The sequence below is a fragment of the Methylobacterium isbiliense genome (assembly GCF_022179325.1).
In the GTDB taxonomy this organism is placed as follows: Bacteria; Pseudomonadota; Alphaproteobacteria; order Rhizobiales; family Beijerinckiaceae; genus Methylobacterium; species Methylobacterium isbiliense.
The window spans coordinates 1-55,440 of the sequence record NZ_BPQQ01000006.1 but is presented as its reverse complement, the minus strand read 5'-3'; the positions used below and the strand labels follow the sequence as shown (position 1 = coordinate 55,440).

The following is a 55,440-nucleotide window of genomic DNA, read 5'->3' as shown; positions in this document are numbered from 1 at the left end:
GGAGGGGTGCGTTCCCCTCAACCCTATCCTGGGGTCGGATCGCTCGCCCCACCGCATCGACATCCAAGTGGGGGACGGTGCTTACAAGATCGCCCGATCGGCGTTGATCAGCGCCTTGGAGGAGAGTGCGTCACTGCACAACTTGCTGCTGCGCTTCGCGCAGGTGCAGGGGCTGCAGTCGAACTACACGGCCCTGTCAAACGCGGTGCACCAGATCAACGAGCGGCTCGCGCGCTGGCTGCTGATGTGCCACGACCGCAGCCCCAGCAACGAGATGGCACTTACTCACGATTATCTTGCGCTGATGCTGGCGGTGCGCCGCCCCAGCGTGACGACGACACTGCATGTTCTGGAGGGCAACGGCTTCATCAGGACGGAGCGGGGCCTCATCACGATCCGCGACCGGCGCGGTTTAGAGGAGTTCGCCCAGGACGCCTACGGCCGGCCCGAGGCCGAGTACCGCCGCCTGATCGGTCCCCTGAATTGATAGGCAGGCGGGCCTAGGAGACCCGTTTTGCCGCCAACATGGGCCTCAAATTTGCTTGAATTCGAGCCGCGAGCGGCTGTAGAGCAGCCAAGCTGTTTGATTTCAGGCCTGAGCGGTGCAGCCTCAATGCAAGATAACTTAGCACTTATAAGGATGGTGGAAGCACCGGCGCTCACCGCCTCGGCAGGAGCCGGAAGGTGTGTGCAATCACGACCCTTCCCCTTAAGCATAAATCAGGTTATTCACGGGATTGTTGCACACACCTCTCGTTGAATTCATTGACTTTTTTGCCTGGTGCAAATTACTTTTAATCTGTAGGTCCTGGGTTCGAATCCCAGCGCGCTCACCAACACTTAGCTCAATCCACCGTTCCTGCAGGAACGGTTTTGGGACGGTGGACGCTCGGGAACTCTCGGGAGATTCTGGGAGCGTCTCGATGGGCTGCGCGAAGGGGAGGGCGGTCAGAGCTTGTCGGCCGGTGCGATGGCTGGGGAACTGCGCTCTCGGCCATCGAGGCCTTCCGCTTAGCGCCACCTCCAGATCTTCGACCGGTGCCGCCGGAATGGCCGCTCGTCACCCGATAGCCGACCTCTCGACAGCTCGCCGACCACGCTCCCGATACTCACGCACGTGGTTCGCATAAGGGCAGCGTACGGCGCCAACATTCTTCAGCGCGCACGCCGGGCGGCCGCAAACTTGGGTGCAGGCAGCAGAAGGGTCTCTGCCGCCCCGCTTTCATGCTTTGTTCGCGATAGGAAGGCGAAAGCAGCAGGCGAGCAACTGCTTTTGCGCGAGGACGGTCCACGCGCCAGCGAACCCGGAGCCCTTGCGCAACCACACGCAAGGTGCCCAGGTAATGCTAAGGCCGCGATGGCGCGGTCCCGGACCCCGTGTTCGCATTTCCTGTCATGGGCAGCGATCGCGCTTTATCGAGCAGGGTCGTGGCGGCGTCCACGCAGTCCTTTAGCGTTTCCCGAGGGCCGCACCGGACATGGATCCGCGCATCACCCATCCTGATGTGAAATGAGGAGCCCTCCCGCGAGAAGTCGTCCCCGTAGCGGCGCCGATGGTAGCGCTCCCACTCCTCATTAGGACGGTATCGCGAATCATCTCGTCTGCTGTCGCCACGGTCGTATGGCCTGTCTCGCTCATCGTCCCGCGATGAGCCTTGAGCGAGCACCGGGAGGGGCAGCGCCAGAAGGCAAGCTGAAACGACCAGGACCTTACGCATCTGAGATCTCCACAAAATCAGCCTGTGCCGAAGCGCCCCGAAGCAATTCCGCACAGGCTCTTGGCGCCGGCTCTTGGTTCAGCATCATCTTCGCCGCCGAGCCGATCGCAATTGCGGCGCATGATGCCGAGGCAACACGCGCGCGTCACCGGCAGGTTTCGCGGTACTGACGGCAATTGCCACGGCCACGCTCGCCCAGTTCATCCTTGTAGAGGCAGGCCCGTCGGAGTTCCGCGCAGATGTCGCGACGCGAGGGACCTCCACACTCTTCGCGGTAGCGCCGGCAGTTGCCCTGTCCGCGCTCACCCAGAGCGTCCTTGTTCTCGCAGGCAAGCCGAAGCTCCCGGCAGTAGCCTCCGCCTCGGCCGTACTGCGCCGACGCCGAGACAGGTACCATCAGGAGGGCCGCTGCGACGGCTGCTAGAAGACAGGATCGCATCCAAGTATCTCCAAGCGCTAGTGAAGGTCCATAAATACAGCTTCGCCCACCCGAACTCAATCCGAAGATAATCGGCCACATGGGACGAGCTTTATTGCCAAGGTCATGCAGCAGGCGGCTTGGCCGAGGGCTTCAGCAGACGTTCGCCGAGTGGCGCATACGGAGCCGGCGCATTCAGCGGCCTTCTCAAACTCAAAGAGGTCCTTCGCTGATTGGATGTAAATCAAACGTCCGGAGAACGCCTACCACCGGACGCTTGTCTCACACGTTGCGAGAGGCCGCTTCGGGTCAGGAGTTCGCATCTGGGGCGCTGCGATCGGCGGGGAGTCCGGGTTCTGGAAGGCGCGGGTGGCGCAAGACCAGTCGCGGTAAGACACTCCTCAACGCCGGGAAGCGACCGTGCCGTTCGGCGCGCGAGTTCGTACCGGATCGACGGCTTTCTCACCTGCCCCCATCACTTCCCTCGCGCTTGCCGCCCCCCTGCCGCGGTAGGCGCTGGGGCGTTTGCAGCCAACCGTCCACTCCCGGCACGCCTTCGGCGAGAGCGCGACGTACGGTGTAGTCCTGGGCCGACTTGATGCCGCCAAGTTGCTCCCAATCCACCGGCATTGCCACTGACGCACTCGGCTTCGCACGTGTCGAGAACGGCATCACGGCCGTGAGACCGCGCTCGTTGCGGAGATAATCTACAAAGATCCTCCCTTGCCGGTCAGCCTTCGCCATGTCCGAGGTGAACTGCTCAGGGGCGTCCTTCTGCAGCTTCTCGGCGAAGCGCCTTGCGTAGCCATGCACGCTTGCCCAATCCGCGTCGATCAAGGGCACCACCACGTGGATGCCCTTGCCGCCCGACAGCAACGGCCACGCGGAGATACCATCGTCTCGGAGCCGATCGCGTATGTTATGCGCCGCTTCGACAACGCTCCGGAAGGGCACCATAGGGTCTGGATCAAGGTCGAAGACCAGACGATCGGGGCTTTCGAGCGCGGAGGCCCGTGAGCCCCAGCCGTGAAACTCAACGGCACCCATCTGGACGCACGCCAGGATGCCAGCCAGATCCTCGATAAAGAAGTGCTCCTCAACCGCGCCCGAGGTTTCCGTGATCGCGACGCGTCGTACGGCCTCTGGAAAGCCTGCGGCAGCGTGCTGTTGGATGAAGCAGCGCTCACCTACGCCGCGCGGGCAGCGGATCAGTGTCAGAGGCCGATCGCGGATATGGGGCAGCATCATCCCGGCAACGCGCTCGTAGAAGGTGACGAGATCGCGCTTGGTGACATGCGCCTCCGGGTATTGCTCCCGTTCTGGGCTACTGATGCGGATCCCGTGAGAGCTGATGGCCGCACCGCTGCTCAAGGCCTCCTTGGGTGCTCGACCCAATGGCTTGGCTTGCTCCACCGTCACAGCGTCCGCCGGTTTGTCGTCCCGCAAGCCCACGAAGGAGGGATGGCGCGCGATGCCGTCGCGCGTGAATTCCGTGAAAGTGACCTCCGCAACCAGCGTTGGTTCGACCCAGCGTGCGGATCCGGCAAGCCGCGCCGGGAGATCGGGAACCGGCGAAGGGGAGATTTCAAGCGCCCTCAGCCGCTCGGCGACGTCGGCGATGCTCTCGCGAGTGAACCCGGTTCCGACACGGCCGGCGTAGCGAAGCTGGTCACCATGCCGGAGACCCAGGAGCAGTGACGCAAAGCCCGCGCGCTTGTTGCTGGGTGTCCAGCCGATGATCACGAACTCCTGCCGAGCCAGGCATTTGACCTTAAGCCACGCCTCCGACCGGCCGCCCACATAGGGCGCGTCTGCCCGCTTCGAGACTATGCCTTCGAGGCCACCACGACATGCGGTCTCAAGCGCCCCGGGCCCACCTCCAACCTGGTACGGACTGACGTGGAGACTTGAGCCAACGGGCAAGCCTTTCAGAAGTTGGTCCAGGCGAGCTTTACGTTTCGACAAGGGCAAAGCCCGGAGGTCCTCGTCACCGACGGCGAGAAGGTCAAAGGCGAAGAAGTCGAGTGGCGCGTCCTCGCGCATCGCGTTCTGCAGCCTCGCGAAATCCGAACGACCTTTGGCGTTCAGGACGACGACCTCGCCGTCGAGAAGAGCACGCTCGGCCGGGATGGTTTGCGCCTCGGTAACAAGGGCCTGGAAGCGGTCGCTCCAGTCGTTGCCGTAGCGCGTATAAGCGGTCACGCGCGTGCCCTCTTTCACGAGAAGGCAGCGGTAGCCGTCGTACTTGATTTCATGGAGCCATGCTTGCCCCGCGGGTGCCTCAGCAACGAGGGTTGCAAGCTGAAGCGGCTGAAAGGGCGATGCTGCTTGCTTGCGGCTTGAGCGGGTGCCCTGCTCGGATTGCACGACCGGGCGGGAGGGTGACCGCTTCTTGGATGTACTGTCGCGCCCAGCAATGGCCGCCATCGAGCGACCACTCTTGACGCTGTCCGTGTGCCCCTCGGTGAGGCTGTCCGCATCGCCGGCCTGGTCATCGGCGACCTTGCGCAGGAGCCAGTTCTCACGTTTGCCACCGCGCATGCGGATCAGCATCCAGGCGCCCTGCATGCGCTCGCCGTGAAGGCGGAACTGCAGCTTGCCTGCCTTGAGACCCTCGTGCGGATCTCCGTCGGGCTCCCAGCTACCGCGATCCCAGAGCATCACGGTACCCGCCCCGTAGCTTCCTTGCGGAATGGTGCCCTCGTACTCGGCGTACGAAACGGGATGGTCCTCGGTCCGCACCGCCAGTCGCTTTTCGGCGGGATCAAGGCTCGGCCCGCGTGTGACAGCCCAGCTGAGCAGGACGCCATTGAGTTCGAGGCGGAGGTCGTAGTGGAGGCGGGTGGCCTCGTGCTTCTGGACGACGAAGCGGTTCCCGCCGGAGGGGGCGACTACCCCCTGCGGCTCATTCGTGCGCCTGAAGTCCCGCTTAGTGTTGTAGGTTTCGAGCAGGCTGGATGGCATGGCCTCGATGTCACTGCTGAGTGCGCCCTGCTAAACAGGCAGCTCGGCCGAGGATGGTTCCGGCTGGTGATGTGCCGCGTGCTCAACCGCCCCTCCTGGCCTTCCGATGAGGGAACGAGAAATCCCGGCGAACGCAAGGAGCTAATGAGGGCTCTTCCTGGACGACTCTACAGCGGGCCGACAAGCGGACATTGGAGGCTGGGGCGCAAGGTCTACAAGGGTCATGAGTTCACGTCCGGCTTGTTCGGCTATGCGCCACTTCCAGACCTTCGATTGATGCCGCCGCAAGGGCCGCTCGACACCCGACAGCGGCCATTCGCAGTTGGCGATTGCCTCGCTGGCACTCCCGCCGATTCGCGTAAGGCCGGCGTATGGAACCAGCCAAAAAGCCGCTTCCACGACCTCGGCCACGCCGGCAGCATCGGGGCCGAGCACGACGAATAAGCCCTACTGCTGCATCTGCTAGGCAGCAAGCGGAACCGTCCACCAAGCTGGGCCGTTCCCTGCCGCCGTGGGGGTCGTCCAACCATTCCTGCGGCTTGTTCAGGAGGAACCCTCATGAGGACGCCCATCTTCGCGCTGGCTGTGCTGGCCACACTCGGCACTGCGACGCTGGTGACACCAGTTGCAGCAGCACCAGCTGTGCCCGCCCCGCTTGAGGCCCCGGACATGCTGACGATTGTGCAGCACCGCCACGGGCACATGCGGCACCATCATCACATGCGCCGTCATCATCACCACCATCGGATGCGCCACCACCATCATCGGCGGCATCATCACTACTGAGCGCAAAGGGGACCCGCGAGGGTCCTCTTTCTGGTTCCGGATCTCCCAATCAGACCGGTGAAGCGGTTCATTCGCTCGATGTCAGGCGCGACTGCGCGGTCCAAACAATAAAAGCCTACCCGCCGGCCCGCCTTGCGCCCGGCGGACTCTGAAACTACATGCCGCGGCGCGGGTTGTGCCGCAACCGCAGGGACATTCCCCGAGCCTGGATGGACGTGGTAGCCTGATCGCATGACCCTGCCGCCGCTCCTCACGCGTTTGATCGCCGCCGTGATCGTGATGATCGCTGCAGCGTTCGGTGCGTCGATGGCTCAGGCACACGAGGGCCATACCCATCACGCGGCCCAGGCCGCAACGGCACACCACCACCCCCGCTTGGCGCCGGAAGCGGTGGCGCCGCGCGCCGTGGCCGAGACGTTCACCAAAGCTGCGGTGGCCTCACCGGCTGACCGGCTGCTGAGCGTAGCCGTGTCGCGCGCCAAGACCACTGACGAACGCCTCTGCAACGGCGTCTGCTGCTCTCTGGGCGCATCGTGCTGCGTCCCGGGCGCCATGCTGCCAGCCGCTGCAGCAGCGTTTCCGGCAGCAACCGCGGCGGTGCGCCTGATCGCAGCCGCCGAGCCGTTCCGAGCCGGCATAGCCCGCGAAGCCCTGCCGAAACCCCCCCGGTCGATCGCCTAGAACCCGCGTCCCCACGCTTGGGGCAGCGCTGATGTGCGCTGCTGCGTGTGCGTGGACGCAAGCGTCCACCGGCGAAAGATCAATCCATGCATTCCCATATTGCGGCCGCGCTGCGTGCGCTGACCGTGACGCTGGCCCTTGTTGCAGGCCCTGCGTACGCCCACGAAGGGCATGACCACGGCGCCCCCCCGCCACCGGTCTCCAAAACCATTGCGCCCCGGGGCGAGGCGGTGTCGGCCGCGTTCGAGCTAGTCGCTGTGCCGCGCGATGGCACGCTCAGCCTGTACCTCGACCGCTTCCAGACCGGCGAGCCGATCCCGGATGCAACCCTTGAGGTCGATACCCCGAAGGGCACTGTGGCCGCCCAGGCCAAAGAGCCCGGGGTGTATCGCCTGCCCGCGCCCTGGCTGAATAAACCCGGTCAGTACGACATGATGGTCACTGTGACTGCCGGCAGCGACGTCGACGTGCTGCCGATCGCGCTGACGATCCCTGATCCGGCCGCCACGCCTGCCGCGGCGCCGGCGCCCATCGGCGCCACGCAGGCGATCGGTGCAAGCGTCACCCAGGCCGTACCGGCCCTGATCCATGACATCAAGGAGCGCGTCAGCCGCGCCGATCCGGTGCTGCTGGCCGTCGCCGGTGGGAGCTTCCTGCTCGGCATCCTGGTGATGCTGGCCGTACGGGGCCGCCGCCGTGTCCCGGTGATTGCCGTGCTGGCGATCACGGCCACGGTTCTCCTGAGCGCCAGCGCCTTTGCCTATGGCGGCGAGGAGCACGACGACAAGTCGGTGCAGGGCGCCGCACTGACCCTGCCCACCCGCGGCGCTGCCCCGACCGACTTGGCGCAGCGCCTGCCCGACGGCAGCGTGTTTGTGCCCAAACCGACCCAGCGCCTCCTGGGCCTGCGCACGGTCATGACCGAGGTCGGCACCTTCCACCGCACGATCGGCCTGCCCGGTCGGATCATTCCCAACCCCAACGCCAGCGGCGTGGTGCAGTCGTCCGTCGGCGGCCGGCTCTCGCCGCCCCAGAACGGCCAGTTTCCGCGGCTCGGCACCCCGGTGAAGACGGGCGACGTACTCGCCTACGTGACCCCGCCGGTGGCGCGGGTCGACGTCTCCGACATGCGCCAGCGCCAGGGCGAACTCGATCAGCAGATCGCGATCGTGCAGCGCCGGGTCGAGCGTTACCAAAAACTCGCCCCCAACGGCGCGGTCTCACAGGTCCAGCTTGAGGAGGCGCAGGACGAGCTGAAAGGCCTCAAGGATCGTCGCGCAGCGCTCGACAAGATCCGCCTGGAGCCCGAGGCGCTGGTCGCGCCGGTGGACGGCGTGGTCGCCGAAGCCGCGGCGGTGGCCGGTCAGATGGCCAACCCGGGTGCGATGGTCTTTCAGATCGTCGACCCCACCAGCCTCTGGGTCGAGGCCCTGAGCTTCGATGCCCTCGGCGGCGCCGAGAACGCCACCGCGCGAATGGCCGACGGCCGGACCTTGCCGCTGACCTACCGCGGCTCCGGCCTCGCGGACCGCAACCAGGCCATTCCGGTGCAGTTCGCGATCACCAGTGACACCCGCGGCCTGCGGGTCGGCCAGTTCGTCACGGTGCAGGCCGCCACCAGCAGCGAGCTGCATGGCCTGGCCCTGCCCCGCGCCGCGGTCGTGCGCACCAGCAACGGGCAGGACGTCGTCTACGAGCACACCACCGCCGAACGCTACGAGGCCCGTCAGGTCCGCGTGACGCCCCTGGACGGCAACCGGGTGCTGATCGCGGCTGGTCTGGGGGCCGGCAAGCGCGTGGTTACCCAGGGCGCCGAGCTTCTGGATCAGGTGCGCTGAGAAGGTGCGGGAAACATGTTCACGTTCCTTGTCAGCCAGTCCCTGAAGAACCGCCTGCTGGTGCTGGCGGTCGCCACCGTGCTGGTGCTCTACGGTGCGTTCACGGTCACCAAGCTGCCGGTCGACGTCTTTCCGGACCTCAACCGGCCGACCGTGACGATCATGACCGAGGCCGAGGGCTACGCCCCGCCCGAGGTCGAGCAGCTGGTCACCTACCCGATTGAAACCCGCATGAACGGGCTGCCCGGCGTGTCGCGCGTGCGCTCGGTCTCCGGGATCGGCCTGTCGATCACCTACGTCGAGTTCGACTGGGGCACCGACATCTACCGCAACCGCCAGCAGGTCGCCGAGCGCCTGAGCCTGGTGCAGGACCAGCTGCCCCGGGGTGTCACGCCCGTGATGAGGCCGATCTCCTCGATCATGGGGCAGATCCTGCTGGTCGCCGTGACCAGCGAGACCGCGACGCCGATGCAGGTGCGTGAGGCGGCCGACTTCGTGATCCGCCCGCGCCTGCTGACCATTCCCGGGGTCGCCCAGGTCATTCCGATCGGCGGCGAGGTGCGCCAGTTCCGCGTCGCGCCCAACCCGGCCGCGATGCGCACGCTCGGCGTGACCAACGCCCAGCTGGAGACGGCGCTGGCGCAGTTCGGCACCAACGCCGGCGGCGGGTTCACCGACCAGTACGCGCGCGAATACCTGATCCGGAACATCGCCCGCACGCTGGTGTCGGACCTCATAGAAGTTTATCCGGGGACTGAAGAAGTTTGACCAAAATCTCTGAGAAGCTTGTCCAACTTAGCGGATCGCAACCTAAGTCATTGTACCAGCCGCCAGAATTCATGACACGTTTGCCCATTGGCGTGCGGTGATGGATTGGATCAGGTCAGGAGCAGTGGCGAAGCTCTTCCAAGCCTCACAACGAGCCTCAACGATGGCCTCGTAGGTGTCGTAGAGCCGGTGGGCGAGCTTGTTCTGACGCAGGAATTGCCAGTTGGTCTTGGCCGGGTTCAGTTCGGGGAGATTGGGTGACAGCGTCGGCAGAGCGAGCGTGTCAGGCGCCAACAACGCGCCGCTGGCGTGCCAGCCTGCGCCGTCCATCGCCAAGGCCGAGGTGCAGCCTTGGCTGCTCGACCCAAACCAAATGGCCTCCATTGAATCCGGGGCGGTTCACCCGGGTCGGGACCGACAACGCCGGTCGTGAGGTGGCCGGGTCGGCGCACGATCGGCAACACTTATCGGCAATCTTGCCCGCGATACGCCTACAACGTACTATGAAGATGCATCTTTCAGGCTCGAACCGATCGGCAAGATGTCCGCACTTTTGGAAACACCGTCGCGTATCGAGCCCTGCTTCTTCGAAGGCGACATTCCCCGGCCCATCGCCGACTTGGTCGTGGATATCCACTCCACCACCGCCGAGCTTGGCAAGGCGCTTCATCCGGACTCGGCAGCCGAACTGGCCGAGTTCGTCCGGGTCATGAACTGCTACTACTCCAATCTCATCGAGGGCCACGACACCCGTCCCAAGGACATCGAACGCGCCCTGGCCGGAGCCGAACTGGAGGACGAGGCGCGCCCGCTCGCACTCGAGGCGCGCGCCCACGTCAAGGTTCACCGCGAGATCGACGTCCTTCATCGTGAAGGGCGGTTGCCGTCTCCGACTTCCATCGAATTCATCCTCTGGGTGCACCGGCGCTTCTACGAGGAGATGCCCGAGGAGTTCCGATGTGTCCGTTTGGCCAGCGGCCGCAGCGTGGAGATCGTACCGGGCCGGTTTCGCACCAAGGCGGAAGAGGACGTGGCGGTTGGAAGGCATCACCCGCCATCGTCCGGGGTCGTAGGAGACTTCATGGCGTACTTCGCCAAGCGCTTCGGCATGGCGGACGCATGGGCGAGCATACGCGTGATCGCGATCGCCGCAGCCCACCATCGGTTCAACTACATCCATCCCTTCGTCGACGGCAACGGCCGCGTCAGCCGCCTGGTCGCCCACGCCATGGCGTTGAAGGCCGGCATCGGAGGAAAGGGGCTGTGGTCCATCTCGCGCGGCCTGGCACGTGGCCTGGAGGACAATGGCGAGTACAAGCGGATGATGGATCACGCCGACATGCCACGGCAGGGCTCGCGGGATGGCCGGGGCAACCTATCCGAGGCGGCACTGCGGACGTTCTGCACTTGGTTTCTGTCCGTGGCGCTGGATCAGGTCCGGTTCACTTCCGCCGCGTTCAGGTTCGACACCCTGGAGGATCGCTACCGCAGGCTGCTCAGGGACCTCGGCCACGATGCGAAGGCTGGTGAACTCGTCTCGACGGCACTGAGATTCGGGGAGATGGAACGAGGCCGCGCGGCACTGGTCCTCGGAGTTTCGGAGCGAACCGCCCGATCGACGCTGTCGAAGCTCGTGGAGGACGGGTTCATGAAATCCCGCACCCCGAAGTCGCCGGTGCGGGTCGCATTTCCGCTGGACTATCGGGATCGTCTCTTTCCAAGCCTGTTCGCCGACCACAGGATCGAGGCGCCTGCACCACCGTCCTTCCGTTTTGCTAGATGAAGATGCGGAGTGCGGAGCGCCTGATTCCACACTACAATCCGGTTAGCCCCTTAATCCCGTCCCTCGCCGGCCGTGGCGAAGATCTTGAGAAGGCGACCCCGCTCCGCCTCGGCGACCGCGGGACCCTGTGCCGTGCCACCCTTCGGGACAACGGCACTGCGAACCGGCTCCCGCTTGTCGGCACCGGCGACCGGCCCCACGGGCGGCATCGCGATCTCGCGCGGGCCCGCGGCCAGGGCCTCCGGACGGCTGACTTCGCCGAGCCCATCTCCCGCCGCCATCATGGTCTCGCGAAACGCCCGATGCTGGCCGCCATCCTCGTACACCAGCCGAACCGCCGGCGTTCCGTTTGCCACCAATGTCGCGACCTTACGGTCGTCGTCGGCCTGCTTCCGCGCGACCGCGCCGGCCATGGAGTCGTCACTCCCGGCATCGAACACGTAGCGGCCGCCCGCGACGCCGACGCCCGGCTCGGCATTCGTCACCTCGAACCGATCGGAACCCTCCTTGAGGTTCCGCCAGAACACGATGTTCGGGTCCTGCCGGTGCCGGGCCAGGTTCTCCGGGGTCATGCGGAACGGGTAGGACTGGAACTGCACGGCGCGCTGCCCGCCAGCGAACGCCTCGCGCACCACGGCATAGAGCTCCGAGATCGCCTCGTCCGTCATCGCGAAGCAGCCCCGCGACGAGCAGGAGCCGTGCACCATCAGGTGCGCGCCCGTGCGTCCCAGGGCGCGGTCGTACTCGTTCGGGTACCCGAGGTTGAACGAGAGATAGAGGCTCGAATTCGGGTTCATGGACGCCGGCGTGACCGAATAGAAGCCCTCCGGGGCCTGCCGGTCTCCCTCCCGGGTCTTGGGTCCGAGCTGGCCCGACCAGCGGCACATCGGGTACGTCTTCAGGAGGGCGTACCTGCCGTCCGCGCCGCGCTTCCAGAGCTCGATCTCGGACTCCTTCTTGAAGGCCCGCATCAGGATCGGATCGGCCGGCGAGACCCCCTTCGCCGACATCAAGGCCAGGGTCGTGGGCGGGATGGGCGCGAGGTGGCGCGTCGAGGCCGCGTACTGACCGTCCTGACAGGCGGACAGCGCCAGGAGGAGAGCCACGCCGAGCGTCGTCGTCTTCAGCATGTCGGCCTCGCCGGAGTCGGAGCACGAGCCTGAGCCCGAAGGATTGATGCCAGGTTGCCGTGGCTGCGGTTGGGCGGAATCGGGCCCCTCATGGGACCGGCTCCCCGGCACAGGAATGCCTCCGCCGCATGGGGAGACCCGCCCGGAGCAGCAGGGCGACGCCGACGGAGATCCAGACGTCCGCCAGGTTGAAGGTGAACCAGTGGATGCCGCCCGTGTGCAGATCGAGATAGTCGGTGACGGCCCCGTCCATCAGCCGGTCGAGGAAGTTGCCGAGGGCCCCGCCGGCGATCGCCGCGATACCGAGACGCTCGAGCGGATCCGGGGTGGCCAGAGCCCAGGCCATCACGAGGCAGGTGAGCGTGCCTTGAACGCCGAGAAGAACCGCGAGGGAAGAGGGATCGCGGGCCGGGAACAGACTGAAGCTGATGCCCTGGTTGAACGACAGGCTCAGGTCCACCAGGGGCACCAAGCCACGGACGGCTCCCTCGGCCAGCCAGGCCTCGGCCAATGCCTTGGCGCCGAGGTCGACGGCTGCGGCGGCCGCGATCACTGCGGCCACGGCCGCCACCCGGCCGGCCCACCCTGACGGCGGTGCCATCAGGCCCTCAGGAGGCGGAGCGCGTTGGCCGTCACCAGGACGGTCGCGCCGGTGTCGGCCAGGATGGCGGGCCAGAGGCCCGTGATGCCGGCGATGGTCGTCGCCAGGAACACCGCCTTCAGGCCGAGGGCGATGGCGACGTTCTGGCGGATGTTGCCCAGAGTCGCGCGTGAGAGCGAGACCAGCGCGGCCACGTCGCCCACGCGGTCGTTGAGCACCGCCGCGTCCGCCGTCTCCAGGGCCGCGTCGGTGCCGCCCCCCATCGCGATGCCGACGCTGGCGGAGGCAAGCGCCGGGGCGTCGTTGATGCCGTCTCCGACCATGGCCACCGGGCCCGCCGCCTTCAGGGCCGCGATCTGCGCGAGCTTGTCTTGGGGCAGGAGCTCGGCCTTCACGTCGAGACCGAGCCCGGACGCGACCGCCTCGCCCGTGCGCCGGTTGTCGCCGGTCAGCATGACGCAGCGCACGCCGAGCTTCCGCAGGGCCGCGATGCCGGCGGCCGCGTCGGCCCGAGGCTCGTCCCGGACGGCGATCGCCCCCATGGCCTCGGCGCCGCGCACGACGACGACCACCGTCTTGCCGCCGGCCTCCAGGTCCGCGACTGCGCGTTCCGCCTCGGGGCCGAGCCGGACACTCTCGGCGGCGTGGCGCGGCGAGGCGACGAGCACCGTCTGCCCCATGACCGTGGCCTGCACCGCCTTGCCGGGGATGGCGCGGGCATCCCGCGTCGGTCGGAGCGGCACCTCGTCCGCGTTCGCCCGGTCGAGGATGGCCCAGGCGATGGGATGGCTGGACCCGTTCTCGACCGCTGCGGCCAGCCCGAGAAGCGAGCGCTCCGACGTCTCCGCGGCGAAGGCCAGGATGTCGGTGACCCGAGGCCGCCCTGCCGTCAGCGTACCGGTCTTGTCGAACGCGACCGTGCGCACACGCCCGATGACCTCCAACGCGGCCCCGCCCTTCACGAGCAGCCCGCGCCGGGCGCCGGCGGCCAGCCCGGAAGCGATGGCGGCCGGGGTCGAGAGCACCAGGGCGCAGGGACAGGCGATGAGGAGAAGCGCCAAGCCTCGGTAGATCCAGGTGCCCCAGTCGGCACCGAGCAGGAGCGGCGGCACGACCGCGACGGCGGCCGCGAACGCGAAGGCGACGGGCGTGTAGACCGCGCTGAACCGGTCGATGAAGCGCGCGGTGGGCGACTTCGACGCCTGCGCCTCCTCGACGAGGTGCAGGATGCGGGCGATCGTGTTGTCCGCCGCCGTCTTCGTGACCCGGATCTGGAGCGCGCCGTCCGCGTTGACGCTGCCCGCGTAGACGGTGTTGCCGACCTCCTTCGGCTTCGGCACCGACTCGCCGGTGATGGGGGATTCGTCGAGGCTCGACGAGCCGTCGGTCACCACGCCGTCGGCCGGGACGCGGTCGCCCGGCCTGACCACGACGACCTGCCCGATGGCCAGCGACGCCGCGGGCACCTCGCGGATCGTGCCGTCGGCCTCGTCGACGAGGCGGGCGGTCTTCGGCACAAGGGCGGCGAGCGCCTTGATCCCGGCGCGCGCCCGGCCCGCAGCCACGACCTCCAACATCTCGCCGACCGTGAAGAGCAGGACGACGATGGCGGCCTCCTCGGCCGCATGGATGGCGAGCGCCCCCGCGGTCGCGACCGACATCAGCATCTCGATGGAGAAGGGCGTGCCGGCGAGCGCCGCCACGATCGCCCGACGACCGTAGTAGGCAAGGCCCACGAGCGCGCCCGGCCAGTAGGCGTACTCGCCCGCGAGGCTCGGCGCGACGCGCTCGACCAGGAAGCCGGCGGCGAACAATGCGCCGATGAGGAAGCCCAGCATCGCCTTCCGGCTCCGCCACAGCGGCGGCTCGGCCTCCTCCGCGGCGTCGGCCTGCGGCATGGCACCCTCGGTCTGCGCCCTGGCCAGGTCCGCGGCCGTGGGTAGCGGCGCGACGCCGTAGCCCAGGCGCTCGACGCGCTCCTCCAGCTCGGTCCTCGGGGTCGCAGCCTCGTCGAGCGCCAGATCGAGGACTTGGCTGCCGTAGTTGACGCGTACGTCCGCGACGCCCGGGAGCCGCGAGACGGCAGTCTCGATCTTCCCGGCGCAGGTCGGGCAGTCCATGCCCCTGACCCTGTAGCGCAGGGGCTGCGGGCCCCCCGCGGAGGACGATGGCGCGTGCAAGGGGGCGGCCTGGTTCATGCTGCACTCCGTCCGCCGGGCTCCTGGTCCGGGCTGGGAAGGCCCCTACATGCACCCTGTAGTCGCTATAGGGTCAAGGCCGTGCGCAACGCCTCTTCCATGACCATCGGCAACCTCGCGAAGGCGACGGGGACCCGCGTCGAGACGGTGCGGTGGTACGAGAAAGTCGGGCTCCTTCCCGAACCGGAGCGATCGGGCGGGAACTACCGGCTCTACGGACCCGGGCATCTGCGCCGGCTGAGCTTCATCCGCCGCGGTCGCGCCCTGGGTTTCACGGTCGAGCAGATCCGGGATCTGCTGGCCCTCTCCGACGATCGGGAACGGTCCTGCGGCGAGGTCGACACGATCGCGCGCGCGCACCTCGCCGACGTGGAGCGAAAGCTGGCCGACCTGACCCGGCTCGCCGCGGAACTGCGCGAGGTCATCGGGCAGTGCGGCTGCGGCTCGGTCGCCGACTGCCGCATCATCGAGGCCCTCTCGCCGTCGGGCGAGGCCGCCTGACACCTCGGGACCGGCTCGTCACAGGTCGCAGCCGCCCTGGCAGAGCCTGGACTCTAGCCCGGGGGTCAGGCCAGATCAGCACCGCGATACCGGGCGAAAACGGCTCTCGTGCCGGGACCGAACAGGACCACGTCGTAGGTGTCGGGCTCCATGCCGTCGATTTCCATGCCGGGCGAGCCGATCGGCATGCCGGGTACCGCCAGCCCCGTGCCCCGGTGCCTCTCCGCCAACAGGCGCTTGATCGCGCCGGCCGGCACGTGCCCCTCGACCACGTAGCCGCCGACCTGGGCCGTGTGGCAGGAGGCGAGATCGCGCGGCACCCCGAGCCGGATCTTCAGCGGGTTCACCGGCGCCTCGACGACCGTGACCGCGAAGCCGGCCTCGCGGAGGTGCGCGACCCACTTCTCGCAGCAGCCGCAGCTCGGGTCCTTGGTCACGGCGACCGTGGGCAGGTCCTCCGCCGACGCCCCGCGCGCGACCGCCAGCGCTGCCGTCAGGCCTGCAAGCACGGTCCGCCGGGATGGCATCGTATCGCTCCTCATCGTCATCTCCCTTTTGCCCTCACTCCGCCGCCTGCGACAGCGACACGCTTCCTTCCGTCGCCTCCCGCTTGGCCTCCCCCGGCGGGAGCCCGCGCCCCTTCACCAGGGCGTAGACCGCCGGAATCACGACCAGATTCAGCACCGTCGAGGAGACCATACCGCCGATCATGGGCACCGCGATGCGCTGCATGACCTCGGAGTCTGCCGATCCGGCGCAGCGCATGCCGCCCACCCATCCCTCGCAGAGAGGCCGCGGGCGCGATGACGCGGCCGTCACGATGCATGGCCGGCTCGCAAACCATCGGGGCCATCGGCCTCATTCAGGATTTTCATCTGGTCGAGTGAAGCATCAGGCAAAACAGCGCCATCGCACCTGTGACGCTCACCATGATCCAACACATCGCGCGGTGCGCACGGTCCTGAATCTCAGGCCTGACTTTCCTTCGTCGGTAGACGCGAGACTTGGCGGATGGCTGCCGTTCCTTATTCACGGTTGCCTCCTGATGCCGAGGCCCGGGATGCCGACGCACCATTCCGTCGATGGATTTCAGCTTCGCGACGCCAAACCAAAGATTTGGCGTAAAATCGAAATCGCAACCAGGACTCGCTTCCGTTGCCTCCCGGCATGATGCGCAATCCACGAATGCGGTACGGCATTCTTTGCAGTTGCCGCCTCCAAATACCAGCTCGTGTTTGCGCACATAGGAAAGGGGCCTTGCCGTCCTCACCTTCGCTGTTCGGCGAGAGATCGTGGCACGCCGACCGAACTTCGGGGCGCGCTCGATCCGGCGTCACGACATGACAGGCCACGCTGCGGCGAAACACGCCGCGGATATCCGAGAGTGCCCTCGACTGGATGGCGTTCGTCGGTGCCGAGCGCACTTGGCTCAAGCTCCAACCAGCGCGATCCTCGCCGGCGCACTGTCCTTCAACGGTTTCGACTTGAGCACGGAGACAACCTCGGCGTAGCGAGCACGGGCATCGGACCAGTTCTGGCTGAAGTCGAACAACTCGCGCAGAGCGGGCGCTATCTCCCGATAGGCGGCGAGCGCTGCGACGAGAGCGCCCAGCGTAAGCCTCTGCTGCAATACCAAGTAACCGCCGATCGCGAAGAAGAAGAACGGCGTCAGATTTGACGTATAGTTGTAAATAGTTTTGAATCGGGCCTTGAGCTCGCTGATTTCGAGACGTACCCGCTCGAGGATTTCAGCTTGGCGCGCATGAGCCTTCGTCGGCGATCCGACCGGCCCGGCGCCACCGACGACGCCAAGCTCATGCGAAAGGGCTGCATTGAAGCTCCGCGTGGCGTGCACCCGCTCGCGGACCTTCGCATTGATTCGCCGCTGCAATGGCGGAAGGACGGCGATCTGCACCGGCAACATCATCAAAGCCGCGAAAGCCAGTGCGACATCCTGCATGAACAGGAATACGAGGCTTGTGAGCAGCGTACCTCCCTGAATCAAAGGTTCGACCAGCATCCCGCTGCCGAAGTAGCCGATCGGCTCGCATTCCTGGATCGCGACGGCCGCAAGCGTCGATCGACCGCGCGCGCAGTCCTCCTCTCGCCTGCGCCGGATGACGGCAAGCCGAATGCGCCGCACGATCCGCTCGTTCACCCGGCTACGGACAACGTTGACGATGTACTTGATAAATCCATTCAACGTAAGCAAAATGAGGTAACCAGCACACAGCGCGAATAGCAGTTCTTCATTTCCGAGCGGGAGACCGAACAAGCTCATCCCGGAAGCTTTATCGTCAAGAACGTTGTCCACGATCTGCTTGGGAAGAAGCAGAAGCACATAGGTCATGGGAATCGTCGTGATCGAGAGCGCAACCAGCTTCGCCTGGGTGGGCCAAGTCGACCGCAGCACGAAGCGTTCGAGGTTGCGACGATGCCGACCCGGCCGGGCGGCGGCTGCCTCGGAGCGGGCGGATCGCGCCCGCCAAGCGCGCCGGGAGATCGAGAGGACGAGGCGGAGGACGTGCCATCCCATCCAGGCAGGTGCGATGACGAGCACGACCACGAAGATGGGCAGCATCCAGCGATGGTCTTCCGGATAGTGGACCCAGACGACGACGTGCATGAGGCGATGAAGTTGTTCGATACCGTTTCCCAGCATGCCTCGGCTCCTTGGGCACTCGGATGAGCACTGCCGCATCAGGCTCCGACTGCCGCACCTCTCGAGTGCAACCCTGAAACAGGGGAGCAGCTCAGGCGGGCAATCGACCTGCATCAAGCCGAACAGACGGTTCCAGCGACTTCGAAGCTCACGGGCTTCGGGCGGGTCGACGGGGGATGGCTGCGGTCGGCGCCAGGATGAAGTGCCGTTCCGCTTCGGATCTCAGCCCTGCATCTTCGGCTCCGGAGCACCTGGGGAGCGTCGGACGCGCAGCAGGGCCGCCGGGCCGGATGCGGCGGACGACTTCGACCGGGCGACCCGATCGCGGCCTTCCCGGGTGAGGTCGCCATACGGACCACGCGGGCGGCGTTGTCCGTAGGGCGGCCGAGCCGGAGGGATGGCGCTCCCTCCGCTTCCCTCCGGAACTTCACTTCGTGAACCGAGCCTGGACCTTGTGGCCCTCGGAGAGCGTGGCCGAGACCACGACGCGGGCACCCGCACCGAGCGGGGCCGGCAATGTTCCGACCAGACGGTTCGGTGCGGCGGGCGTGAGCTGGACCGTGGTGGTCTTGCCCCCTTCCTGAACGACGGCGCGGGCGCCCGACCGGCCGCTCGTCGGCTTCTTGTCGTCGTCGAAGAGGTAGATGACGAGTTCGGTCCCGTTCGACACCATCTCGACATCGTGACCATCCGAGACGGTCACGATGCCGCCGTTCGGTCCTTTCGCCTGGGCGAGCGCAGCGAGCGGCAGGGTGGAGATAACGACGGCGAGGGCGAGGCGCTTCATGGGTGGTCTCCTTGCGTAAGGGGTCAGAACGCCTCGGCCGGCGTGAGCGCGCCGGCTCGGGCCGCCTGGATCCTCTCCAGCGGCTTCCGGCCGAAGGCGAGGAACAGGAGGGGGGTGAGGAGCGTGTCGAGCAGGGTGGCCGAGATCAGGCCGCCGAAGATCGTCACGGCCACGGGGTGCAGGATCTCGCGTCCCGGCTCGCCGGCACCCGAAAGAAGCGGGATCAGGGCGAGACCTGCCGAGAGCGCCGTCATCAGGACGGGAGTCAGACGCTCCAGGCTGCCGCGCATCACCATCCCGCGGCCGAACACCTCGCCTTCGAACAGGACGAGATTGATGTAGTGCGAGATCTTCAGGATGCCGTTGCGGGCCGAGATGCCCGCCAGCGTGATGAAGCCGATCATCGAGGCGAGCGAGAGCTCCTGCCCGAAGACGTGCAGCGCCGCCACGCTGCCGATGAGCGCCAACGGAACGTTGCCGAGCACGATGAGGGCCAGGACCGCCGACTTGTAGCGGCTCACCAGCACCACGAAGATCAGGGCGAGCGACACCAGGGCGAGCAGGCCGATGCGCAGCGTCGCCTCCTCGCGCTCCTTGAACGAGCCCTCCAGACTGGTCGAGTATCCTTGCGGCAGCGGCGTCTCGGCCACGCGCGAACGGATGTCGGCGACGAGCGCGGCCATGTCCCGCCTGCCGTCGCTGTTGGCGGTGACGGCGATGCGGCGCTGTCCGTTCTCGCGGTTGATCTGGTTGGGACCGTCCGTCTCCTCGACGCGGGCGACGAAGCGGAGCGGGATGTGGCCGGCCGGAGACGCGATGAGGAGGTCGACGAGGCCCGTGGTGGAGCGATCCTGGTCGGAGAGGCGCATCACCACGTCGAAGCGGCGGTTGCCCTCCACGATCTGCGACACTACGCGGCCGTTCGACATGGCCTCAAGCGCCTGGGTGACCGCGGCGGGGGTGAGCCCGTAGAGGGCGGCCCGCTCGTAGTCCACGTTCACGCGCAGCTGCGGAATGCGCACCTGCTTCTCGACACGGAGGTCGACCAATCCAGGGATCCCGGCCAGGCGGCCGCGCAGGCGCTCGGCGAGCGTGCGCAGGGTGTCGGTGTCCTCGCCGTAGACCTTGAGCGCGATCTGGGCCGGCAGGCCGGAGAGCATGTGCTCCAACCGGTGCGCGATCGGCTGGCCCATGCTGATCGACACCGGCAGCACCGAGAGCCGTTCGCGCAGGTCGGCCAGCACCTCGGCCTTGGGCCGGTCGGAGCGGGCCAGGTCGACGTCGAGTTCCGAGTTGTGGACGCCCTCGGCGTGCTCGTCGAGTTCGGCGCGGCCCGTCCGACGCCCGACCGAGCGCACCTCCGGCACCTCGCGCACGATCCGCTCGGCGACGGCACCCAGGCGGTTGGACTCGGCCAGGGAGATGCCCGGATTGTACTGGAGGGTGACCAGCACCGTGCCCTCGTTGAAGTCCGGCACGAGCTTGCCTCGCTTCAGGAGCGTGGCGCCGTAGACGGCGGCCAGGAACACCACCGCCACACCGACGTAGACGACCGGCTGGCTGCGGAAGGCCCAGTCCAGGAGCGCACGGTTGCCCCGCTTGAGCACGCGTACGAGGAGGCTGTCGCCGGAGTGCCCCGCCTTGCGCCCCGACAGCAGATAGTAGGCCAGGACCGGCGTCACCGTGATCGAGGTCAGCAGCGAGCCCAGGATCGAGACGATGTAGGCCACACCCAAGGGCGCGAAGAGCCGGCCTTCGATGCCGGAGAGGGCAAACAGGGGAATGAACACCAGGATCACGATCATCGTCGCGTAGACGATGCCGGAGCGCACCTCTTGGGAGGCCGCCGCGATCACCTCCAGCACGGGCTTGGGCTGGGGCAGGTGGGCGTTCTCGCCCAACCGCCGGATGATGTTCTCGACGTCGACCACGGCGTCGTCGACCAATTCGCCGATGGCGATGGCGAGGCCGCCGAGCGTCATCGTGTTGATGGAAAGGCCGAAGGCATCGAACACCAGCACCGTGACCAGGATCGAGATCGGGATGGCGGTGAGCGAGATCAGCGTCGCCCGCACGTTCAGGAGAAAGAGGATCAGGATCACGGCCACCACCCCGGCCGCTTCGAGCAGCACGCGCTCGACGTTGGCGATCGAAGTCTCGATGAAGGTGGCCTGGCGGAACTGGATGTTGGTGACGGCGATCCCCGGGGGTACCGACTTCTGGATCTTCTGCAACTCCTCCTCGATCCGGAGCGTGAGGTCGACCGTGTCGGCGTTGGGCTGCTTCTGGATGCCCACGATCACCGCCGGCCGGCCCCGGTAGCCGGCATCGCCCCGCTTGACCCGGGCTGCGAAATCCACCCCCGCGACCTGCTTCAGGAAAATGGGTTGGCCTTGGCGGTAGAGCACCACCGTGTTCCGGAGATCCTCGATCCGTTTGGTCAGGCCGACGTTGCGGATCAGGTACTCCCGGCCGTGCTGGTCGACGAAGCCGCCGCCGGTGTTGGTGCCGAAGCGCGTGATGGCCTGCTCGATCTGCTCGGAGGTCACCTCGAGCGCCTGCATCGCGGCCAGGTTGGGAACGACCCGGTACTGGCGTACCTCGCCGCCGATCGGGATCACCTGCGCGACGCCCTGCAGGGTGAGAAGCTGGGGCCGGAGCACGAAATCCGCGACCTCGCGCACCTCCATGGGCGTGGCCGTCTCGCTGGTGACCGCCACCAGCATGATCTCGCCCATGATGGAGGTGACCGGCCCCATCTGCGGATTCACCGTGCGCGGCAGGCGCTCGCGCACGAGGGCGAGGCGCTCCGCCACGAGCTGGCGCGAGCGGTAGATGTCGGTGCCCCAGCCGAATTCGACGTAGACCACCGACAGCCCGACCCCGGACACGGATCGCACGCGCGTGACGCCCGGCATTCCGTTCATCGTGGTCTCGATGGGGAAGGTGACGAGCTGCTCGACCTCCTGCGGGGCCAAGCCCTCGGCCTCGGTGAGCAGGGTCACGGTGGGACGGTTGAGGTCGGGGAAGACGTCGACGGGCAGGCGCGGCAGCACGAAGCTGCCGTAGGCGACCAGCACGAGGGCAGCCGCCAGCACGAACAGGCGGTTCTTCAGGCTCGACGTGACGAGAAGGTTGAACATGGCGGTTTCCGACGAGCAGACGGCTCAGCGCACTTGGTTGATCAGTTCGGCGCCGCGCACGACGACGCGCTCGCCGGCCTTCAGGCCGTCGCGCACGACCACGCGGGCGGCATCGAACGCTTCGGTGCGTACCGGCCGCCCCTCGAAGCGCTCGGGGGCGGTGTGCAGCCAGACGAGAGCGTCGCCATTGGCGGCCCGCACCACGGCGTCGCGGGGCAGGATGAAGCCGGTGACCTCCGATCCGTTGCGGGCCACCACCGTGAGGGGCTGCCCGACGCTGACCGAAGCCGGGGGGTCCAGGATGGCGAAGTGGACCACGGTCGCATGCTGCTGGAGCGCGCGGCTGGAGCCCTGGAAGCGAAGACGCATCGAAGTGCCGTCGCCGCTGAGGGCGGTGGCGTCCGCGATCTTCGTGGGGTCGACCTCGCCGTAGACTAGCGCCTCGGCCCAGAACCCTTCCGGATGCACGATCTGGAACAGCACGTCCTGCGATTGCACCACTTGGCCCGCGACAACCCTGGCATTGGCGATCACGCCATCGATGGGTGCCCGCAGAACCTCCGGCTCGACCCGGGACTGCCGCACGATCTCGCGGCGTCGGCGAAGGCCCACCAGCTCGGCCTCCGCATCGACCACCTGGCTGCGCGGCGTGATGTTGTCCGCGGCGAGCCTGCGAAGGCGCTCCAACTTCCCCTCGGCGACCGTGATGAGCTGCTCGATCTCGCCCGCCCGCTCCGCGATCGTGGTCTGGTCGGCCAGAGGAAGGGCCGGCTCGACCGTGGCCAGGATGTCGCCTTTCCTCACGGATTGGCCGATGCGGGGGAGGCCGCGCTCGGGCGCGCTCACCCGGCCGCCGTTGATGCTCTGCACGAGGCCGGAGCGGTTCGGGTCCGCGATGACGCGGCCGATGAGCTGAACGCCGCGTTGTGCCGTCTCAGGTCTCGTGACGGCCGTTCTGACCTCCATGAGTCGCTGCGAGGGCTTGGGCAGGAACACGTTGCCATCGGGCAGGCGCTGAGGCGCGTCGGAGGTGGCAGCGGCGGCCGTTCCGGGACCGTGATCATGGCCTTCGTGGGCGAGCGCGTAACCGGCCGAAACCAGGAGAGCGGTCAGACCGACTGCCGTTGCCGGTACCCAGCGCGACCGGCTGCGCAACGCCAGGCCGAGCAGCAGACCGAGGACGAGTGTTCCGCCGGCGAGGGAGTAGGGGCTGCCGGTGCCCGCTCCGAGCGATCGCAGGCTCTGGCGGATGCCTTCGATCCCGGACGTCGATGCCGTTGACGCAACAGCGGACGGCTTGGCCGGCAGCGGCAAGGTTCCGATCAGGAGATCTTCGCCGCCCGGAGCCTGCACGTTGAACACCACCTCCAGCGGGCCGTGCCCGGCGAGCTTCGGCGACGAAACCGTGTAGGTGCCGTCCGGGGTAGCCTCGGCCGCAACCTCCGCATCGCCCAGAGTCGCCGTGATCCTGGCGTCCGTGACGGGCGCGTTGTCGGCGGACCGGTCGAGGTAGAGCGTCAGCCGCCCCTGCTTCAGGATGCCGACGAGCTCGTACTGGTCGGAGTGGGTGGCAACCCGCGGCGACCCGGCGCCGGCTGCCAGGGGCGCATCGTTGCCGTGGTCGTGCCCCTCGTGGGCCGGTGCTCCGGTCGAGGTCGCGGCGAGCAGGAGGCAGGAGAGGACGAGAGCGGGCAGGCCGGCGAGCACGACCGCAAGGCGGCGCGGGGCGCCGTGGTAGGGATTGAACATGGAATATCCTCGGACGCGGTGTCTCGGCACTCGCATCCCGGAGGCGGGACGCAAATGCGCCAGGGCACGTCAGAGGAGTCTGGGCGGTCTTCTCAGGCCCTCGGGCTGCATGCCCGGTAGCACCGTGGAAGCGAGATGGGGTAGGCTCGTGCCGGGGCCACGCAGAACGAGCCCAGCCCTGAGCTCGGGCGCAAGGGTCGAAGTGGTGGCGTGACAGTACGAGCAGTCGGGCATGTCGGGCACCGCGACATCGCCCTCGTCGGCCATCCCGACCTCATGCAGGGAGGCAGAACCGCCGTCGGTCCCGGCGCTCGCGACGCCGGAGCCGTGGGAGTGTCCGGAGGCGTGGAGACCCGCATGTGCCGAACTCAACACCGCGAACACGGCGACCACCGCCAGCATAAAGCTGACGACGAAGCGGCGCATGTTGGTGGGAACGGCGTGCAAGTCTGAACTCCGGCATCGCGGGATACACGACGGGGGCGGATGTTTCAATCGGCCGTCTCGCGAGCGTCGAGCCGCACGGAGCGGACGAGCGGAAGGCGTGCACGGGAAGCGATGGCGGACTCTGGCCCGGCCGGGGCTGGGCGCTCAGTCGTCGTCATGATGATGGTATCGGCGGTGCTCGATGATCCGCTCGCGCACGTGATCGTGGTCGCCATGATGACGGCGGATGCGCACATGATCATGATCGCCGTGAGGCTGGATCTCGACGTGCTCATGCCGTTGATGCAGCCGTGGACCATACTCATGGTACTGGGCCGAGGCGACGACGGGGAACAAGCCTACTCCGACCGCCAGGGCCGTGACGACATGATTCTTCATGGACGTGCCTTTCAGCGTTCTGACTTGAGCATGTCCTCGCCGTGCCGATCCAGCGCCGAAAGCCGTGGTCGGCCGACAGACGGGAGGTTGCCCGGTCGGTCTGCTGCTGCGTCGGTTCCGTCGACGCAGCAGCGCCACCCCGAGATCGCGGAATCCGCGGCTCAGTAGTGGTGATGGTGGCCACGATGGTGGTGGTGATGGTGGTGGCCCCAGCCGTAGTAGCTCGGCCGGTAGTGATGATGGTGGTGGCCCCAGTGATGACGGTGGCCCCAGCCATGGCGATGATGGTGATGACCCCAGCCATGATGATGGTGACCATGTCCTCCCCACTGGGCCTGCTGCACGGTGGGAGGTGCGTCCTGCGCGGCAAGGCCGACGGAGGCCCCGAGCGGCATGGCTTGGGCGGAGCCGGCGGACACCGCAGCGGCGAGGGCAAGGGCGGACAGGAACGGAAGGGCGCGCTTCAGCATGGCAGTCTCCTGAACCCGGTGCAGGTTCCTCAAGCGTGACAGATCATCGCCGGCTCGCGCCGGCCTTCGGAACTCGCAGGTTCCCGCGCCCGAAGCTGAGCGACGTATTGGTTCGTCGCCGTTGCTAGGCAGGACCTGGAGGTGCTCTCACGGTGACTTAAGAAGCCACGATACCGATGTGACGTACCGCACTCTGTGACACGCTGGATGAGTATTTGCTGAACGACGCCTTGCGCCTGTGCCTCATTGCGCCCAGGTTGGGTCAGCCCCCGCACGCGCCGGGGCTTCAGGCCGCAAGACCCTTGCTCCTCTAGCGGCTGGAGCTTCCATGGTGCGGGTTGGATGCGGTTCGAGGGAGACGGCACGGATGAGGCATCTTCGGATCGGGACAATAGCTCTAGGCTTGGCAGCCGGCTTGGCGACGACGGCGTTGGCTCACGATCACCCCGCCCCGAACGGTGGCCAGATCAAGCAGATCGGCCCCTACGAGGCCGAACTCGTGGTGAAAGGCTCGGAGATGACCCTGCACGTCCTCGACGAGCAGGACAGGAAGGTCGACGCCTCGACCCTATCCGCCACAGCCATAGTCCTCGCGAAGGGCAACGAGCAGAGGACCGTCGAGATGAAACCAGCCGGCGACAACCGGCTTTCCGGCAAGGTGGATTTCGCCGTCGACGGGAAGTTCCGGGCGACCGTGTCGCTCAAGACCGCCAAGGGAGAGGCCGGCAAGGGCCGCTACACTCTCGACGCGAGCCGCTAGGAAGCCCAGGATGGACCTGTGACGCACGTCGCGACCAGCACGATGCCGAGGAGCAACCGCCGCGACGCGGTCGCCTGGTGGCGTGCGCTCGTGCGGAGCGTTGCCTTAGTCCTGGCCCTTCTTCTCGCTTTGCCTGTCCAGGAGATTCCGGCCGGCGAGACCCCGCTCCATGAGGCCCTTCACCTGACCCTGGTCGTCGCCGATGCGGACCACGACGGCGCGCCCGCCGATGGGCACGTTGCCCACTGCGCTCACTGCGCCTGCCGCCATGCGGCAACTCCCGCGACCGCGCCGCCCATGCCCGTCGCCACCCCGGTCACGGGTGTCCGCTACGCTTGGTCCGACGACGCAGTCCACGTCCGCACGACCGCCCCGCCCCTCAAGCCGCCCCGCGCCTGACACCCGGGACGGCCGAGCCGGTCCCGAGTGGACGCTGCCCTGGCGCGAGGGCCGGGGCCCCTGTCCAGGTTGAGCTCGACCTAGATCGCCCGTAGCGGTCCGCATGGGGAATTCAGAGATGTTCCGTCACCTGTTGGTCCCGGCCGCCCTGGCGGTAGGTGTCGCCGTGGGCGCCCTCGTGCCCGAGGTGTCCACCGGCGCCAAGTCGCTCGTCGCGGCCTCCGGCCTCGACGCCCTCGTCAAGCCCAAGCCGACCGGCGGCGGCGGACATGCCGGGCACTCCCATGGGCATGGCGGGCACGGACACGGGCACGGCGAAGGCGAGAAGGGCTCCGAGGGCGTTGTCACTCTCACGCCTGAGCAGATCTCCGGAGCCAGGATCGAGGTGGCGCCCATCGACAAGGGCGTGTTGAGGCGCACTCTCGCCGTGCCCGGGACGGTGGTGCCCGACGCCGACCGAATCGCCCGCGTCGCCGCCAAGGTCGTCGGCACCGTGGCCGAACTGCGTAGGCGCATCGGCGACACCGTGACGAAGAACGAGATCGTGGCGGTGCTCGACAGCCGCGAGGTGGCCGACGCCAAGAACGACTTCATCGCCGCCGTGGTCGGCCTGGAGCTGCAGCAGACCCTGTTCGAGCGCGATCACGAGCTCTGGGACAAGAAGGTCTCGGCCGAGCAGCAGTTCCTGCGCGCCCGGACCGCCCTGATCGAGGCGCAGCTCAAGGTGGACCTTGCCCGACAGAAGCTCTCGGCCCTCGGCGTGCCCGATGACGAAGTGAGCGCGCTCGCGGTCAAGTCGCCGCCTGCCAAGCTCGCGGCCGGCGAGGACGAGCACTTGGTCGGCCTGCGCCGCGCGCCGATCCTCGGACTGCAGCGCTACAGCCTGCGGGCGCCCATCGCCGGCCGGGTCATCGAGCGCAAGGTGGACGTCGGCTCCCCGGTCAACGACGAGGGGCAGGAGAAGGAGATCTACACCATCGCCGACCTGTCGCGCGTCTGGGTCGAACTCGCCGTGCCGACGGGCGACCTTGCCGCGATCAAGGAAGGCCAGGCGGTGACGCTGACGCCTGGCCCCGAGGGCAAGGACTCCCCCGGCAAGATCGTCTTCGTCAGCCCGATGCTGAACCAGGACACCCGCTCGGCCAAGGTCATCGCCGCGGTCGACAACCCCGACCTGGCCTGGCGGCCGGGCTCCTTCGCCACGGTCCGGGTCTCCGTCGAGGAGCAGCCGGTGGACCTGCGTCTGCCCCGCGGTGCCTTGCAGATCGTCGGCGGCGAGCAAGTCGTGTTCGTGCGCACCAAGGAGGGCTTCGAGAAGCGGGAGGTCGTGCTCGGCAAGGGCGACGAGGAGGCCGTCGAGGTCGTCTTCGGGCTCGACGCCGGCGACGAGGTCGCGACCGCGAACTCCTTCGTCCTCAAGGCGGAACTCGGCAAGGCCGAGGCCGAGCACCAGCACTGAGGGGCGCCGTCATGATCTCCCGCATCCTCGCCTTCTCGGTGCGGCAGCGCTGGCTCGTCCTGCTGCTGTCGCTGCTCGCCGCGGCGCTCGGGATCTACTCCCTGACCAGGCTGCCCATCGACGCGGTGCCCGACATCACCAACAACCAGGTCCAGGTGAACACGGTGGTGCCCCAGCTCTCGCCCTTCGACGTCGAGAAGCAGGTGACCTATCCGATCGAGACCGCGCTCGCCGGCATCCCCGGCCTGGACTACACGCGCTCGCTCTCGCGCAACGGCTTCTCGCAGGTCACGGCCGTGTTCAGCGAGGCCACCGACGTCTACTTCGCCCGCCAGCAGGTGAACGAGCGCCTCGGGCAGGTGAAGGGTGACCTCCCGGCCGGGGCCGAGGTCCGCATGGGCCCGATCTCCACGGGCCTCGGCGAGATCTACATGTGGACCGTCCATTACGCCCGCCCGGCCAAGGAAGCCGTCAAAAATGGTCAACCGGGCTTCCAGTCGGACGGGAGCTACTTGACGCCCGAGGGGCAGCGCCTGCGGCCAGGCTTCGAGCAGGCCGCCTACCTGCGCACCGTGCAGGATTGGATCGTCAGTCCGCAGCTCAAGACGGTTGCCGGCGTTGCCGGCGTCGATGTGATCGGCGGGTTCGAGAAGCAATATCACGTCCAGCCGGATCCGGCGAAGCTGATCGGCCTGGGTCTCTCCTTCAAGGACCTCGCCGAGGCCGTCGAGCAGAACAACCAGAACCGCGGAGCGGGCTACCTGGAGCGCAACGGCGAGGGCTATGTCGTCCGCTCGGCCGGGCGCATCGAGAGCATGGAGGAGATCGGCCGCATCGTCGTCGCCACCCGCGGCGGCGTGCCCGTCAGGGTGTCCGACGTGGCCGAGGTGCGCATCGGGCGCGAGCTGCGTACCGGCTCGGCGAGCGAGAACGGCGAGGAGGCCGTGGTCGGCACGGCCCTGATGCTGATCGGCGGCAACAGCCGCACCGTCTCGGCTGCCGTCGACGCCCGCCTGAAGGAGATCGCGCGCTCGCTCCCGCCCCAAGTCGAGATCCGCACCGTCCTCGACCGCACGCTGCTGGTCGATGCCACCATCCGCACGGTCGCCAAGAACCTTCTGGAGGGCGCGGGCCTCGTCGTCGCGGTGCTGTTCCTGCTGCTCGGGAACTTCCGCGCGGCCCTCGTCACGGCACTCGTCATCCCAGTCGCCATGCTGATGACGATGACCGGGATGGTGCAGGGGCGGATCAGCGCCAACCTGATGTCGCTCGGCGCGCTCGATTTCGGCCTCATCGTGGACGGCGCCGTCATCATCGCCGAGAACTCGCTGCGCCACCTCTCCGAAAGGCAGCAGGAGGCCGGGCGGACGCTCACCCTGCAGGAGCGGTTGGCGACCGTGCACGCCTCGGCCGAGGAGATGATCAAGCCCTCCGTCTACGGGCAGGCCATCATCCTGCTCGTCTACGTCCCACTCCTCACCTTCTCGGGCGTCGAGGGCAAGATGTTCGCGCCGATGGCCCTCACGGTCATCATCGCGCTTCTCTGCGCCTTCGTGCTGTCCCTGACCTTCGTGCCGGCCCTCATCGCCATCGTCATCACGGGGCGAGTGCAGGAGAAGGAGAACCTCTTCATCCGCGGTCTCAAGGTGGTCTACCGCCCGGCGCTCGCGGGAGCGTTGCGCTTCCCCATGACGGTGGTGGGCCTCGCCGTGCTGCTCTTCCTGGGTAGCGGGCTGCTGTTCCTGCGGCTCGGGCAGGAGTTCATTCCGCAGCTCGACGAGAAGAACCTGGCGATGCACGCCATGCGCATTCCGTCCACGTCCCTCACCCAGTCGCAGGAGATGCAGCTCGCGGTCGAGAAGGCCGTCACCGCCTTCCCGCAGGTGGCCTTCGTGTTCAGCAAGACCGGCACGGCGGAGGTCGCCACCGACCCGATGCCGCCGAACGTCTCGGACACTTTCATCATGCTCAAGCCGCAAGCGGAATGGCCCGACCCGGGCCTGCCGAAGGACGAGCTCATCGAGCAGATCCAAGCCGCCGTGAACAAGGTGCCCGGCAACAACTACGAGTTCACGCAGCCCATTCAGATGCGCTTCAACGAGCTCCTGGCCGGCACCCGCGGCGACCTCGCCGTGAAGGTGTTCGGCGAGGACTTTCCCGCGCTCCTGCCGGCCGCCAACCGCGTCGCCGGCATCCTGCGCGGTGTCGAGGGCGCCCAGGACGTCAAGGTCGAGCAGGTCTCGGGGCTGCCGGTGCTGGAGATCAAGGTCGACAAGGCCGAGATCGCCCGGCTCGGTCTGAGTCACGCCGCCGTGCAGGACGTCGTAGGTGCCGCCATCGGCGGGCGCGAGGCGGGCGTGGTGTTCGAGGGCGACCGCCGCTTCGACATCGTGGTGCGCCTGCCCGACCGGGTGCGCGACGACATCGAGGCACTCCGGAACCTTCCGGTGCCCTTGCCGACCGGGGGCAAGGCGGCTTCGGTGCCGCTTCGGCAGTTGGCATCCTTCCACTTCTCGGAGGGTCCGAACCAGATCTCGCGCGAAAACGGCAAGCGGCGCATCGTCGTGACCGCCAACGTGCGCGGGCGCGACATCGCCTCGGTCGTGGCGGAGGCGCAAGGCAAGGTCGCCTCCGAGGTCCAGCTTCCGGCGGGCGCCTGGGTGACCTGGGGCGGGCAGTTCGAGAACCTCGCCGCGGCCCGCCAGCGCCTGATGGTGGTCGTGCCGGGCTGCTTCGTCCTCATCTTCCTGCTGCTCTACTCGGCGCTGGGCTCGCCCCGGGACGCACTCCTGGTGTTCAGCGCGGTACCGTTGGCGCTGACCGGCGGCATCGTCGCCCTGTGGCTGCGGGACATGCCGTTCTCGGTGCCGGCGGCGGTCGGCTTCATCGCACTTTCCGGCGTGGCGGTGCTCAACGGCCTCGTGATGCTGACCTTCATCAAGCACCTGATGCAGAGCGGCATGGAAAAACGCGCGGCGATCGTCGAGGGGGCGCTCACCCGCCTGCGCCCGGTGGCGATGACCGCCCTCGTGGCCTCGCTCGGCTTCGTGCCGATGGCGATCGCCACCGACACCGGAGCGGAGGTGCAGCGCCCGCTCGCCACCGTCGTGATCGGCGGCCTGATCAGTGCGACCCTACTCACCCTGGTCGTGCTGCCGGCTCTCTATGCCCGGTTCGGGACGACGAAGGCCGCGGCCCCTGCCATCGACGTGCCGGAGCGTTCGACCTACCCGCGCCTGCGGCAAGCGGCCGAATAGGAGGTGATCCGATGATGCCCCGCCTTGCGCTTCTCGCCCTTGGAGCCATGCTCGCGGCCGGTCCCGCGCAGGCCGACCATCACCTGCTGAAGCGCGCCCTGCAGCAAGCCGGCTGTATCGCGCGTAGCACCAGCCTGATTCAGCGTGACGGTCCGCGGACCGTCTATGACGTGACCTGTCTTGGCTCAACGCCTGACCGGGTGATCGTCGTCTGCACCGGCCGCATCTGCCTACCCGACGATCCGCGCCATCACGGCGCAGAGGACGAGATGCCATGATCCGGTTGGTTGGACTCGCCCTCGCTTTCGGTGCGGGCTGCGCATTCAGCGCCGCCGCCGAGACCGACAAGATCGTTGGCGTGGGCGCCGTAAGCTGTGCGCAGTTCAGCGCCGAGATCGCCCGCACACCCTCGGCGGAGCGGGATTTTCTGGCGTGGGCGCAGGGGTTCATGAGCGGAGCGCTGATCCGCTCGCCGCCCGGCGTCGACGAGGGTCTCGACCTCGCACCACCCTCCTTCCCGCTGCCCCGGCAGGCGGCCTTCCTCCGCGACCATTGCGCCACCCATCCGGAGCAGGACTACATGGACGCGGTGCACGCTCTCTATCGCACGCTGCGCACCCCACCCACGTGAGCGCACCCGGCAGCCAAGAAGATGGCGAGCGTTTGCATGCGTATTGACGGTCGATCGCTGTCAATGTCGTGTTCGTCACAGCGGATCGATGTGATGTACAAAGCGCTGCCGTCGCAAAATACATCCTCATACAATCGAAGCATTCATTCGATTCCGCGTTCAGCTTCGACAGCTGCTCGAGCGCCATCTTCGTGATGAGCGCCTCCAACTCCGGCGCGATGCAATTCCGATGGCGGCCGCCGCTCCTCGACGAGCCGGTCGGCCAGGCGAAGAGAGTGACGATGGCCTCGACCCTGGACGCCGAACGGTTCCCTGAGGCGGCACACGTCCTCCTCGTGGAGGACGACGACGGCATGCGCCTGCTCGTCACCCGCATCCTGCGCGAGAGCGGCTTTCGTGTCACGGGCTGCCGGGGCGGCGCCGAGATGTGGTCGCTCCTGCCCGATATCGCGGTCGATCTCGTCCTGCTCGACGTCATGCTGCCCGGCGTCTCGGGGTTCGACCTGCTCAAGGCTCTCCGGACCAGGGGCACCGTCCCGGTCATCATGCTCAGCGCGCGCAACGAGGAGGCGGACCGCGTTCTCGGTCTCGAACTCGGAGCCGACGACTACGTCGCCAAGCCGTTCGGCCGTCCGGAGCTCCTCGCCCGGATACGGGCCGTGCTCCGCCGCGCCGCCATCGCGCCGGTGCCGGCCGCCTCAGCGAGACCGGAAGCACTCACCTTCGCCGGCTGGCGGCTCGACCTGCGCAGCCGCGCCCTGGCCGACCCGGAGGGAGCCGCCGTGGACCTGTCGGGCGCGGAGTACGACCTGCTCCTCGTCTTCCTGGAGCATCCCGGGCGCGTGCTCGGTCGCGAGCAGATCCTGGAGATGAGCCGCGGGCGCCTCGCCGCGCCATCCGACCGCAGCGTCGACACGCTCGTCAGCCGGCTCAGGCGCAAGCTCGAGCCACCTGCGGGCTCGGCACCCGTCATCAAGACGGTGCGCGGCTCCGGCTACATGCTGGCCGCCAAGGTCGTGCGGGCATGAGGGGAATGATCGGACTCGCCCGCAGCCTGGAAGGGCGGACGGTCGCAGTCCTGCTCGTGGCCGTCCTCGTGGTCCATGCCGGCGCGCTGATGCTCTACCGCCGCTCGGCCGCCGCCGCCGCCGACGAGGCGTTCGCGTCCGAGATCGCCCGGCAACTCGTTCTCGCGCGCGAAGCCGTGCTGAGACGCCCGCCGGGCGACCGCGCGACCGAGGCCAGAGCCCTTTCGTCGAACCATTTCGAGATCGGCTGGGACCCAAGCGCGCCATCCTCCGGCGCGCCCACGAGCACCCCCGCACTCCGCCATCTGCGCGACCGCCTCCTGGCCCTCGAGCCGACCCTCGGTCCAGAACTCAGCCTCATCCTGGAGGCGCCGGACGAGCCGCTCCACCGGCAGGACCTGCGCGGGAGCTTCCCGCTCCCGGACGGGAGCCTCCTGACCTTTCGGTCGGCTCACGCGCCGAGCCTGGTCGATGCCGCTCCCTGGGCTTCCCTGGCCACGGCCATGGCCATCCTCGTCGGGGCGGCCGCCGTCGCCCTGATGCACTGGATCGCGGGACCGCTCCGGGGGCTGACACACGCCACCGGCCTGATCGGGCACGGCACGGTCGTGCGGGTTCCCGAGATCGGCCCGGATGAAACGCGCGAGATCGGCCGGGCGCTCAATGCCATGCAGGAGCGCATCCATCGACTCGTCGGCGAGCGGACGCAGGCGCTCGCAGCCGTCTCTCACGACCTCCGCACGCCCATCGCCCGGCTTCGCCTGCGCATCGACCGCGTGGAGGACGAGGGCGAGCGCCGGGCCATGGCGTCCGACCTCGACGAGATGCAGTCGATGATCGACGCGACGCTCTCCTATCTGCGCGGCGACACGGACCCCGAGGTCCAGCAGGTCACCAACGTCGCAAGCCTCCTGATGAGCATCGCCGACGCCTCCACGGACGCGGGTCGCGACGTCGAGTATCGGGGACCCGGCCGCGCGCTTGCGACCGTACGGCCGGTAGGCATCCGTCGCGCGCTGGAGAACCTCGTCGACAACGGGGTGCGCTACGGGGCGCGGGTGCGCATCGGCCTGGAGATGGAGGAGGCTGCGCTCGTGGTGCGGGTCGACGACGACGGTCCCGGCATCCCGCCGGCGGACATCACCCGCGTGTTCGAGCCGTTCACCCGGTTGGAGGGCTCGCGCAACCGGAACACGGGTGGGACCGGCCTGGGGCTGACCATCGCCAAGCGGGCGATCGAGGCGGAGGACGGCGTGCTCAGCCTCGACAACAGGCCGGAGGGCGGCTTGCGGGCCGAGGTCCGCCTCCCGAGAGCAGGCTCCCGCAGCTGACACACTTCGTCACGAACGCGGCGATCCGACGACAAATGGCCTGGCTATCTCCACCTCCGAACGCGGCCGACGCCGCAGGGAGATCGGAGACGGACCGATGACGCGCATCCTCGCCGCCGCTCTTGCCGCAGGATTGCTGGCCGGAGCCTCGGCCCCTGCCTTGGCCGTCGATGGACACGGCAACGCCGACAAGCCCGAGCTGGCGGCTCCGAACACGGGCAACGTTTCGGGAGGGCCGACCCACCGTGACGACCCGCGCGTCCGCGAGGCGCAGGAGAAGGGGCCCGACGGCCGGCCGGCCCACTCCGCCAAGGACGGCCACAACCACGGACACGGCCACAAATGATGCACGGACGGGGAAGGCTCGGACGCGAAGGGTGCCGGCATGCGGCTGCCGCCTCCGCCGATCGCCTTCACCCGGTTCGCCGCAGGCATCGGCTACGCCCTCGCGGCAGAGTCCCCGCGCGTTCGCGGCACCGCCTTCACGGTGCGATCCAGCCCACTTCACGCACCGTGATCGGCCCGCTCCGGCAGCACGCCGGGGCGGGCCTCCCCACGACGGCACCGCAGTCGTGTGCGACGTTCATGCCCTCGCTTGTAGGTCGGGGCATCGATCGCGCATAAGGAGCACGATGTTCTCGGCACGGCGCCACAGGACCCTGGCGGTGGCCGGGTGGCGGACGACCGCCGCCCGCATGGTCGCGCTCGTTCTGGTGCTGATCATCGGAACGCCGATGTCCGATGTCGTCGACGACGTCGCGTTCCATCGCGGCCACGACCAGACCGAACTCGTCGCCTCGCTCGACGCTCCTCCGGGTGGAGCGGAAACCGGGGACCCCGGTCTGGCCGGGCATCTTCACTGCGGCTGCCACGTGCTGGCCATCCTGGACGTCGGGGTGCCTGCCCCGACCCCGCGCTCGCCCCGGCCGCGCTACGCTCGCGTGAACGAGGCGATGACCTCGCTCGCTCCGGACTGCCTGGCCAGACCCCCGCGAGCCTGAGGCGGCGCGAACGCGCGCGTCCGAACCGGCGCCCTACGGCCCGGGGGCCAGCCCCGCGCCCCGTCGGACGGGGCCGGACGGGGACGCCCGAACCTCCGCTCCGGATCCCTGCCGAGTAGGCAACCATGCGCATTATCCTGACCGTGATCCTCGTGGCCGCCGGTGTCCTCCTGGGCGCCGCCGTTCCCGCCGTAACCGGCTTCGTCCAAGGCGTTCTCGCCTCGGCGGGCCTCACCCCGTCCAAGTCCGCTCCGGCCGCCGCAATCTCGACCACCCCCGCGATGCCCTCGGCTCTCCCCTCGGCCGGAGCTGCGAAGGCCGGTGACAGAGGCCACGCCGAAGGCGAGCACGCCCATTCCGAAGCCGAGGGCGAGGAGGGGCACATCAAGATGTCCGCCGAGCAGGTCGAGAACCAGGACATCAAGGTGGCCAAGGCCGACGGCGGGACGCTGTCCCGGCACATCCTCGTGCCCGGCACCATCACGCCCGACACCGACCGGATCGCTCGGGTGCCGGCCAAGGTCGTCGGTACCGTGGCCGAGATGCGCAAGCGCCTGGGCGATGCCGTGCGGAAGGACGAGGTCGTGGCCGTCCTCGACAGCCGCGAGGTCGCCGACGCCAAGAGCGAGTACCTCACCGCGGTGGTGCGGGCTGAACTGGAGAAGACCAACTTCGACCGGCAGCAGGCGCTCTGGGACAAGCGGGTCTCGGCCGAGTCGGCCTACCTGAACGCCAAGGCCGTCTACACCGAGGCGGTCCTGCGCCAGGACCTCGCCCGGCAGAAGCTCTCGGCACTCGGCCTGAACGCGGCGGAGGTGGCCAAGCTCGCCAAGCAGGACGAGGCGACGCCGAACACCTCGACGCTCCGCCAGTACGAGCTGCGCTCGCCGCTCGCCGGGCGCATCGTCGAGCGCAAGGTCGACGTCGGCACTGCCGTCGGCAAGGAGGGCGACCCCTCCGACCTCTACACCGTCGCGGACCTCTCGACCGTTTGGATCGAACTCTCGGTCTCGACCGTCGACCTCGCCAAGGTCCGGGAGGGCGCGCCGGTCGCAGTCAAGGCGGGCCAGGAAGCCGGCGCGCGACAGGAGCAGGGCAAGGTCATCTTCGTCAGCCCCCTTCTCAACGCCGACACGCGCTCGGCCCGGGTCGTCGTCGCCCTGCCGAACAAGGACATGGCGTGGCGCCCCGGCACCTACGTCACCGCCGAGGTCGAGGTCGCGCAGGACCAAGTCCCGGTCCGGGTGCCGAAGGTGGCGCTCCAGACTGTCGAGGGCAGGCGCGTCGTCTTCGTGCGCACGGACGAGGGCTTCGAGAAGCGCAAGGTCGAGCTCGGGCGCTCCGACGACGATGCCTTCGAGGTCGTCTCCGGGCTGAGGCCGGGCGAGGACATCGCGGTCGGCAACAGCTTCCTCCTCAAGGCCGAGCTCGGGAAGAGTGAAGCCGATCACGACCATTGAGGAGAAGCGACATGATCTCCCGCATCCTCGACTTCTCGGTCCACCAGCGTTGGCTCGTGCTGCTGCTGTCCCTGCTGGCCGCCGGCTTCGGCGGCTACGCGGTGACCAAGCTTCCCATCGACGCCGTGCCCGACATCACCAACAACCAGGTGCAGATCAACACGACCGCGCCCTCGCTGTCGCCGATCGACATCGAGAAGCAGGTCACCTACCCGGTCGAGACCGCCCTCGCCGGCATCAAGGGGCTCGAATACACCCGTTCGCTCTCGCGCAACGGCTTCTCTCAGGTCACGGCGGTCTTCGCCGAGAAGCTCGACATCTACTTCGCCCGCCAGCAGGTCGCCGAGCGCCTCGCCCAGGTCAAGCAGGACCTGCCGCCTGGCGCCGAGCCAAGCATGGGCCCGATCTCGACGGGGCTCGGCGAGATCTACATGTGGACCGTCCGCTACGCGACGCCCGGCGAGCGCAAGGTCTCGGAAGCCGGAAAGCCGGGCTGGCAGCCGGACGGCAGCTACCTGACGCCCGAGGGCCAGCGCCTCGGTACGGAGCTGGAGCAGACCGCCTACCTGCGCACGGTGCAGGACTGGATCATCCGGCCCCAGGTCAAGACGGTGCCGGGCGTGGCCGGCGTCGACGGCATCGGCGGCTTCGAGAAGCAGTACCACGTCCAACCGGACCCGACGAAACTCGCCTCCCTCGACCTCTCCTTCTCCGACGTCGCCCGCGCCCTGGAGACCAACAACGCCAACCAGGGCGCCCGCTACCTGGAGGACAACGGCGAGGGCTACGTCGTCCGCGCCGCCGGCCGCCTGGAGACCATGGACGACATCGGGAACGTCGTCGTCGCGACCCGGGGCGGCGTGCCGGTCCGGATCAAGGATATCGCCGAGGTCCGCGTCGGGCGCGACCTGCGCACCGGCTCCGGCTCGGAGGATGGCCGGGAGGTGGTCGTCGGCACGGCCCTGATGCTCATCGGCGAGAACAGCCGCACTGTCGCCGCCGCGGTCGACGCCCGCATGGGCGAGATCCGGAAGAGGCTGCCGCCCGGCGTCGAGGTCCAGACCGTCCTCGACCGCACCCGCCTCGTCGAGGCGACGGTGAAGACGGTGGTGAAGAACCTGTCCGAGGGGGCGGCCCTCGTCATCGTCATCCTGTTCCTGCTGCTCGGCAACATCCGGGCTGCCATCATCACGGCGCTCGTCATCCCGGTCGCCATGCTGATGACCCTGACCGGCATGGTCGAGGCGAGGATCTCGGCCAACCTGATGTCGCTCGGTGCCCTGGACTTCGGCCTCATCGTCGATGGGGCGGTCATCATCACGGAGAACGCCCTGCGCCACCTCGCGGAGCGCCAGCACGAGCTCGGACGGACCCTCGACACCGAGGAGCGCCTGCAGACGGTGCGGGCTTCGGCCGAGGAGATGATCAAGCCCTCCCTCTATGGGCAGGCCATCATCATCCTCGTCTACGTGCCGCTGCTGACCTTCACCGGGGTCGAAGGCAAGATGTTCGAGCCGATGGCACTCACCGTCATCATCGCGCTCGCGGCGGCCTTCGTCCTCTCGCTGACCTTCGTGCCGGCGCTGATCGCCATCGCCATCACCGGGCGTGTCGCCGAGAAGGACAACCTCATCATCCGGGCGCTCAAGGCAGCCTACCGGCCGGTGCTCGCCGCCGCGGTGCGGGCGCCCTTCGCCTTCATCGGCCTGGCGCTGTTGCTCCTCGTCGGGGCGGGCGCCCTGTTCACGCGGCTCGGTACCGAATTCATTCCCCAGCTCGACGAGAAGAGCATCGCCCTCAACGCGACCCGCATCCCCTCGACGTCGCTGTCGCAGTCCCAGGCCATGCAGCTCAAGATCGAGAAAGCGATCTCGAAGTTCCCGCAGGTGGCCTACGTCTTCTCGAAGACCGGAACGGCAGAGGTCGCCTCGGATCCGATGCCGCCGAACTCCTCCGACACCTTCGTGATCCTCAAACCCCAGGAGGAGTGGCCGGACCCCTCCCTGAGCAAAGCCGATCTGCAGAAGCAGATCGAGCAGGCGGTGGGCAAGCTCGCCGGCAACGTCTACGAGTTCTCGCAGCCCATCCAGCTGCGGTTCAACGAGCTCCTGGCCGGCAGCCGCGGCGACCTCGCCGTCAAGGTGTTCGGCGAGGAGTTCGAGCCGATGCTGAGGGCGGCGAACCAGGTCGCGGCGGTTCTGCGCGGCATCGACGGTGCCGAGGACGTGAAGGTCGAGCAGACGGCCGGCCTGCCCTTCCTGGAGATCAGGATCAACAAGGCCGAAGCCGCCCGCTACGGCCTCAGCACGGGAGCCGTCCAGGACGTCATCGGCGCGGCCATCGGCGGCCGCGACGCCGGTGTCGTCTTCGAGGGCGACCGGCGGTTCCCCATCGTCGTGCGCCTGACCGACAAGGTGCGCGAGGACCGCGAGGCCTTGGAGAACATCCCGGTGCCGCTGCCTCCAGGGCCGAACGGCCGGGCGAGTTCGGTCCTGCTCAAGCAGGTGGCGGGCTTCTCGATCACCGACGGTCCGAACCAGATCTCGCGCGAGAACGGCAAGCGGCGGGTCGTGGTGACGGCCAACGTCCGAGGTCGCGACATCGGCTCGCTGGTGGCGGAAGCTCAAGCCAAGGTGGCGAGCCAGGTGCGACTGCCGTCCGGCTACTACGTGACCTGGGGCGGGCAGTTCGAGAACCTCGCCTCGGCCAGGCAGCGCCTCATGATCGTGGTGCCGGTCTGCTTCTTCCTGATCTTCCTGCTGCTCTACTCGGCCCTGGGCTCGCCGCGGGACGCCCTCCTGGTGTTCAGCGCGGTGCCGTTGGCACTGACCGGCGGCATCATCGCCCTGTGGCTGCGCGGCATGCCGTTCTCGGTGCCGGCGGCGGTGGGGTTCATCGCCCTCTCGGGCGTGGCGGTGCTCAACGGCCTCGTGATGCTGACCTTCATCAAGCAGCTCGTTGCGGAGGGCCGTCCGAAGCGGGAAGCCATTTTGGAGGGGGCCATGACCCGGCTGCGGCCGGTGGCGATGACCGCGCTCGTCGCCTCGCTCGGCTTCGTGCCGATGGCGATCGCCACCGACACCGGAGCGGAGGTGCAGCGCCCGCTCGCCACCGTCGTGATCGGCGGCCTGATCAGCGCCACCCTGCTTACCCTGGTCGTGCTGCCCGCGCTCTATGCCCGCTTCGGCAAGGTTGCGGTCACCAAGGCGGCCGAGCGACCGCCCGCGGCGGCATCGCGGCAGCTCAGGGCGGCGGAGTAGAGCGTGTTCAGCCGGTGTCGCAGGCTGTCTGCCATGCTCGTGTTCGCCTGGGGCCTGCAGGCCGCCGCCGGAGGCGCCGAGCTGCCGTCCGTCGAGGCGCCCTACGGGCTGGCCTGGGGACCGGTGACCGAGGTGCCCAGGCCGACCCTGGTGGACCGCGAGGCCAACATCACGGCCCTGATCTACTTCCAGGGCCAGGCACCCGCTCTCGGCCGCGACACCCAGGAGATCATCCTCGACGTCTGCCGCGACGAGGGTCTGCAACGCGTGATCTGGTTCAGCCGGATCCTGGCCGATCCCGAGAGGTCGGACCTGTACGCGTCGATCCTGACCGAGGGGATCCGCCGGCACGGCAAGCCCCGGCCCGGTCCCTATCTGCGCTCGCTCCTGTGGCCGCCGGGCGTGATGCTGGGCATCCGGACCGCGTCCGGCTGGGGCGAGCAGATCGTCATGGTGAGCGAGGGCGGCGGCTTCGCCCGCTGCTCGGAGCGTCACCGCGAGCAGGCCGGCCATCCGGCCTCCGACCACGTCGCCGAACTCTTCGGATCCGCCTCACACCGATCGACGGGCGCCCGGTAGCCGGGCTCCCGCACGCCTTCGCGCAGTCATCGAGGGGACGCGAACACGCATGGGACACGGACATTCTCACGGGAGCGGGCTCCCCACCGGTTCGGCCGCGGCCAAGAACAAGGGCCGCCTCGGCTGGGCCTTGGGACTGACGCTGACATACATGGTGGCCGAGGTGATCGGCGGGCTCCTCACCGGCAGCCTCGCCTTGCTCGCCGACGCCGCGCACATGGTCACCGACGCCGGCGGCCTCGCCCTGTCGCTGCTCGCCATCCACTACGCGGGCAAGGCCGCGACGCCTGACAAGAGCTTCGGCTACATGCGCTTCGAGATCCTGGCGGCTCTCGCCAACGCCGTCGTGCTCCTCGGGGTGACGGCCTACATCCTCTACGAGGCCTACCGCCGGTTCGTCGAGCCGACCGAGATCCTCGGCTGGCCGATGATGCTGGTCGCGTTCGTCGGCCTGGGCGTGAACCTCGTGAGCATGAAACTGCTGGCAAGCGGTTCATCCGAGAGCCTGAACGTCAGGGGGGCCTACTTCGAGGTCCTCTCCGACATGCTGGGCTCGGTCGGCGTCATCGTCGCGGCTCTGGTCGTGATGGGCACCGGTTGGCGCTGGGTCGACCCTCTGGTCGGTGCGGGTATCGGGCTCTTCATCGTGCCGCGAACGTGGCGCCTCCTGAACGAGGCTATCCACATCCTGCTCGAAGGCACGCCGCCGGGCATCGACCTCGCCGAGGTGGCGAACTCGCTCGGGGCCATTCCGGGGGTGCAGCGGGTCTACGACCTGCACGTCTGGACGCTGACCTCCGGCTTCGATGCGATGAGCGCCCACCTGGTCGTCGTCGAGGCGACCGAGAATGTGCGGGTGCTCAGGGCCGCCCGTGTGCTGATGAAGGAGCGCTTCGGCATCGAGCACGTCACCCTGCAGATCGAGGACCCGCAACTGGCCGCCGAGGCTCCGGATCTGCGCGTGTGACGCGGCCTGCGCGCGGGACGAGGAGCAGGCCGCAGGGGGCTGTCCATCGACCAGTCCGAAATGCCCGTCGGATCGGCAGGCATCTGCTGACCGGCCTCCATCGAAGGCCACGTCCTTCCCCGTGACCACCATGCCGCTCTCCGTGACTGCTGCCATGCCGCAGCCGGTCGGTCGGAAACAGACCGACATCGCGCTCCGCGAGAAGCTCGGCCTGTCGCTGCCCAAGCAGGCGATGCCGAAGAAGGCGCGAGCCGGAGGTCGGCCGAACAGTTGACGGCTTCGGAACCGTGCTGCGAGCTCGGCGAGCGGCACATCGGGACGCTGCAGGCCCATCTGGACCGGCTGCCGACTGTCGGGGAGCCGCTGCCGACCGGGAACGGCCGCCCGAACCTGCCGGCGATCGCGATCGCCTGCGGCTTCGACCGGCAGACGCTCCACAAGGATCCGAAGGCCAAGGCGCTCCTCCAGGGGGTCGTGGACGCGCCCGGTCTGGCGCAGTCGCAGGAAAAGCCCGCCGACGAGCCCGAGGCCAGCCCGAAGCCCGAACGCCGCTTTCTGCAGCTGGAGCAGCACGATGCCACCCTGAGGGCGGAGATCCGCGGCCTACGGGAGCAGTTCGCCCGCTACCGGCACAGCGAGGCCGTCATGATTTCCGGGCGCGGCGAGCGGAGCTGAAGTCCTGTCCGTTGGTGGATCGGAAAATGGCCGACCCTCGGAGCCGACCTGGGTTCCGAAGACCACCGCGCGATGGAGGTGAGCGGGTCGCGAAGCGACGCGTGCGCTTGCCCATTCGTCGGAACGAGCACGGTGGTACCCTGGCGCGGTCGGCGCGGGGGCATCGTTCGCCCTTCTACAGTCGCCGAAATCCTGGTTCCGTTTCAGATGCGGTCCGTCGGCGAAAATGCGGGAGTGAATGACGAACGTGCCGTCCTGTGGCGGGTTGTGCGGCATTTGAGGTAGGATTGGATCCGATGGGAATTCGAGGTGCCCACGGCATGGCCGGGACGGTTCAGGTCGCGATCAAGGCGGACGTCTACGAGGCCGCGCAGCGCGTGGCGAAGCTGGACAACGTCGACGTATCTACTCTCGTCGAGGATCTCGTGCGTCGCCATTCGGAATACGTTGCCGCGCTTGGAGATCTCGATCCCGCCATCCCGACCTTCGACCTCGAGCATTACGAGCTGCAGCGTGATCCCGGCGAAGACGATGCGGACTACGAGGCGCGGCTGAGCCTCTTTCGTTGAGCGGATCAGCCATACCGTCCCGGTCAGGCGGCTTCATCTGGACCCGATGCCCCTACGAGAACACACCCGACGATGGGCCTGATCATGGCGCGGTCGGATCGGGTCCATCAAGCGCTCGCGATCACCTCCATGGCGATCCCGTAGGTCTCCTTCAGATAGGTCTCCGTCACCGCGAGCAATTCGAGCTGTCCGGTTCCCGCATCGGCGCGGGACAGTCCTGGCTGCACGATCGAGATCCTGAATTCGGGAACCAGGAAGGGGAGCTTTCGCGCAAGCTCCTGCAGCACCTTCGCATCCCCGCGCTCGAAGCGCGTGACGAAGGCGGTCCCACGACGCTCGGCATGCTTCCGGCGGAGTTCATCGCGGTGCCGGAGGTGTAGGAGCAGGCCTTCGACGTCGCCTCTCCATCGCACGCTCCGCTGCGTCTGACCACAGACCGCGTAGAGGTCGTCCACTCGGGCGCCGGCCGTGGCTGCGCTCGAGTACTTGCAGTGGTAGAGATGGACGACGAACCGGTTGCCGACCACGCGGATGCAGACAATGTCGGCCGCCTCGCCCGCATCGTCGTCGTCGAAGACGATCTCGAAATGCGGATCGTGGGCTGGATCCAGAACGAGGTCGAGCATGTGCCGCTGGATGGAGTCGGCGAGCTTCGCCTGGGTCTGAGATTCCTTCCTGATGTCCACGCCGGTCCAGTCCAGCGCGACGATGCGGTCGCGGTCGTAGGGCCGCCTGTCCGCGGAAGCCGGTAGCTCGTAGAGCTCGTTGTGCTCGAGCGACGCACCGTTGGCGAACCGTACGACCGGGGACTCGAGCCTGAACCATTCGGTCAGGGTCCGTCGCCGACGGCCGGTCGAGAGTTCGGCCTCGAAGCCGCTGTCCGGAACGAACTCGACGCTCTCGCCGCGGAAGACGAGCACGTAGTTGGCGATCTTGTCGCCGGCGGCCACGCGGAACCGGATCGGACCCGTGTCGGTGAAATCCACGATGTCGAGCGAGGCCTCGAAGAAGGGCACGCTCGTCCCGTCGATCTCGACCTGGATCAAATCCTCGGGACGCTCGAGGAAGGCCTCGGGCCACTCGATGACGATCGGGACATGGGGCGGCCGTTCCTTGGCGGGCTTCGGCAGTATGACCCCGTCGAAAACGCGCGCCGTCGAGATGGTGTCGTCGACGAGTTTCGCTCCGACCTGGTGGCACCACTCGATCCATTCCGCGAGATCGTATGCGATCCGATAGGACCAGACCCGCCCCTTCTGCGAACAGCCTGCGGTCACCCTGCCGCCGTTCTCGAAACCACTCCCGAACAGATTGGACTTCTTCTTGTTCTCCCGCGTCGCCTCCGGGAGGGCATCGGATATGTCCGCCCCCACATGCATGCTGAAGCGGTTGTTCTGGTTGATGACGTGGCTGAGGCCGAGGTTGTTGAGAACAAGTCGGGTGATGCCGTGAAGGCTTCGGAAGATCCGCTCGCCCTTGATCAACTCGACGTCCTGCCCGCAGACCGCAGCCGCGAGATCGAAGTGATCGGAACCGTTGTTGGAGCTGTTGATGAAGAGCAGCTTTCGCTCCTCGTCCCAGTGCAGGACGTAGAGGTGCCACTCCTTGTTGCGCAGATGCCTGATGTCTCCCCAGGGCACGGGTTCATGCTCCTCGGTGATGAAGAGCATCAGCCGGGCCTTCTGGTTGGCGACGGGGCCCCAGTGGACGTCGACGTTCCCGATCCCGTCGGCGAAGCGGTCGGGGCTCCACCGGATGCGGCTTGTCCGGTAGACGACGGCGCTCATCTTGGGCGCGATGTTCCGGAGCGACACCTCCTCAGGCACGTCTCCGAAGCCTTCGAGCAGCTCGGAGCGGCGGGCCTGGCGCCCCGTCGCTCCTTCGCTGAGGTTCCGCAGGATCACGTTCCAGTCGGCATCCTCGGCGAACAGGCTTCGGAGAGCCTCTTCGACGCGCGGATCCGCGATGTTCGCGATCATCGTCGCGTCGCCGAGATCGGCGCGGTACCGGGTGAACCGGCCGGTGAACTGCAGCGTGATCGCGAGGCTCTTGTGGGGGTCGTGGATGGCCGCGATCTTCAACTCGGGCAGATCGAAGCCTTCACCGAGCATGTCGACGCAGACCACGATCCGGGTTTCGCCGCTGCGCAGGCGGCGCAATGCGTCGGTCCGCTCCCGGCCCGGGAGGCCGCTGTGGATCAGACGCGGTTCGTGCCCGGGCGCTCGGTCGGTGTAGATGGCCAGAATCGCTTCCGCCCGTTTCACGTCGTCCGCGCGGGCCATGACGAGGTGCCGGAAGCCTGCCGCGATGTCGGCGTCGAGTCGGTCGATGGCGGCGCATGCGATCGCGACGTCCGCCTCGTGCCGGTCGATCTCGTCGACGGCGAGAAAGCCGATGGGCTTGAAGTACCCCTCGGCCTGGGCCTTGCGGAGCGGATAGTTGAACACGATCCGTCCATCGACGTGCTTGCCGTCCCGCCGGAACGGAGTGGCCGTGAACTGCACCACCGGCTTGCCGGCGAAGAACTGTCTGAACGCGTCCCACGACTTCGCCGGGATGTGATGCGCTTCGTCGATGAAGAGGTGCGAACAGAGTTCGGCCATGCGGGCCTTGACCGCGTCGCTGCATCGTCCGGCGATCGCCATCGTGGCCACGACCACGTTGCATCGCCGGAAGATCCGATCGACCTCGTCCGGCGTCTTCGGCATGTGCCGGAGCAGGCCGACATGGGGATGTCCTGCTCCCTCGCCGAGGATCCCGAGTTCGCGCAACAGCCCCATCGAGGTGAACTTGTCCCCGATCTGGTCTCTGAGCGCGTCGCCGGGCACTACCGCGAGGAGGCGCGGGAGCCGCTCCCACGCCATGACGGCCAGCATGGTCTCCGTCTTGCCGGTGCCCGTGGGCATCACGACGGTCGCGGGAAGGGTCGAGACCTTCCAATGGGCCAGGATCGCGTAGAGCGCGCCCGTCTGGGGCGGCCGCAGGCCTACCTCGACGACCCTGCCGTTCTCCCGCCTCTCCTCGCGAAAGGTGAACCGGCCACGGAAGGAGGCGAGAACCTCGCGGCAGGCCGCCTCCGCCTCCTCGATCGTGTGCTCGCCAGGATCGCGCGGCGCAGGTCTGATCCAGTTGCCCTCGACGCCTCTCTCGGTCGCGCGCGCCGGATCGAAGCCGGCGTCGTGGATGGCGTGTTCGGCCTCCGCCGGCGCGCTGGCCGCTTTCGGCACGATCAGGACGGACGTACCATCGACCCGGCGAGCGACATGCCCGCGATGCCGTCCCGTCCCGAACGGCTCGACGACGACATCCTCGCGCATGGACGGTTGCGCGAGCTGCCGTATCGGATTGTCCAGCACCTTCCCGGACGCCGCATACCGTGGAGGAAATTGCAGACTGACCGGCGCTGACATCCGCGGTTCCGCTTGCCGAGGAAGGGAGGCGACGTGGCCTGCTTCCGCTCTGGGCCACGAAGAGCCTGAACCATAAGGCCTTCCGGGCCCGGCGAGAGACGGCCGCGCCCGTTATCAACCGGACTCTGCGACACCGACTCGCAACGCTCTCCCGTGCTGCGGCACCTTCGGTTGGTCGATCAGGTTGCCGGTCCAGGCGATGCTGGCAGTGGAAGCCGACCCGGTGTGTCGGCAGCAGGGAGTGGATGTCCCCGTCGATGTCGCAGCTGCTCCGCGATACGCTCGCTGAACACCGGGCCGAGGACCTCACCTTCGCCGGCATCGGCTACGCCACGGCCGGACGCCTCCGGGACGCTCGCGGCGAGGATCTCTCGGCCGTCCTCGGGAACGGCGAGGTCCGGCGCCTGGAGCCGCCGCTCGGCGTCGAGCGGTTCCTGCCCTATGCAAAACCGGCCACGGACCGCCCAGCCCTACCGTCATCGAACGCGCCCTTCGCGTCGTCGCAGACGCCAAGAAGGTTCCGCATGCGGACACCAATCGTTGCGCTCGACACCGTGTCGTTGGCCTGACCACCTGTAGGGGCCGATCGGTCAGGCATGGCGCCATCGTGCGGACCGCGTGGGTGAAGAGTGATGAATTCCTCCCTTTGTTCCGTGTGCAGCGCGGCTGGAAGGCACGATCGGTCCTGCCGCGCCACGGATCAGCTGCTTGAGCCCTGGGCCGGAGGATCGAGAGACATGGCGATCCGCTCCGGAGAGGCTGCCGTCGCCACGTCGACCGGTTTCGTTGCGCCGAGATCCGCGAAAGGATCAGGGAACGATCAGGCGCAGGCGCCAGACGTGGCCGTGCACCTGCCTGCACCGCTCGAACTCCGCACGCTTCCGGATGATCTCGGCCAAGCCTTCGATGACGACCTTCCGGTCGCCTTCGAGAGCCTCGCACAAAGTGTCGATCGCTACGGAGAGAGGCTGCAGATCGCCGTTGGCCGGATCGTCGGGTGGAAGATCGAACATCACCGTGCCTCCTTGTCGCTGGCGACAGCCTCGCGTCCCATCTGCATGCCGATCGGCGCCAGCATGCAGCCGATGTCCTCACGGGATAGGTAGCCTGAGGCTTCGAGCTCGCAGGCGATTGCCTGTAGTGACTGACGATGCTCCGTCAGGATGGTCCGCGCCCGGTCGCTCGCGCTTCGCAGGCGTTCGGCGACCGCCGGGAGCAAGCCCCCGATCAGCACCATGTCGGTGACGGCCGGCTCCAGGTGGACGTTGCCGAGATGGCCGAGGCCGTAGGTCAGCTCGATGTCGCGAGCGATCGTGGTCGCCCTTGCGAGATCGGAGCCCGGGCCGAAGGATGCGCCGATCGAGCCGGCGCCGAGTTCGATCTCCTCCGCGATCCGCCCGGCTAGAAGCGACGCGATCGTCGCCTCCAAGTCGTGCAGTGTTGTGGCCCCCTCGGTGGCGACTTCCAGGCAGGCCTGTCCGCCGTGGTCGTGCAGGGAGAGGTCTGCAAGCCGGCCGTATCCCAGGGCATGGCTGACGACCGCGTGCCCAGCCTCGTGGATGGCGACGCGGCGCCTGACGGCGGCCGGGAGCGGGCGGCGCCCCTGCCGGATCTCGGCCAGTACGTCATCCGAGGTCAACGCCCGATCGTGGCGTCGTGCGGTACCCTTGGCGCGACGGACGAAGGCCTCCACGTCCGCGCCCGTCATACCGTGTGCAGCCAGTGCCAGCGGCATCATCGGCGCGTCCGGCAGGACCTCGCGACCGAGATGATGACGCAAGATCCTGGCGAGAGCCTCACTATCCGGCCTCGCGACCGCGATCTCCCGGTCCAAGCGCCCGGCCCGCTTCACGGCAGGATCGATCTTCTCCGGATGATTCGTGGCCGCCACCACGACGACGCCTGGCCGGTCCTCCACGCCGGCGAGCTGCTCGAGCAGCAGGTTCACGATCTGGGACCAGTATTGGATGTGCTCGCCCCGGATCTGGCCGCGGTCGGAGATGCCATCGAGTTCGTCGATGAACAGGATGCAGGGCGCTTGCGCCTTGGCCTGAGCGAAGACCTTGCGGATCGCCTGGAGCGTGCCGGACAGGTAGTCGGCCGCGTTCCACTGGGCGACCGAGGTCGCCACCAGCGGTACGCGCGCGGACTTGGCAAATGCGCGGGCGAAGCTCGTCTTGCCGACACCTGACGGCCCCGAGAGGAGCAGGCCGCGATGGTCGAACTCGGCCCAGCCCAGCCGGCCGGAACGGTAGGCTTGCAGGTCGGCTGCAGCGGCCAGACCCCAGGTCTTGGCCTCGCCGTAGCCGTCGAGCTCCTCCAGTGCGGGCCCGTCGCCGAGGTGTTCAGCCTTGGCGGCGACGATCCGCTCGAGCGCGTCGATGCAGCGGTCGGGCGATGCCGTCCTGCGGAAGGCGACAGGCAGATCGGAGATGTCGATCATCCGCAGCAGGTCCGGGTCGATCGGCCGTGTCGGCAGAGCGCCCACGACGGCTTCGACCACGAGTGCGAGTCCGGCCTGATCGAGGCTCGGCAGCGAGATCCGGTGCTCGGCGGAGCGCATCAGGTCACGCGGGAGCTGACGCTTCGGATCAGGAGCGATGCCGACGATGGGTACGCGAACATGCAAGGCTGCGCCGATCACCTCGTTGCCCTTCTCCGGTCGAGCGTCGCGGCCGGTCCCGTCGCAGACGAAGAGGCCCGCGTGGTTGCGGGTCAGCTCACGTGTTCTTCCGCTCGAGAGCTCGACGACTTTGGTGTCGGGCCGGAACAGGCATGTCTCGGCGACGATCCGGACTGGCTCGATGAGATCGGCCAAGTGGGTAGCGAGCGCGACGATGGGCGCCTCCCGGCGCAGCCGACGCACGAGACCCGGCTCGGCCTCGACCGCGCGGGCGAGCATGACGGCAACGGCCGCGAGTCCCGCCGGCACGGGCACGTGCGCTGCTTCGATCCGGTCTGCATCGTACTGCGCCACGATCTGTTCGACGGCGTCGCACTCGTCGAGCAACGCGTCGTCCTCGAAGGCGTACGAACCGGTTCGCTGGCCGATCTTTACGCGCTTGCGCTCGTCCTGTGCGAGCCGCTGCAGAAAGGCGCGGGCGAGCTGGTCCGAGGGTGGGATCCGTGACGCATCCGGATCATGAGGCGTGAGTTCCGGGGACTGGGCGAGCATGCAAGATCTCCCGCGGCCGTGCGATGGCGACGGCCGTCAGCGAACGGGCTGGGATTGCTGCATCGACGGGGCTGGCTCCACGGGGTCGGAGCTCTCGGCAGGCGTCGGATTCAGGAGATCGCCTGCTTCATAGGCGATGAGCGACACTAGAACATATAGTGAACAGACGCTAGAGGGTTCGGGGCCGATCCACAGCGGATCGAGCCGCTTGCGATCCTGGTTGGACCAAGCCGCAGCTGTACGTAATGGCGCCGCGTGGACGAGTTGGCGGGCCCGCCGCTGGTACGACGGCGGTGCCATCGCCGACAGGCGGCGGGAGGAATCCGATCCGCCTGGATGATGGATGTGCTGCCGGGCCAAGCTCGGAGATGTCTCGGACCGCCTCGGGCGACCGCGCCGATCCGGTCGGCTCCGTCATCGGTCGGCAAGATCCTCCTCCGCAACGCGAGGAGCATCTCGCCACACCTGGCCGCGGAGCACGGCGATCGCAGCGGTCTTGGAAGGTACGGAGTTCGCACCCGGCGCTCCTCTGGAAGGAGCGAACCTCCCATGTCATCCTGTGTGGCGGCTCCGCGCACGCTCGCCGACGATTCCCCGGGGACGGATCATATCCTCCGCACGTGCACCTTCGATGGACGGCACCAGCTTCAAAGCTCGCCTACGCCTGCTCGGGCGTACGCAGGCAAGCTTCGCCGCGGAGATCGGAGTGGCGGTGCGCACGGTCCACGACTGGGCGCGGATCGGACCGCCGTCCGACGTTTCGTATCTGCTGGATGTCTTGACGATGTACGAACTCCCGCTTGGGCCGGCAGGCACGTGTGGAGAGGGCCTCGATCTGGCGGTGCGCTGCCAACTCGACAGACTGCAGGCCGCCGTTTCACCGGAAGCGCGTGAGGAATTCCTCCAGTCCATGGGACGCTGGCTCGTCAGGCAGGAAGATGCAGTCGGCACGAAGATCGTGCCCGCGAGCGTCAAATCGGATAGCAGGCCCACGGAAGAATGAATCATTGATTGCCGTTCATTCCCACGAGCCGACATTCCCCACTTTCCAAGCAATCCCCGGGGATATCGAACCACATTGAAAAGAGGTGAAATCTGCCTCATCATCCACGGCATCACTACCGAGCGATGCCCTGGAGTGAATGGCCCGGAGCCCACGAATACGGCTTCTGAGGGATCATCGATCAATGCCGAACGAGCCCCAGGAATCTTAAGGCGGCGGAGGTGCGCCTTCCGGCCACGCCGCCGCATGCCGATGGAAGGCGGAGATCCCGTCGATGTCCAGCTTCGTTCCGCCATCGATGATCCTCGACGGACCGGATGATGCCGGTGGTGGCAGAGGATTCAGATCGTTCAAGACGGCCGCGCCAATTCCATATCCCTGCAGGTGGCATCGCGATCTGCTGATCCAGATGACCTTGGATCCGTCGATAGAAGCCCTGGAAAGGCACACGTGCGGGCCTGACGAGAACTTCTCCGTCGTCGCCATCGTCGCCAGCACGCGGCGTCTCGTAACGGCCTTGAGGAAACACCCGGGAGCCAGCAGCGACGCGCTTCCCCCGGATCGCACATGGATCTTGAGATCCGTCGTACTGGCGGAGCCGCGTTGTTCGACTGCAAGGATGGTCTGGGCCACGCGAAGGACGAAGGTGTCACTCGGGGACCGATTGAGAATCCTGCAGATGCTGGAGGACTGTCCTGCAGGCTCGACGCTCGCCGCAGCCGGGAAGTGCGTGCGAAGCGATGTCGGAGACCCCGCGGACGCGATCCTGGCACTCGTCTGTGCCGGTCAAGTCGACATCGACATCCGGAACACGCTCTCTCCGCAGACTTGGATCCGCCGCCGCGGGCAGGGCGTCGGGGAGCGGTGACGGGCCGGCTCGAGGTACCGCGAGCCGGACCCATGCACCTACGTGGGCACGACTTTTCGGAATTTTCGCTCCGTCCTGCCGGTCGTTGCATCCGGACGCCGACGACAGTCGGAACGTGACCTCGGCGACAGGTCGGTCCGTGGTCCCGCCGCTTCCGGAATGCCTCGTTCAGGGGGTCTCCGAGGTCGCGACGGCGGTCTCGGAGCTGTCTCGGACGAAAGGGTTGTCTTCTTCCGGGACATCTCTAGGATGACGATTCCAAGGTTGCGTCCCTGGCAGTCTTGCGGAGGAGCGGTCGACCGTGTCCAATCGAAATCGAAGGAAGGGGCGGCTCGAAGCCGAGATCGCAGATCTGGATCGTCGGATCGCGGAACTGCTTGAGGAACGCGACGGTCGGATCAAACAGATCGGTCTGCTGGAAGCGGTCGAGCTTTTCGAGAGCGCCGCCCTCGGGGCCGGATCGATCCGGGAACAGGCTGCAGGCTACCGGACGGAGACCCCGGACCCCGCTACGGCCGAACCTCCTGGAATCGTTTCGATAGGAACCGTCGACCGCGAAACAGCATACGAGCCGGTCCTGATCGATGTCGATGCTCTCGATGGCTGCGTCGGTCGCGGCAACGAAAGAAACCGAACAGCCGCTCTGAAGATGATCGAGATCCTTGAGAAGAATCATCCGACCGAAGTGGATGCCAGTACAATCGATGATTTTATAACAAAAGCAGAGTTATGCTCACTGGCGCTCTTCGCGAAAATCAAATCTAAATTGTCGCAAGCTCGGATCGTATCATACAACAACTCTACGAAGACTTGGCGCATCAGCGATTCGCCGAAATTGAAGCGACAAGCTGCCACAATATCTATGCAATGACGAGCGACTGGAGCGAACTGATGGACCTTCATCCGCAATACATCGGCCTTCCGCGGCAGCTTCGTCCTCCTTGAGAGGTCAAGGTCTGCCTACACGGCAAGATGCGCGGCTCTGGAGCCGCGCATCTTGGGAATGTCGAAGCCAAGCCTGCGAAGCGAGCGTCGACTACTCCGGACCACTGTCAGTCCCACCGGATCGGCCTGGGGATTGCAGCCCCACGCCCTCCACGCACAGCCTGCACGCCCTCGATGGCGATTGCAAGCGGCTGCGCAGAACCCGGTGACAGGACGCATGATCGTCCCGGCCGGGCAGTCAGGTGAGCCTACGGCATCTCGGTGGCATCGCTACCGCACGGCCGAACGATCGCGGTCCAGGCGCCAACCTTATCCGTCGGCGATGGATGCGTGAGCGGATTTCAACCTGCCTGTCCGGTCGGCCCCGCCTTGCGTTCTCGCGGGTTCTACGATGCCGATACGGAACCATGCCTCTTCCGGCCGCGCCGACCCTCGGCCGACCGCTTTTGCGCCTGACCATGCTGCGCCCCCGCTCCGAGGATCTCCTTCGCGGGGGCGGAGGCCTCCCCCCGCCGCCGGATGTCCGGAAGGGACCCAGCCTCGACCCAGACGGTCGGTGAATGGAGAGGCGCGCCATGTCTAGCAGGCGATCCGATCCCGAAGAAGGACATTCGAACTTCCGACGCATGGAAAGCCGGCACGTCGGCAAGCCCCAACCGCATAGGAAGATCGTCACCGGCCGCCGCGACTGCATCACTGGAGAGTATCCATCAGGCAAGCAGTCGATGAACTACAGGCAGGTGGCTTATGAAGGCAGACTCGCACGGGACTTCATCGTGCTTATCGACAACGATCCGCGCGTCATCTCGTATCGAGAGGAGCCACCTCCCTTCCCATGGTTCGATGGAGACAAGTGGCGGTCCTATACACCGGATTTTGATTGCCTGCTCGATGACGGGAAACGCCAGTGTCACGAGATCAAACCCTGGAAGCTGCGGCAGAGGTTGCATCCGCGCTTCAAGGAGGGCGTTGGGCTCGGAGCCCTCGAAGCAGGCTACGACTCCTTCGAGATATGGACCGAGCGCGAGATCGACCCGCTGGCCGTGGCGAACGCCGCGCTGATCTCCAGCGAACGAGGCTTTTCGGTTGCCGACGACGAACTACACACGATCAGGCTTGCGGTTGACCGAGCGAATGGCCCCACCTCCGTAGCGGATCTGCGCCAACGCAGCGGCATCGGTCTTAGAAGCTTTCGCGCCGTAGTCTCGCTGATCGCCCGCGGCGAACTCGTCCAACTCGATCCCAAAGCTCCGCTCGACGATCGCGCCATTGTAGGTATTCCGACCACGATGAACGCGAGGTGATCTCATGAACGTACCTCGCATTAGGATCAAGTCTGGAACCCTCGTACTGTACGATGGTGCCATTTATAAATATCTCGCAGCTAACGACAAGATCGTCAAGCTTAGAACGATTGGCGAATGCCCGGCGACTCTGGAAGTCACGCACGAAGATCTAGCAGAAAAATACTTTGAGACACCGAAAAGATTCGAACTTGTCAGGGAAAAATCCCTTAGTCTCCCCAAGGGAGTGCGCGACAACCTCGAACGTCAACTTGATAGTTTCGAAGTAAAAAAACAAGACGTGGCGCTGATGCGTCTCGACTATATGAATGCATGCAACAAGTTTTTCGCTACGAAGCGTTATAGTAGGGATACGGATGACTACGCGAAGATTTCGAAAATCGTCGCTCGCGCACGGCGAGCAGCGCAAGCGCGACTGGAAGGCGTCCCGCTGGAGAGGATCCCGCTCGAGACCTGGAGCGGTCCCACGATAAAGAACTGGTATCTACGTTGGACGAAGGCCGGGGAAGGGCTGACCTCCCTGATTCCACTGGACGATTTGAAAGGACGCCGTGGCTTCCGCCTGGACCCCGAGGTCGAACAGATCATCGCGGACCGCATCCGGGAGGATTACCTTGTTCTCGAGGGGCCTCCACTGACACATGCCATCCTCCTCATCGAGGGTGATATTCGAGCTGCGAACGAAGGCCGCGCCGTCAAACTTCATCTCCCGGATGCTATGACGATCCGGCGTTGGGTGAAGAGCAACGTAGCACCTTTTGATCTAGTCTATTATCGAGAAGGTCCTGCGGCGGCCGAGCAGAAGTTCCGTCACGTCCGCAAAGCTTTGCAGGCGGGGCGGCCCCTGGAGATCGTCGAGATCGATCACACTCCCCTCGATGTATTGGTTGTCTATGAGGATGGATCTCCGGTACGGAACAAGCGTTCCAAAAAGAAACGGATCAAGCGAGTGTGGCTGACGGTGGCGATCTGCGCCGCTACACGCATGATCTACGGTTTTTACATATCGACCGATCGTCCATCTTGGACGTCGATCATGAATTGCATCAGAATGGGAGCACTTCCCAAAAATCTTGACGGCATCAATGTAGCATCCAAATGGCCTGTATTTGGCATAATGGAAGTTCTAGTCCTCGACAATGCGAAGGAACATCATTCCCGCTCCATGAAGGGAGCCGCCGGCCAACTGCGGTTCGAGCTTCGCTACATGCCGCGCCGCAAGCCTCACCTCAAAGGGAAAGTGGAGCGCTTCATCGGAACGATCGCACGTGATTTCTGCGCGTACTTGGTTGGTCGAACGTTTCGCGACACGCGGGAGAAGGGAGACTACAAGAGTAGCGCAAAGGCCGGCGATACGGTTGGGCAAATTGTCGAGAAGTTCACGATCTGGGTTGTTGACATCTACCACAACCGTCGCCACGGCGGTTTGCTCGGTCAAAGCCCACTTTCACGCTGGCGCGATCTGGAAGGTTTCGGCGTCCGTCTTCCTCCGAACGCGGACGATCTCAAGCCTCTGCTTTCCTTGGTCATCGACCGCACAATTCAACGAGACGGTATCACATTTCTAGGGCTCAAATACCAATCCGATGCTCTCAAAAATGCTCGTAGAGGCAAGGATTTTCACTGGGGCAAGGAGTACCTGATCAAAGTTGATCCGTATGATCTTGGAACGATCCTCGTCCTCATCGACGATGAGCGGGGTTGGGAGGCGATACCCTGCGAGGATCTTCAACTCGTCGCCGGCAGATCCTTGGCGGAGTGGCGCGACGCGATCGCCTTGGCTCGCGAAATGACCGCGAGAAGCGAAAGGGTTGCCCGTGAAACGATGTATCGCGCGATGCGCCTCCTCCGGGAGGATGCTCGCAGGGCAGGCTCCGTACCTGTCAGGATGACCCAGAACGACATCGATTGGTATCGCGAGCACGCGGACGACCCATACTTCGCGGTATCGCCGACGCCAGGCGACGAGAAGGCGCTGGTCGATGAACGTCGGCGTCAACGGCGCACCCGCGTCAGTGCCGCGCCCGCAAGCAATCGGAAGCCGAAACATGCTGCTTCTGCTTGCCGAATGCCGATTGCGCGCCCACCCGAAAAGCTACCGTCGCAAACTTCATCGAGTTCCAATGACGACTTTGGCCCGGAAGAGTGGACTGTCGAATGATGAACGGAACGATCAAACAGGACCGCGGCGAAATCGCCGTTAGTCGACGTGTGCGCGCATCCGGCTTCTCATTCCGTGATCTCGAGCGGATCGCAGAACGCCGCGAGATAATCGGCAACATCAAAGTCAACACTGACGTAGTAAGAATGACATGTATGATCAGCCCCCACGGGGTG

45 protein-coding genes and 3 pseudogenes are annotated in these 55,440 nt (G+C 67.0%); 30 read left to right on the top strand and 18 right to left on the bottom strand.

The window, feature by feature from the left end; translation table 11 throughout:
• Positions 1 to 487: Crp/Fnr family transcriptional regulator (locus tag MFF61_RS03345; protein ID WP_238233702.1), on the top strand; the 487-nt coding region annotated here is incomplete at its 5' end.
• A gap of 735 nt (positions 488 to 1,222) precedes the next feature.
• On the opposite strand, the pseudogene MFF61_RS03340 reads toward MFF61_RS03345, so the two are convergent.
• Positions 1,223 to 1,327 (bottom strand): annotated as a pseudogene (locus MFF61_RS03340) (IS6 family transposase); the annotation flags it as partial.
• 1,271 nt (positions 1,328 to 2,598) lie between these two features.
• On the bottom strand, positions 2,599 to 5,100 hold the full coding sequence (gene ligD, locus MFF61_RS03330) for a DNA ligase D (protein WP_238233700.1): 2,502 nt from the start codon (positions 5,098 to 5,100) through the stop codon (positions 2,599 to 2,601).
• Between the two features lie 558 nt (positions 5,101 to 5,658).
• Here ligD and MFF61_RS03325 point away from each other — a divergent pair.
• The 4 genes and pseudogenes from MFF61_RS03325 to MFF61_RS03310 form a co-directional block, all read left to right on the top strand.
• A complete protein-coding gene (locus tag MFF61_RS03325) occupies positions 5,659 to 5,886 on the top strand; it encodes a hypothetical protein (protein ID WP_238233699.1) in 228 nt (75 codons plus the stop codon).
• 231 nt (positions 5,887 to 6,117) lie between these two features.
• Complete coding sequence (locus MFF61_RS03320; protein ID WP_238233698.1) at positions 6,118 to 6,567, top strand: hypothetical protein; 450 nt, start codon at positions 6,118 to 6,120, stop codon at positions 6,565 to 6,567.
• Between the two features lie 86 nt (positions 6,568 to 6,653).
• Positions 6,654 to 8,405, top strand: coding sequence for an efflux RND transporter periplasmic adaptor subunit (locus MFF61_RS03315; RefSeq protein ID WP_238233697.1), 1,752 nt, complete (start codon positions 6,654 to 6,656; stop codon positions 8,403 to 8,405).
• A gap of 15 nt (positions 8,406 to 8,420) precedes the next feature.
• Positions 8,421 to 9,137 (top strand): annotated as a pseudogene (locus MFF61_RS03310) (efflux RND transporter permease subunit); the annotation flags it as partial.
• A 105-nt stretch (positions 9,138 to 9,242) separates the two neighbouring features.
• Here the strand turns inward: MFF61_RS03310 and MFF61_RS03305 are convergent.
• Positions 9,243 to 9,557, bottom strand: a complete 315-nt coding sequence (locus MFF61_RS03305; RefSeq protein WP_238233696.1) for a hypothetical protein — start codon at positions 9,555 to 9,557, stop codon at positions 9,243 to 9,245.
• Positions 9,558 to 9,714: 157 nt separating this feature from the next.
• On the opposite strand from MFF61_RS03305, the gene MFF61_RS03300 reads away from it, so the two are divergent.
• Complete coding sequence (locus tag MFF61_RS03300) at positions 9,715 to 10,956, top strand: Fic family protein (RefSeq protein WP_238233695.1); 1,242 nt, start codon at positions 9,715 to 9,717, stop codon at positions 10,954 to 10,956.
• Between the two features lie 50 nt (positions 10,957 to 11,006).
• Here MFF61_RS03300 and MFF61_RS03295 read toward each other — a convergent pair whose 3' ends face one another.
• From MFF61_RS03295 to MFF61_RS03285, 3 genes are all read right to left on the bottom strand, one after another.
• Positions 11,007 to 12,086 carry a L,D-transpeptidase family protein gene (locus MFF61_RS03295; protein WP_238233694.1) on the bottom strand — a complete coding sequence of 360 codons (1,080 nt, stop codon included), beginning with the start codon at positions 12,084 to 12,086 and terminating at the stop codon, positions 11,007 to 11,009.
• Positions 12,087 to 12,174: 88 nt separating this feature from the next.
• Positions 12,175 to 12,687 (bottom strand): signal peptidase II, encoded by a 513-nt coding sequence (gene lspA / locus MFF61_RS03290; RefSeq protein WP_306423374.1) that lies wholly within the window; start codon positions 12,685 to 12,687, stop codon positions 12,175 to 12,177.
• Positions 12,687 to 14,885 carry a heavy metal translocating P-type ATPase gene (locus tag MFF61_RS03285; protein ID WP_238233692.1) on the bottom strand — a complete coding sequence of 733 codons (2,199 nt, stop codon included), beginning with the start codon at positions 14,883 to 14,885 and terminating at the stop codon, positions 12,687 to 12,689. The genes lspA and MFF61_RS03285 overlap by 1 nt, the downstream gene beginning before the upstream one ends.
• A gap of 99 nt (positions 14,886 to 14,984) precedes the next feature.
• Here MFF61_RS03285 and MFF61_RS03280 point away from each other — a divergent pair, with 99 nt between their 5' ends.
• A complete protein-coding gene (locus tag MFF61_RS03280; RefSeq protein WP_238233691.1) occupies positions 14,985 to 15,386 on the top strand; it encodes a MerR family transcriptional regulator in 402 nt (133 codons plus the stop codon).
• 65 nt (positions 15,387 to 15,451) lie between these two features.
• Here MFF61_RS03280 and MFF61_RS03275 read toward each other — a convergent pair whose 3' ends face one another.
• The 7 genes and pseudogenes from MFF61_RS03275 to MFF61_RS03245 form a co-directional block, all read right to left on the bottom strand.
• Complete coding sequence (locus tag MFF61_RS03275) at positions 15,452 to 15,928, bottom strand: DUF411 domain-containing protein (protein ID WP_238233690.1); 477 nt, start codon at positions 15,926 to 15,928, stop codon at positions 15,452 to 15,454.
• Between the two features lie 19 nt (positions 15,929 to 15,947).
• Positions 15,948 to 16,217 (bottom strand): annotated as a pseudogene (locus tag MFF61_RS03270) (hypothetical protein); the annotation flags it as partial.
• A 598-nt stretch (positions 16,218 to 16,815) separates the two neighbouring features.
• Positions 16,816 to 18,048 carry an ABC transporter ATP-binding protein gene (locus tag MFF61_RS03265; RefSeq protein ID WP_238233689.1) on the bottom strand — a complete coding sequence of 411 codons (1,233 nt, stop codon included), beginning with the start codon at positions 18,046 to 18,048 and terminating at the stop codon, positions 16,816 to 16,818.
• Positions 18,049 to 18,475: 427 nt separating this feature from the next.
• Complete coding sequence (locus MFF61_RS03260) at positions 18,476 to 18,835, bottom strand: hypothetical protein (protein ID WP_238233688.1); 360 nt, start codon at positions 18,833 to 18,835, stop codon at positions 18,476 to 18,478.
• A 23-nt stretch (positions 18,836 to 18,858) separates the two neighbouring features.
• Entirely contained in the window at positions 18,859 to 21,978 is a 3,120-nt protein-coding gene (locus tag MFF61_RS03255) for an efflux RND transporter permease subunit (RefSeq protein WP_238233687.1), read from the bottom strand.
• Between the two features lie 24 nt (positions 21,979 to 22,002).
• Complete coding sequence (locus MFF61_RS03250) at positions 22,003 to 23,685, bottom strand: efflux RND transporter periplasmic adaptor subunit (RefSeq protein ID WP_238233686.1); 1,683 nt, start codon at positions 23,683 to 23,685, stop codon at positions 22,003 to 22,005.
• Positions 23,686 to 23,796: 111 nt separating this feature from the next.
• Positions 23,797 to 24,174, bottom strand: coding sequence for a hypothetical protein (locus tag MFF61_RS03245; RefSeq protein WP_238233685.1), 378 nt, complete (start codon positions 24,172 to 24,174; stop codon positions 23,797 to 23,799).
• A 156-nt stretch (positions 24,175 to 24,330) separates the two neighbouring features.
• Here MFF61_RS03245 and MFF61_RS03240 point away from each other — a divergent pair, with 156 nt between their 5' ends.
• Entirely contained in the window at positions 24,331 to 24,720 is a 390-nt protein-coding gene (locus MFF61_RS03240; protein WP_238233684.1) for a hypothetical protein, read from the top strand.
• On the opposite strand, the gene MFF61_RS03235 is transcribed toward MFF61_RS03240, so the two are convergent.
• Entirely contained in the window at positions 24,714 to 25,022 is a 309-nt protein-coding gene (locus MFF61_RS03235; RefSeq protein WP_238233683.1) for a hypothetical protein, read from the bottom strand. The two genes, MFF61_RS03240 and MFF61_RS03235, sit on opposite strands and share 7 nt — an antisense overlap.
• A gap of 367 nt (positions 25,023 to 25,389) precedes the next feature.
• Between MFF61_RS03235 and MFF61_RS03230 the strand changes: the two genes are divergently transcribed.
• Positions 25,390 to 25,782, top strand: coding sequence for an adenylosuccinate synthase (locus tag MFF61_RS03230; RefSeq protein ID WP_238233682.1), 393 nt, complete (start codon positions 25,390 to 25,392; stop codon positions 25,780 to 25,782).
• 105 nt (positions 25,783 to 25,887) lie between these two features.
• On the opposite strand, the gene MFF61_RS03225 is transcribed toward MFF61_RS03230, so the two are convergent.
• On the bottom strand, positions 25,888 to 26,052 hold the full coding sequence (locus MFF61_RS03225; protein ID WP_238233681.1) for a hypothetical protein: 165 nt from the start codon (positions 26,050 to 26,052) through the stop codon (positions 25,888 to 25,890).
• 247 nt (positions 26,053 to 26,299) lie between these two features.
• Here MFF61_RS03225 and MFF61_RS03220 point away from each other — a divergent pair, with 247 nt between their 5' ends.
• The 15 genes from MFF61_RS03220 (at position 26,300) to MFF61_RS03150 (ending at position 42,398) form a co-directional block, all read left to right on the top strand.
• A complete protein-coding gene (locus tag MFF61_RS03220; protein ID WP_238233680.1) occupies positions 26,300 to 27,640 on the top strand; it encodes an efflux RND transporter periplasmic adaptor subunit in 1,341 nt (446 codons plus the stop codon).
• Between the two features lie 11 nt (positions 27,641 to 27,651).
• Positions 27,652 to 30,897 (top strand): efflux RND transporter permease subunit, encoded by a 3,246-nt coding sequence (locus tag MFF61_RS03215; RefSeq protein WP_238233679.1) that lies wholly within the window; start codon positions 27,652 to 27,654, stop codon positions 30,895 to 30,897.
• Between the two features lie 11 nt (positions 30,898 to 30,908).
• Positions 30,909 to 31,175, top strand: coding sequence for a ubiquitin family protein (locus MFF61_RS03210; protein WP_238233678.1), 267 nt, complete (start codon positions 30,909 to 30,911; stop codon positions 31,173 to 31,175).
• Positions 31,172 to 31,528 carry a hypothetical protein gene (locus tag MFF61_RS03205; RefSeq protein ID WP_238233677.1) on the top strand — a complete coding sequence of 119 codons (357 nt, stop codon included), beginning with the start codon at positions 31,172 to 31,174 and terminating at the stop codon, positions 31,526 to 31,528. The genes MFF61_RS03210 and MFF61_RS03205 overlap by 4 nt, the downstream gene beginning before the upstream one ends.
• 281 nt (positions 31,529 to 31,809) lie before the next feature.
• Complete coding sequence (locus tag MFF61_RS03200; RefSeq protein WP_238233676.1) at positions 31,810 to 32,556, top strand: response regulator transcription factor; 747 nt, start codon at positions 31,810 to 31,812, stop codon at positions 32,554 to 32,556.
• Positions 32,553 to 33,887, top strand: a complete 1,335-nt coding sequence (locus tag MFF61_RS03195; RefSeq protein WP_306423373.1) for an ATP-binding protein — start codon at positions 32,553 to 32,555, stop codon at positions 33,885 to 33,887. Before MFF61_RS03200 ends, MFF61_RS03195 begins: the two co-directional genes overlap by 4 nt.
• 97 nt (positions 33,888 to 33,984) lie before the next feature.
• On the top strand, positions 33,985 to 34,233 hold the full coding sequence (locus MFF61_RS03190; protein ID WP_238233674.1) for a hypothetical protein: 249 nt from the start codon (positions 33,985 to 33,987) through the stop codon (positions 34,231 to 34,233).
• A 349-nt stretch (positions 34,234 to 34,582) separates the two neighbouring features.
• A complete protein-coding gene (locus MFF61_RS03185) occupies positions 34,583 to 34,888 on the top strand; it encodes a hypothetical protein (protein ID WP_238233673.1) in 306 nt (101 codons plus the stop codon).
• Between the two features lie 125 nt (positions 34,889 to 35,013).
• Positions 35,014 to 36,348, top strand: a complete 1,335-nt coding sequence (locus MFF61_RS03180) for an efflux RND transporter periplasmic adaptor subunit (protein ID WP_238233672.1) — start codon at positions 35,014 to 35,016, stop codon at positions 36,346 to 36,348.
• A gap of 11 nt (positions 36,349 to 36,359) precedes the next feature.
• Complete coding sequence (locus tag MFF61_RS03175; protein WP_238233671.1) at positions 36,360 to 39,608, top strand: efflux RND transporter permease subunit; 3,249 nt, start codon at positions 36,360 to 36,362, stop codon at positions 39,606 to 39,608.
• Positions 39,609 to 39,641: 33 nt separating this feature from the next.
• Positions 39,642 to 40,187 carry a threonyl-trna synthetase gene (locus tag MFF61_RS03170; RefSeq protein ID WP_238233670.1) on the top strand — a complete coding sequence of 182 codons (546 nt, stop codon included), beginning with the start codon at positions 39,642 to 39,644 and terminating at the stop codon, positions 40,185 to 40,187.
• A gap of 49 nt (positions 40,188 to 40,236) precedes the next feature.
• Positions 40,237 to 41,154, top strand: a complete 918-nt coding sequence (locus tag MFF61_RS03165) for a cation diffusion facilitator family transporter (RefSeq protein ID WP_238233669.1) — start codon at positions 40,237 to 40,239, stop codon at positions 41,152 to 41,154.
• A gap of 130 nt (positions 41,155 to 41,284) precedes the next feature.
• Positions 41,285 to 41,428, top strand: a complete 144-nt coding sequence (locus MFF61_RS03160) for a hypothetical protein (protein WP_238233668.1) — start codon at positions 41,285 to 41,287, stop codon at positions 41,426 to 41,428.
• The gene (locus MFF61_RS03155) at positions 41,425 to 41,829 is read left to right on the top strand and encodes a hypothetical protein (protein WP_238233667.1); all 405 of its coding nucleotides are present in this window, start codon (positions 41,425 to 41,427) and stop codon (positions 41,827 to 41,829) included. Before MFF61_RS03160 ends, MFF61_RS03155 begins: the two co-directional genes overlap by 4 nt.
• Positions 41,830 to 42,149: 320 nt before the next feature.
• Positions 42,150 to 42,398 carry a hypothetical protein gene (locus MFF61_RS03150; RefSeq protein WP_238233666.1) on the top strand — a complete coding sequence of 83 codons (249 nt, stop codon included), beginning with the start codon at positions 42,150 to 42,152 and terminating at the stop codon, positions 42,396 to 42,398.
• Positions 42,399 to 42,505: 107 nt separating this feature from the next.
• Here MFF61_RS03150 and MFF61_RS03145 read toward each other — a convergent pair whose 3' ends face one another.
• A complete protein-coding gene (locus MFF61_RS03145; protein WP_238233665.1) occupies positions 42,506 to 45,808 on the bottom strand; it encodes a DEAD/DEAH box helicase in 3,303 nt (1,100 codons plus the stop codon).
• A 257-nt stretch (positions 45,809 to 46,065) separates the two neighbouring features.
• On the opposite strand from MFF61_RS03145, the gene MFF61_RS03140 reads away from it, so the two are divergent.
• The gene (locus MFF61_RS03140) at positions 46,066 to 46,377 is read left to right on the top strand and encodes a hypothetical protein (protein WP_238233664.1); all 312 of its coding nucleotides are present in this window, start codon (positions 46,066 to 46,068) and stop codon (positions 46,375 to 46,377) included.
• A gap of 240 nt (positions 46,378 to 46,617) precedes the next feature.
• Here MFF61_RS03140 and MFF61_RS03135 read toward each other — a convergent pair whose 3' ends face one another.
• On the bottom strand, positions 46,618 to 46,821 hold the full coding sequence (locus tag MFF61_RS03135) for a hypothetical protein (protein WP_238233703.1): 204 nt from the start codon (positions 46,819 to 46,821) through the stop codon (positions 46,618 to 46,620).
• Positions 46,821 to 48,983: an AAA family ATPase gene (locus MFF61_RS03130; protein ID WP_238233663.1), complete on the bottom strand. Its 2,163-nt coding sequence runs from the start codon at positions 48,981 to 48,983 to the stop codon at positions 46,821 to 46,823. The genes MFF61_RS03135 and MFF61_RS03130 overlap by 1 nt, the downstream gene beginning before the upstream one ends.
• A gap of 631 nt (positions 48,984 to 49,614) precedes the next feature.
• On the opposite strand from MFF61_RS03130, the gene MFF61_RS03125 reads away from it, so the two are divergent.
• The 5 genes from MFF61_RS03125 (at position 49,615) to MFF61_RS03105 (ending at position 55,264) form a co-directional block, all read left to right on the top strand.
• Positions 49,615 to 49,986 carry a helix-turn-helix domain-containing protein gene (locus tag MFF61_RS03125; protein ID WP_238233662.1) on the top strand — a complete coding sequence of 124 codons (372 nt, stop codon included), beginning with the start codon at positions 49,615 to 49,617 and terminating at the stop codon, positions 49,984 to 49,986.
• Between the two features lie 274 nt (positions 49,987 to 50,260).
• The gene (locus tag MFF61_RS03120) at positions 50,261 to 50,854 is read left to right on the top strand and encodes a hypothetical protein (RefSeq protein ID WP_238233661.1); all 594 of its coding nucleotides are present in this window, start codon (positions 50,261 to 50,263) and stop codon (positions 50,852 to 50,854) included.
• 301 nt (positions 50,855 to 51,155) lie between these two features.
• Positions 51,156 to 51,725, top strand: a complete 570-nt coding sequence (locus MFF61_RS03115; protein ID WP_238233660.1) for a hypothetical protein — start codon at positions 51,156 to 51,158, stop codon at positions 51,723 to 51,725.
• 700 nt (positions 51,726 to 52,425) lie between these two features.
• On the top strand, positions 52,426 to 53,103 hold the full coding sequence (locus MFF61_RS03110) for a hypothetical protein (protein WP_238233659.1): 678 nt from the start codon (positions 52,426 to 52,428) through the stop codon (positions 53,101 to 53,103).
• 4 nt (positions 53,104 to 53,107) lie between these two features.
• Entirely contained in the window at positions 53,108 to 55,264 is a 2,157-nt protein-coding gene (locus MFF61_RS03105) for a TnsB C-terminal domain-containing protein (RefSeq protein WP_238233658.1), read from the top strand.
• The last annotated feature ends 176 nt before the right edge of the window (positions 55,265 to 55,440 follow it).

Bases quoted from the DNA above. Each gene is read 5' to 3' on its own strand.
- MFF61_RS03170 (WP_238233670.1), top strand. From the start codon at position 39,642: ATGCTCGTGTTCGCCTGGGGCCTGCAGGCCGCCGCCGGAGGCGCCGAG.
- MFF61_RS03260 (WP_238233688.1), bottom strand. From the start codon at position 18,835: ATGAAGCGCCTCGCCCTCGCCGTCGTTATCTCCACCCTGCCGCTCGCT.
- MFF61_RS03175 (WP_238233671.1), top strand. From the start codon at position 36,360: ATGATCTCCCGCATCCTCGACTTCTCGGTCCACCAGCGTTGGCTCGTG.
- MFF61_RS03145 (WP_238233665.1), bottom strand. From the start codon at position 45,808: ATGTCAGCGCCGGTCAGTCTGCAATTTCCTCCACGGTATGCGGCGTCC.
- MFF61_RS03320 (WP_238233698.1), top strand. From the start codon at position 6,118: ATGACCCTGCCGCCGCTCCTCACGCGTTTGATCGCCGCCGTGATCGTG.
- MFF61_RS03305 (WP_238233696.1), bottom strand. From the start codon at position 9,557: ATGGAGGCCATTTGGTTTGGGTCGAGCAGCCAAGGCTGCACCTCGGCC.
- MFF61_RS03265 (WP_238233689.1), bottom strand. From the start codon at position 18,048: ATGCTGGGAAACGGTATCGAACAACTTCATCGCCTCATGCACGTCGTC.
- MFF61_RS03300 (WP_238233695.1), top strand. From the start codon at position 9,715: ATGTCCGCACTTTTGGAAACACCGTCGCGTATCGAGCCCTGCTTCTTC.
- MFF61_RS03105 (WP_238233658.1), top strand. From the start codon at position 53,108: ATGAACGTACCTCGCATTAGGATCAAGTCTGGAACCCTCGTACTGTAC.
- MFF61_RS03295 (WP_238233694.1), bottom strand. From the start codon at position 12,086: ATGCTGAAGACGACGACGCTCGGCGTGGCTCTCCTCCTGGCGCTGTCC.
- MFF61_RS03210 (WP_238233678.1), top strand. From the start codon at position 30,909: ATGATGCCCCGCCTTGCGCTTCTCGCCCTTGGAGCCATGCTCGCGGCC.
- MFF61_RS03195 (WP_306423373.1), top strand. From the start codon at position 32,553: ATGAGGGGAATGATCGGACTCGCCCGCAGCCTGGAAGGGCGGACGGTC.
- MFF61_RS03225 (WP_238233681.1), bottom strand. From the start codon at position 26,052: ATGGCGGCAGGCGCAGTGAGCGCAGTGGGCAACGTGCCCATCGGCGGG.
- MFF61_RS03205 (WP_238233677.1), top strand. From the start codon at position 31,172: ATGATCCGGTTGGTTGGACTCGCCCTCGCTTTCGGTGCGGGCTGCGCA.
- MFF61_RS03275 (WP_238233690.1), bottom strand. From the start codon at position 15,928: ATGAGGAGCGATACGATGCCATCCCGGCGGACCGTGCTTGCAGGCCTG.
- MFF61_RS03285 (WP_238233692.1), bottom strand. From the start codon at position 14,885: ATGAACCAGGCCGCCCCCTTGCACGCGCCATCGTCCTCCGCGGGGGGC.
- MFF61_RS03255 (WP_238233687.1), bottom strand. From the start codon at position 21,978: ATGTTCAACCTTCTCGTCACGTCGAGCCTGAAGAACCGCCTGTTCGTG.
- MFF61_RS03110 (WP_238233659.1), top strand. From the start codon at position 52,426: ATGGAAAGCCGGCACGTCGGCAAGCCCCAACCGCATAGGAAGATCGTC.
- MFF61_RS03315 (WP_238233697.1), top strand. From the start codon at position 6,654: ATGCATTCCCATATTGCGGCCGCGCTGCGTGCGCTGACCGTGACGCTG.
- lspA (WP_306423374.1), bottom strand. From the start codon at position 12,687: ATGGCACCGCCGTCAGGGTGGGCCGGCCGGGTGGCGGCCGTGGCCGCA.
- MFF61_RS03240 (WP_238233684.1), top strand. From the start codon at position 24,331: ATGATGATGGTATCGGCGGTGCTCGATGATCCGCTCGCGCACGTGATC.
- MFF61_RS03220 (WP_238233680.1), top strand. From the start codon at position 26,300: ATGTTCCGTCACCTGTTGGTCCCGGCCGCCCTGGCGGTAGGTGTCGCC.
- MFF61_RS03140 (WP_238233664.1), top strand. From the start codon at position 46,066: ATGTCGCAGCTGCTCCGCGATACGCTCGCTGAACACCGGGCCGAGGAC.
- MFF61_RS03180 (WP_238233672.1), top strand. From the start codon at position 35,014: ATGCGCATTATCCTGACCGTGATCCTCGTGGCCGCCGGTGTCCTCCTG.
- MFF61_RS03150 (WP_238233666.1), top strand. From the start codon at position 42,150: ATGGCCGGGACGGTTCAGGTCGCGATCAAGGCGGACGTCTACGAGGCC.
- MFF61_RS03230 (WP_238233682.1), top strand. From the start codon at position 25,390: ATGAGGCATCTTCGGATCGGGACAATAGCTCTAGGCTTGGCAGCCGGC.
- MFF61_RS03125 (WP_238233662.1), top strand. From the start codon at position 49,615: ATGGACGGCACCAGCTTCAAAGCTCGCCTACGCCTGCTCGGGCGTACG.
- ligD (WP_238233700.1), bottom strand. From the start codon at position 5,100: ATGCCATCCAGCCTGCTCGAAACCTACAACACTAAGCGGGACTTCAGG.
- MFF61_RS03280 (WP_238233691.1), top strand. From the start codon at position 14,985: ATGACCATCGGCAACCTCGCGAAGGCGACGGGGACCCGCGTCGAGACG.
- MFF61_RS03135 (WP_238233703.1), bottom strand. From the start codon at position 46,821: ATGTTCGATCTTCCACCCGACGATCCGGCCAACGGCGATCTGCAGCCT.
- MFF61_RS03165 (WP_238233669.1), top strand. From the start codon at position 40,237: ATGGGACACGGACATTCTCACGGGAGCGGGCTCCCCACCGGTTCGGCC.
- MFF61_RS03185 (WP_238233673.1), top strand. From the start codon at position 34,583: ATGGTCGCGCTCGTTCTGGTGCTGATCATCGGAACGCCGATGTCCGAT.
- MFF61_RS03215 (WP_238233679.1), top strand. From the start codon at position 27,652: ATGATCTCCCGCATCCTCGCCTTCTCGGTGCGGCAGCGCTGGCTCGTC.
- MFF61_RS03235 (WP_238233683.1), bottom strand. From the start codon at position 25,022: ATGCTGAAGCGCGCCCTTCCGTTCCTGTCCGCCCTTGCCCTCGCCGCT.
- MFF61_RS03190 (WP_238233674.1), top strand. From the start codon at position 33,985: ATGACGCGCATCCTCGCCGCCGCTCTTGCCGCAGGATTGCTGGCCGGA.
- MFF61_RS03130 (WP_238233663.1), bottom strand. From the start codon at position 48,983: ATGCTCGCCCAGTCCCCGGAACTCACGCCTCATGATCCGGATGCGTCA.
- MFF61_RS03120 (WP_238233661.1), top strand. From the start codon at position 50,261: ATGTCCAGCTTCGTTCCGCCATCGATGATCCTCGACGGACCGGATGAT.
- MFF61_RS03325 (WP_238233699.1), top strand. From the start codon at position 5,659: ATGAGGACGCCCATCTTCGCGCTGGCTGTGCTGGCCACACTCGGCACT.
- MFF61_RS03200 (WP_238233676.1), top strand. From the start codon at position 31,810: ATGGCCTCGACCCTGGACGCCGAACGGTTCCCTGAGGCGGCACACGTC.
- MFF61_RS03160 (WP_238233668.1), top strand. From the start codon at position 41,285: ATGCCGCTCTCCGTGACTGCTGCCATGCCGCAGCCGGTCGGTCGGAAA.